Genomic DNA, 45,540 nt, shown 5'->3' on the forward strand with positions numbered 1-45,540 from the left:
CGGAATTCATCAAATCAGGTGCGCCCAACCACTACCCTTTTACCGTTACTCCCCACATAAACGACTCATGATCACTTTCCCATTGGCTAATCGATATATCCCCGTGGGTTCAATAATCGGATCACCGATTTTCCAAGGGCGACGAGTTGAGGACGAAAATTCTCCCCCAGCTTCCCCATCTCCCTCACTAGGAATAGACCGCACCGTCCCGGTCTGATAGGGTGTATCGTAAAGATCCCCAGGACGAAACGGAATACCCCCCGTACCCGTGATAAAGAAGCTACCCCGTTGCGGTTCATGGCGACGGGCGATGCAGCTTTCGGCAATTAGTTTGTCGGTATCGATTTGATTAGTCGATAAGGGGGTGAGGCTGTTGCGAACCGCGCTGTCGTCGGGTAGGGTAATCACGCCTTCCACTGCACCGGTGGCATTGATATCCACTCGGTCATTATGATCCAGGGTATCAGGATCAGTGCCTTTGGGTGCCGGAGCATAGGCAAAACCGAAGAATACGGGAGTATTAAAGGTGATATCGCCGCCTTTGCCATCTTGGGCGAATGCCAGGATATCGCTATCGGCAAATGCCAGGATGGTGTCGGCAGTTAGGGTAATATTACCACCACCGCCGACTCCAGAGGCGACATCGGTTCTGATGTCACTGTCACCAAATAGGCGGATGTCAGAAGCGGTGATGGTAATTGCACCGCCTGCTGATTGAGTTGCCGAGGTTTCAATTGAGCCATTGTTGGCGGTGAGTTGTCCAGTGTCTACTGTGATAGTGCCAGCCGGGGCGGCACCTGTGGATTGGGCGAGTAAACGGGCTTGGTTGGTGAGGGTGAAGGATTCGGTGGCGTTGATGGTTAGACTACCGCCTAAGCCGTCTGGGTTGGCGGAGTCGGTGGAGGCTGAGATAGTTGCACCGTCAGTAATGGTGAGATTTTGGGTGTCAATGGTGAGATCTCCGGCGGCACCATCACCAGTGGTTTCCACCGAAAGTTGTCCTTGTCCGCGAATGGTGATAGATTCCGGTGCGGTGACGCTTAAGCTTCCCCCTTCACCACTACCAGAAGTGGCAGCGGAGATTTTGGCGTTATCTTGAAGATTAATGGTTAAATTCTGTCCATTTTCAAAGGGTTGCAGGGTTAATGCACCAGCGGGGGCGACGCCTTCGGTTTCGGCTAATAAACCTATTTCTGTGCCTTTGAGGTTGATTTGAGAGGCATTGACATTAATACTACCACCTTCTCCTAAGCTGGTGGCAGTGGCGCTGGTGGTGATGGAACCGTTTTCGGCGGTTAGTTGTTCGGTGTTAATGGTAACGTTGCCAGCTTTGGCGGCGCCTGTAGATTGGGCGAGTAAACTGGCTTGGTTGGTGAGGTTGAAGGATTCGGTGGCGTTGATGGTGATATTACCGCCGACTCCGGAGGGGTTGGGGGAAGAGGTGGATGCCGAGATAGAGGCACCGTCTGCAATGGTGAGTCGTTGGGTATCAATGGTGAGGTTTCCAGCAGCACCCTCACCTGTGGTTTCTACGGCAAGTTCTCCTTGTCCGCGAATGGTGATGGCTTCGGGTGCGCTTACTTCTAAGTTTCCGCCTTTACCACTGCCAGATGTGGATGCAGAGATTCGGGATTGGGGCGCTAAGGTTAGGTTGAGGGTAGATTGATCCTGATAGGGCTTCAGGGTTAAGGTTCCGGCGGGGGTTTGTCCTTGGGTTTCGGCAAAGACGCCCACGATTCCGGCTAAATTCATTGTGGAGGCGTTTAAGCTGATACTACCACCGCCTTCGGTATTGGTGGCGGTATTGGTGGCGGTGGCGGTTATGCGGGCGGTGTCGGAGAGGGTTAAGGTTGGGGTATTGATAATAATACTTCCGGCTTTGCCAGCATTACTCGTTTCGACAGACAGAACTGGGGAAAAATCATTGACACCAATGCCGAGGTTCACCGCAGTGGTAGCATTGACGGTAATTGTGCCACTATCGCCACTGCCATTGGTTAAAGCAAAGATTTCTGCTCCCCTGGCAACGGTTAAGGTGGATGTGTCTAGAGTAATGTCTCCCGCGTTTCCAGTTCCTGTGGTTGAGGTGGACAGTTGGGTTTGTTGGATGTCTAAATTTGTGCTGGTAATCTCAATGTTGCCAGCTTTTCCAGCGTCTGTGGTTTCTGTGGTAATGTTTCCTTCTCCCTGAATCGTTACGGAGTCGGGAGCTATAATCCTTAAGTTGCCCCCGGTTCCTTCGTTAGAGGTGGAGGCAGAAATTGAAGTATCCTCTTCCAGGTTAATATTGAGGTTGTTTGTGTTGGGGTGGGATTGAAGGATAATACTTCCGGCATCGCCAGAACTTGCTGTAGTGGTGGCGATGTTGGCACCGTTTTGCAGGTTTAATTCTGGGGTGGTGAGGGTAATATTTCCGGCAAATCCTTGGTTAGTGGTTCCAGCAAAGAGTCCGCCGCGTTGAGATTCGCCTTGGTAGGAATACAAACCTTGGAACGTTATGCCACCTCCGGCATCGACGGCGATATCTCCGGCATCTCCGATGTTGCTGGTATTACTAATAATTTGACTATTATTGAATGTGATTAGACCTAGGCTGCTTACGGTTACATTGCCGGCTCTTCCGCTACCGTGAGTGTCACTTTCAATAGAACTACTATTGAATGTAAGATTGCCGGAACTGGTGACAGTGACATCGCCGGATTGTCCTTGACCCCCAACATCCAAGATTATAGGCGTCGTAGAATCCAAGATTATAGGCGTCGTAGAAAAGGGTACTTCCACGTCCACTTTCACCAGCTTGCTAGTGAGAATTCGGGTATTAGTAACGGATAAATTATCAAACCCATTAATCACAACATCTCCCGATGACGTAGGCGATGGGGTTAGGATTTCTAGGTTTGTTAAATTGTTTTGAGCTTCTAGGGTCACGTTGCCGCCGCTTCCTGCTTCTCCTTCAGGTAAGGCAAAGGAATAAGAATACAAAAATGAGTTAGAAGAATCTCCTATAATATCTCCACCTCTAGCGATGAGGGAAATATCTCCCCCATTTCCTGCTCTGAAAAATGAGAGTGAGCTAGAGTCTATATAACCTGTAGCAATGTTACCATTGCTGGAACTAACGTGAATCGTACCTCCGTTCACCGCTATGCCGCCAACAGAGCGCGAGTAAGATTCCAACCTGTCAGCAATATTGATATCTTCGGTGGCTTCAAGGTTTATTGTACCCCCTTTTCCAGCTTGACCAGCATTAGCATCATTGGAAGAAAACGAGCGTGCCCTATCGATATTAATGCTGTTGCCAGCTTCAAGGTGAATCCCTCCGCCATTTCCCCCGCTACCAGCAGACAAAGAGCGCGAGTAAGATGACAAGAAGCTAGTGAAAATGTTGCCATTAGGGGCTTTAAGGCTTATCTCGCTTCCATTTCCTGCCAGACCCAATTCAGAATAAGAGGAGGAATTAAAACCACCTGTGGAAATGTTGCCATTGGTGGCTAATAAGCTAATCAGACCCCCATCTCCTGCGTTACCATAATCAGAGATTGATCGAGCACTGATATCACGCGCGATTTTGATGTCATTGGCGGCTTCAATGCGAATAGCTCCCCCATTGCCAGCATTCCCAGATTCCGAAGACGAGAACGAGTTTACACTATCAGCGATATTAATGTTGTTGCCAGCATCAATGCGAATTGTTCCTCCATCTCCTGCGTTGCCATAACTAGAGTTTGAGCGAGCATTGACATCACGCGCGATTGTGATATCTTTGCCAGCTTCAAGGGTAATCGCGCCTCCATTTCCCCCAACGCCAGAATTAGAATTCGAGGCAGATAACAAATAACCCGTGGAGGAAATGCTGCCGTTGGTGGCGCTAATATTAATCGCGCCTCCATTTGCGGCACTCTCAGAATCAGAGCGTGAGTCAGAACTCAAACTGCCAGTGGAAACGTTGCCGTTGGCACTGACGAGGCTAATTGTGCCTCCATTGGCTGCTGTCCCATCAAAAGAGAGCGAGTAAGCGTATGCATGATCATCGATAGTGATATCGTTAGCGGCACTGAGGTTAATATTTCCCCCATTACCTGCATTACCCGAATTAGACCACGAGTCAGAAAACAACGAACTTCTGATATGAATTTCATCGCCGCTTTCAAGGCGAATAGTCCCCCCATTTCCTGTACTGCCAGAAGAAATAGATCTAGAATTCAAGGTATTTGTGAAAATGTTACCGCTGGTAGTAATAATGCTAATTGCACCGCCGTTGCCAGAACCACGGGAGAAAGAGTTTATGCGACCTGTTGTGATGTTGTCAAAAGCATTAAGTTTAACCTCACCAGCATTGCCACTTCTGGAATCAGTTGCTAAAAATCCCCTAGTGGTGTCAATTGCTCCATTCGTACTGGTAAGCTGGATAAGTGAGCCATTTCCCAATTCAGCACTCGCGTTTAAGTTAGCCGTGCGAATATCACCTCTAGCCGTGAAAATAATGGTTCCGGCATTACCGGTGCCACCCGAATCATCCCGAATTTGAGACATGACATTTCCCCTGGTGGCGTCAATCTCTCCCGCCGTGCTAGTGAGGGTGATGTTTCCACCATTACCAGCTCCTCCTGCTTCGGAGAATAGCCCTCCTGTCGTAATATCTTTAGCGGCACTAAGGTTAATATCTCCTCCATTTCCCCCTGTGACAAAAGAGTATGAATTAGAACGCAAATTGCCGACTGAAATGCTGCCGTTTGCCGTAAAAATGCTAATTTTGCCTCCATTGCTTGTACTATTAAAAGAACTAGAATTAGCGTATAAATCATCGGTAATAGTGATATCATTAGTGGCACTAAGGTTAATATCTCCCCCATGTCCGGCATTACCTAAAAAAGACCACGAAGATGAGAACAACGAACCTCTGATATGAATTCCATCGCTGCTTTCAAGACGAATACCCCCCCCATTTCCGGCTTGGAAAAAAGAGGACGAGTTAGATCGCAACATGCCAGTATAAATACTGCCGTTACTCGCTTCAAGGCGAATTTCGCCTCCATCATTCATGCCATTCCTACTGTCTAAAGTTTGTCCGTTGGTAGTGATTTCTCCCGCACTGTAAATATCAATTGCGCCACCATTAGTGGTAACTCCTTGGATACTCACATTCCCCGACGCCGCTTCCAGATTAACTATTCCCCCAACCCCATTAAACGGCTGTAAAACAACATCTCCACCAATCGTAATTCCCTCTGGCACATCTGTCGTACTATAAGCAGGTACTGAACCGGAATTAACCCCCCCATAAGCCAAAGCATCCTGCCCCGATCGCACAATTAAAGCTGTACTCGTACTCAGTGTTTCCGTATCCGGTCCATCCGGTAATTCACTCGTATCAGGTCCAGTAATATTGATACCACCCTGAAATCGAATATTACCCGTTGCTTCCACTAACAGCGATGCGCCTGTATACTCACCCACAACATCCACATTCCCAGTAGCACTAATAATCGGGTCATTAAGGCTGACAAAATTTGCCAGTCCCCCCGATACACTTTGAATCAAAAAACTGCCACCACTGGCAAAACGAGCATCCCCAGAAATAATTCCATCACTCCTTAAGCTTAAATCCCCTCCACTCACAAACGGTGTCTGTGTCGGATGATTCAGCGCCCAAATATCAATACCACCATTCCCTTGAATCGTCAGATTTCCACCTGCTTGTGCCAAAAACGGTGTCGCCACACTATCCCGCACTTTCACATTATCCTGTGCAAAAAGAGTTAAATCGCTACCCGAACGTAACTGTCCCTGTAAATCCAGATTCTCCCCATCTAAGGTCAGATTTCGCCCCGTGGTTAAATTCCCCCGATTCGTAATCTTACCCCCCGCCGCTTCTACAGCATTATAAAATAGCGCCCCAGGACTCACCGAGAGTAAACGACTACTGCGAGGTTGAGTGGCACTAAAAACTCCATCCTCACCCAACTCTATCCCTGATGCTGTGGTGGCGACAAAGGAACCTTCTATATCTAAACTGGCATTTTCACCAAATAAAATCCCATTGGGATTGAGTAAAAATAGATTCGCTTCACCTAATACCCCTAACCTGCCCAATATATTAGAGACATTATCCCCCGTAACCCGTGACAGGATATTTTCAATCCCATCCGGATTAGCAAAATAAATCCCTCTCCCTTCGGCGACATTAAACTCTATGAAACTATGAAACAGATTCGCGCCGCGAGTGGCGCCCCCCTCAATTCTGTTGCTGAGTATGTCCCGAATTATTGCATCGGGGTTAACCACGGAACTTTCCGCCCCCAGGGTATCATCCGGTATCACCTGGGCGAAGACTGCTTCATTTCCCCCGGTTACCAGTGTGCCGATTAATCCGACAGTGCCAATGATAAACGACTGCCAACGCCCAGCCAATTTGTTTATTTTGATCATGGCAAATGTCTCCTGTAGTAATGAATTAAGCCATCGGGTTTTGATGTTTATCGGGCGCACGTCGGTGTCAGGGCGCACGTCGGTGCGCCCCTACGAATCTGGCAAAATCGGGATGCTACGTCTGAATTCCAACCTAATCATAAATTTGGTATCAAATATGACAAAAATTTCCCGAATAAAATCTTGGCAAACCCCAAGACTTGATACCAATTATGCCAGTAAATTTGATAGTTTTCTAGCCTTATTTCCCAAAATACCAGAAAGCGACGGAACCTGTGATGCACTTAAGTGCAAGCTGGATTGCCGAATTCTGACAAGTGGGTTGCACAATTACGCCAGGGGTATTGCCGAAAACTGCATGGCGACAGGAAAAAACCTTCAGATGTTGTCGGAAATGTCTGGAACAATCGGAAAGGGTATCTATCGATAACCTCTCGACAAAAGCCACCCTGGGTTATTCAAAGGATTGTTTTGTAGCTTACGTTACTGTTTTTCTCTTTCTCGGTTCCAGCATCCCTCTAGGAAATGCTCTCGAAGAGTGGTTATTATAAGAGGCGGAGTCTCTCTAAGCTCATTCCCTTCTCAGAACTGGGAACGAGGCAAACCAGGAGGCAAAAAAGCAAGTTTTAGCAACAAAAATTAACTCAATTGGAGAACAACCGGAAACCGATTAGAATTAAAGTTAATCCGACGGTCACTAACTTGGACGCCGGGAAATCAATTTCCGGCTGAAAGCTAAAGTAAGAATCGAGCTTACTAAATTGAAGGCTTTGAACCCGTTTCAACGGGTTTAAGCTTTGAGCCTGAACTTGAGTTCAGCGCTTCTTACTTGGACTTGGACGCCGGGAAATCAATTTCCGGCTGAAAGCTAAAGTAAGAATCGAGCTTACTAGATTAAAGGCTTTGAACCCGTTTCAACGGGTTTGAGCTTTGAGCCAGAACTTGAGTTCAGGGCTTCTTACTTGGACGCCGGGAAATCAATTTCCGGCTGAAAGCTAAAGTAAGAATCGAGCTTACTAAATTAAAGGCTTTGAACCCGTTTCAACAGGTTTGAGCTTTGAGCCAGAACTTGAGTTCAGCGCTTCTTACTTGGACGCCGGGAAATCAATTTCCGGCTGAAAGCTAAAGTAAGAATCGAGCTTACTAAATAAATTGAAGGCTTTGAACCCGTTTCAACGGGTTTGAGCTTTGAGCCAGAACTTGAGTTCAGCGCTTCTTACGAGTTTGTCATGAGTGTTTCAACGTTTATGGCGCTAAAGCGCAACTACAAACGAACGAACGAAATGAAAAGCCAACACCGCCGATTCAAAATCCGCCCCTTTCTCCTGGTTCTATTCCTGTGTAGTCTTACTTTCAGTTTGAGTCTAAGTCAGGTTTCCTTAACCCTTACCCCCCTCCAATTTAGCCCCATCGCCACCGCCCAAACACTTAATCCTAATCAACTCGTCGAACAAGGTATCCAACGCTACAAAAACGGTGATGTTTACGGCGCCATCGAACCTTGGCAAACCGCCTTAACCCACTACCAAGACACCAACAAAAGAGCCAGCGCCGCCATAGTTCAAGAAAACCTCGCCCGCGCCTATCAACACCTCAACCAAAGCGAAAAAGCCCTCACCTATTGGGAAAATGCGATCGCCTATTATCGCCAAATCGCTGATACCCCCCAAGTGGCGCGGCTTCTCGTCGAAAAAGCCCAAACTTATACTAATATAGGACAACCCAGAACCGCGATCGCACTTTTATGTAATCCCTCCCCGAACGACTGTACCCCTGATAGCGCTTTAACCCTTGCCCGTACCAGCCAAGACAAACTCACCGAAGCCGCCGCCTTAGGGAGTTTAGGTGAAGCGTTGCGGCGACGAGGCGACTACAAAAGCGCCCTCACCTATCTGCAAGCCAGCTTAAATTTGGCAACAGAAATGGGTAATATCGCCTATCAAACCTCAACCCTAACTCGTTTGGGAAATACCTACCTCAGCCTTGCCAATATCCATTATCGCCGCGCCAACTCTGCAACCATTCGCGGCGATACCATCGAAGCCGATAAACTCAAAAAACAAGCATTAAACTACGACAGCGAAGCCCTCACCGTCTTTCAAACCAGCCTCAATCTCGCCCAAACCCAGAACAATCCCCTGGGACAACTGCGATCGCTCCTCAATGCCATTACCCCAGAATACCGCACCCAGTCTACCCGCCACGCCCTCGAACAAGCCCTCTCCCTCCTAGACACCCTACCCGATTCCCGTGATAAAGTCTATGGGGCGATCGATTTAGCCCACATCCTGACTCAAGGAGACACAAACGCGACAACCCAATGCGTCACCCCAGAATCCCCCAACCAAACCTTACACCTCCTGCAACAAGCCGTCGCCATCGCCCAACGCCTCCAAGACAATCGCGCCCAATCCTTTGCCCTCGGTGAACTCGGTCATTTCTACGAATGTCGTCAAGACTACTCCCAAGCCCTCGACTTGACCCAACAAGCCCGATTAGCCGCCGACCAAGACCTGCTTGCTAAAGATAGCCTCTATCTGTGGGAATGGCAAGCCGCACGCCTGTATAATGCCCAAGGAAACCCAACTCAAGCCATTGAAACGTATGATCGCGCGATCGCAACCTTAGAAAGTATCCGAGGTGATATTCTCCTCGCCAATCGCGACATCCAATTCGACTTTCGCGATACCGTTGATCCCCTTTACCGACAACTCATCGAACTCAGATTAGAACGCGCCTCCCTCTCCTCAACCCCACCGGCTGAGAAAACCAAAACCCTCACCTCTGTTCTCAACACCGTTGACTCCCTCAAATTAGCCGAACTTCAAGACTATTTCGGCGGCGATTGTGTCTTAACCGCCTTCAACCAAGAACGAGTAGATTTAGTCGGAGAAAACACCGCCACTGCCGTCTTTAGTTCCATCATTTTACCAGACCGCACCGCAATTATCGCCAGTTTTCCCAACGGTGAAAAACGACTCACCTGGATAAACATTGACCGCGAAACCCTCAGACAAGACATCAATACCTTTCGTCGCGGACTCGAAAGCTTTTTTAGAACCTATAACCCCCAACCCGCCCAGAAACTTTATGACTGGATTATTCGCCCCTTTGCCGCCGATTTAGACCAAGCCAACATCAAAACCCTAATCTTCATTCAAGATGGTATCCTACGCAGTATTCCCATGGCAGCCCTCCACGATGGCGAGAAATTTTTAGTCCAAAAGTATGCCATTGCCACTACACCAACCCTAACCCTAACTGACCCCAAAACCCTCAACCGCGAAGACCTCCTAGCATTAGCCTTAGGATTAACCCAACCCGCGATTATCGAGGGTCGCGAATTTCCCCCTTTACCGAATGTTTCCTGGGAAATTAATCAGGTAAAAACACTACTCCCTAGAAGTAAAGGATTACTAGATGAAGACTTCACATCAACTCGCTTACAACAGGAATTAAACCAAACCGTTTACCCCATCCTACATATCGCCACCCACGGTGAATTTGGTGGTGATCCCGAAAACACATTTATCGTCACAGGAAACAATGAAAAACTCACCATTACCGAACTGGATAGAAAGCTGCGGACAGTTTCCCGCCGTTCTGAACCCGTAGAACTCCTCACCCTAACCGCCTGCCAAACTGCTGCTGGAGATGACCGCGCCGCCTTAGGTTTAGCGGGTGTCGCGGTGCAAGCTGGTGCCAGAAGTGCTTTAGCTTCTCTTTGGTTTATTGATGATGCTACAACTGCCCAAATTGCCACGGATTTTTATGCCAACTTACGCGATTCTAGCATCAGTAAAGCCGAGGCACTTCGCATAGCTCAAATTTCGTTAATTGAAGCTGGGGGAAGAACGACTCATCCGGCTTATTGGGCGGCTTTTATTCTGATTGGCAATTGGTTATAACTGAGGTCTTGCATTTTGAGCAGTAAGTTCCAGCATCAGCCAATAACTCAAGTTCTTTGCTAAGAGCTTAAATCCGTTTAAATGGACTTAAACTGGAGATGTAGTCAGCTTTAGCTGACTTGAGCTTTTAGCCTTGGGTTTAAACCCAAGGCGGTTTAAGTTAGCATGGCTACACCCCTACACCCTACACCCCTACACCCCTACACCCTACACCCTACACCCCTACACCCCTACACCCTACACCCCTACACCCTACACCCTACACCCCTACACCCTACACCCCTACACCCTACACCCCTACACCCCTACACCCCTACACCCCTACACCCCTACACCCCTACACCCCTACCAATGACCAATCAACAATCAACAATTACCTGCGTAATTCTTCAACAACTTGTGTCAATCGCTGACTCTGTTCACTGCCATTTTCTGCCGCTTGTAAATTTTCTAACTCAGCTAAATCCTTAAGTAAATCTTCAAGTAAAATACTTGCCTCATTTCCCGACGCTAAAACTTCCGCCAATGCATCATACCACAACCCTGCTTCAGCATATTGCTTCGCTCTTTCTAGAGGATCAATACTATCAGAAAACGTCCCTGGCGTCTGGACAACATCAATATCCGCCCCCGCCACTAAAGCGCTAGAGGGGGAGTTCGGGTTGCACAGAAGCACAACTCTCCAACCGTATCTTTGTCCAACAGATAAACCAGGTTTATCCTTTGGTAACGATAATGTCATGATTCCCGGAGAACTTTGTAGCGGAATTTCCTGGATTACGTTACGACTCCCACTTGACCCATATTCATAGAGTTGAAAGATTATCTCATAAGGTTGAGCATCCGGAACAAACCAAGCGAAGGTGGGATGAGTAGAAGCCGTTTGTCCCAGATGGCTTTGAGGGGCAAGGGCTGTTAAACTTATTTGTGCATCACCCGTACAACCGCCTCTTCTCCCTTCTGAACCATCCTCAAAGGGCGACAGCAGATCAGCAGGAGGTTGGTATAGTCGTCCACCCGTTGAACCGGTATGGGTTGGATCAGGTGCGCCCTCTCCGTTTTTATCATCAGCGAACGCGACACCGCCTAGTATCAATGACAAACTGAGAAAAGCACTGATTAAGAGTTTACCATTAAATTGTTTTGTTAGCCGCCATAAAATTTGTATCATTGTCTTAGCTATTTAACGCTTTATTTACAGCATACAATCCAAAAACTGAGCATCTCATGCCTATAAGTGTAAACCTGATGACAGAATTGGGATGGTTTGATCACAAAATCCTGTTATTGTCCTGGCTGAAAACTACATAGCCTGTCTTGTCTTGATGATTGCCCAAAATTGTAACCCTTTAAACTCCATTGTTTCAGCCATTTGTTTCAGGATATTTAACCCCAACAGGATAAGGCTGTAGAGACGTAGCATGCTACGTCTGGAACAACGTTACCCTAATCTCGGATAATTTTATCGATGAAAGTTCAGGAAATGTTCAGGAAAGTTCAGGAAAGTTCAGGAAAAGTTGACGATTTATATTAACTTACGTTAAGTAAATAGGGCTAAAACCTTTACCAACGACCTTTTTTGAATTGTTTTGACGAATAACACTTAACAGGTTATGTATCTTTTTTTAAACTCAAAGGGTATGACTTCCTCAACATTACCAGAACCACGCTTTTGCCACAGACCAGGTTAATTCACAAACGGTTCCTTTGGGAGAATTAGGAAACCGCCGAAACGTTCCTCGCAGTTGTCGAGCCAGATTTTTTGCCTGCTGCGTTCCCCGACCTCGCCATTGATCTAAGTTATCAGATAATGCGTCTAAACCCACGCCATTATCGATAATGCGAAGAACATTCTCACCGTTCTCTTGGGTGCAAATTACACTCAGACGAGTCATCCCAACAGCGTATTTCCCTACATTACACAACGCTTCTTCTAAAAATCGGCACAACCCCCGCTTTTGGTCGAGGCTTAAATATCGACTTTCTAGAGGTTCAAATTTATTAATTTTAACTTTAATGGTTTGAAAACAAGGAAAATCACGAGTTATCGTATTATCATAAACTTGATAGAGAATCTCATGAATTGGTGCATGTAAATCTAATTCCAAATTACCTCCTAGATAAATATTTTCACCTTGGGTTAACGTTTCTCGGCGAACGGATTCATAGACGGTGCGAATTTCTTGGTTCAACTGTTTCAGTTCAGATAACAACAGTTCGGAGTATAAATGGTTTTCTTGAGCCGTGCTTAAAATCCGCGCCAGTCTTTGCAAGGGTCCATTATGAATCGTATCAAATGTATGGTCAATAATAAATTGTCGCTCTTGCAGTCGTAACCTCAAATCCTGTTGATGTCGATAGAATAACCCAGCGGTGAGTCCAGCACCATTAAAAACAAGAGGAAGAATTGCCGGAACCAGGGGAATCCACCACCCTAAAATCAACCCGAAATAACAAATACCCGTTAGTCCAATACTAGCCATCCCCAATCCCACCAAAATCTTTAAAGGGGATTGAAATAGCCGACCCAGACTAATACCGAAAACCCCCCAGGCAAAAATCCACAAATATTCCCATCCATCTGACCAAACCTGTAAAAGGGGACGCCCATCCAGAACAGCACTGATAATTTGACTCACCGCATGAGCTTGAATTTCCGCTCCATAAACCAGTTTAGGGTTAACACCCGTAATCGCCGCCGAATTTACGATATCTTTAACACTGGCAGCCGTTATACCAACTAAGACGATGCGATCGCGAATCCAGTTGGGATCAACATGTCCACTTTTGATATCATTAAGTGAGATCACTCTAAACGGTTCTCGACCACTGCGAAAATTGAGCAAAATCTGATTTCCGCCAGCATCGGCTCTCACATATCCCCCAGAATTGGGTTGAAACCGAGTCAGTTCAGTGGAACCAAACCGGATAGCCATTGGGTCACGAATCCCCGGTTCTAGGGGAATTCCTTGACTAGATAAATAGGTTTGAGCCAGACGTAGCGTCAAAGACAACTTACGCTCTCCCTGGGGAGTAGAAATGCGAAGCAGGCTGCGTCTGAGATAACCATCCCTATCCAGAACCGCATCAGCAAATCCAGCTTGATCAGGAGGCAAATCGGGTGGTGGACTAACAGTAAACCCCTCGCGATCGCGCAACGCTTTCTCAATCGCAATTAAGTTTTTGCTCTCTCTAAATACTTCAACCAGTTTAGCGTGACCTGGCTCAACCGGTAAGTCTCTAAAGATATCCAGACCAATCACATTCGGTTGATAGTTCTGTAATAGTCTCAGGAGTTCAGCAATATCTTGATCAGGTATAGGATAGGTTCCTACCTGCTGAATATCTCCTTCATCAATCCCGACAATAACAATTCGTTCATCCATAGGTTCAGCCGGACGCAGCCGCAGAAAATTATCCAGCACCACCCATTCCAAAAATTGCAGCGAACCCGTCAGACGAGCCAGCATGACCAGTCCAATAATAATCAATCCTGGCAAAGCCCCAACCCGCCAGATGGCAAGTTCCGCTTGAATTTTCTGCCAAAGGTTACGCTGCACAAGGAACAGGGAATAAAGAACTCTTAACCGGAAATAGGCAATAATGACAAAGGACAAATGATCAATGACTAATAACTAATCAATTAAACCTTCCTCTTTGGCACGCATCTGGGTTTGAATCCGAATATTTTTCCCCGGTTCCGGATAAACGCCCAAAGCGTCTTGAACCTTCGTCCAATAATGACGCACGGTGCGTTCAGCAACATTCATTTGCTGAGCGATCGCTTTATCTTGTAAACCTTCTTGAAAAGCTAAGGTCAACAGTTCCAACCATTCCGGTTTAACTTCCAACCCCGTTCGCATCTCTTTTGGCGTGTAAACCACTCCCTGAAGCGCCCAATCAACCTTAGTTAACATTTCCTTAAGCGGCAGACTTTTGTCTACAATCGTAAAACCCCCTTCATGAGTCGCGATCGCCGGTTTGAGACGCACCAGTGAGCGGACATGAGCGCTTTGAACCACAATATTCAGGGTAGGATACTGCTCCATCAACGTTCTCAACAGTTGAATCCCTGTCTCCGTTCGCGCCATGTCTCCAGGTTGCTCTGGAATAGAAAGATCCAGAATCGCCAAATCAGGTTGAGCGCCCTCCACTTGTTGTTGAGCGCCTCGTGCGGTTTGAGCGGTGAGCACGTCTGCTTCTGGGTACTGCTTTGTGAGCAGATTCACAGTTCCATCCAAGACGGCTTCGTGATCATCAACCACGAGAATTTTTGACTTGACTCGCTTTGGTGAATTTAGACTCATATTCAAATCCGTCGCAGTCTAGGGTTACTTTGGGGAGCTGAGGTTGGGGCGATCGCCAACGGAAGTGCCACGTTACCATCAACTCCTTTCTCTTATAAAAGCACTGTCCTCCGGTGACAAAGTGAAAAGCTTCCTTAAGATAGTCCAAATCTTTAAGAGTAGATGGACAGACTACTGTTGATTCATGAGGATAAGAGAGTTGAACTCTAATATCACTGAACTTCCCCTGTTTCGTTAAGCGGACATGAATGGATAGTTGGGTGGAAACCTCTGAGGGAAGCATACCAATTTTTTCAGTCTGGCATTGTTGAAACCCTCTGAGTACGCATCTGGTGTCGGTGTCATTGCTCCAACGGGATGTACCCCCTTGGGATAACGTAATTCGCAGTAATTCGTCTAAGGCGATTAAAATCACTCGAGAGCACTCAGGAGACTCATCCTGCCAATCCCCCGGCAGTTCCATCTGAATGTTAAGCTGGGGATTGTAAGTTTGCCACAGTTCGAGCAAATACTGTATGGCTAGGGGCAAACTTTCCTCAACAAAAGGAGGCGATAGGCGATCGCTCAATTGTCCCAGAGAATGATGGAACTTTTCAATCCCCTTTAACCAGCCTCGGACATGCTCCAGGGAAATCTCATGAGTATCTCCCAGCCATAACTCTAAGCTGCGACGCATCGCCAATGACTCTTGCAACAACCCATTACGAATTCGCTCAGTTTCACAATACAGTTGAAACCCTCGCCTGCGTTCCCACCATCGTAAGGCTCGTCGCGCCCTAGAGTAGGATAGGAATATCCCCACACAGATGGCTGCACCAGCACTCAAAACCATACTCTCTAAGACAATAAAATAGGAAACATCAACCATTTTGGGATCATCAATTTTTGGATTAGTGGATTCAGACCCGAGTAGAGAGAGCGCAGCACCGACTCCTTGCTTAAGCGGGATAGCAGGAACAAAAAGACGAAAAGCCTTACCTGATTGTATGCCAGTACAGTTAGCTGTGCTTTTGGCTCACAGCAGATTACTTAAGCCTTAAAAGCGTTTCAAGTCCATACTAGGAGTCTTAGAGCAGTCGCCCACTACCGAAATTTACCAAATTGCTTGCCGTTTTTGGATTCATCTATGACACAATCCTGCCAATCCCTTTGCCGAAAACTGCAAAAAACACCATTTTGAGTGAGGAGGATTCAAAAATCGGTCAAATCCTCCTCTAACTTAACTTGCGGCGGTCTAGGTCGGTCAGGTTTAGCCAGCAACCGCTCAAAGGCTAGCTGATGGTGTTGGTCAGCCAACCACGCATGATACGTTTGACTATGAATCGTCGCCGAATGTCCCATTTGTTGCGCCGCCAGCCCAATTTCCAGACCATACTGCATACTCCGAATCGCCCAACAGTGGCGCAAATCATAAAAGGCAGCTTATTGAAGTTTGTAGTATTTATGTAGTACGCTAATGACATTGCCGCAGAAGCGGCACAATGTCCATCACCCTGGCAGACAAGGAGCCAGTCAAATGATTCCCCGAAGTAATATCCGCAACATTGGAATTTCTGCCCATATCGACTCCGGTAAAACTACGTTGAGCGAACGGATTCTTTTCTACACGGGCAGAATTTATAAAATTGAAGAGGTTCGGGGAGGTGGTTCGGGTGCCACAATGGATTTCATGGAATTGGAGGAGGAAAAAGGGATTACCATCACCTCAGCCGCGACAACTTGCACCTGGAACGATACCCAAATTAATCTCAGGTAGTGAGCAGACTTTTTCCGGTGTCATCGATTTAATTGAGATGACGGCGCACTACTTTGCTGGCGAAAACGGCGAACAGCATCTGATTCTGCCGATTCCTTTAAACCTGCGGGAACCAGCACAAGAAGCGCGGGAAAAACTGCTGGATTGTCTGTCGATGTTCTCTGATGGGATTATGGAGAAGCTGCTGGAAGGGGAGGCGGTTCCGCAAGCGTTGATGTGGGAAACCATTCGCAAAGCCACCTTAAGCCTCCAGTTAACCCCAGTGCTGATGGGTTCAGCATTCAAAAATAAAGGAGTGCAGAATCTATTAGATGCGATCGCGCTTTATCTTCCTTCTCCCAATGAACGGGAAGTGGTGCAGGCGATTGACTCTCAAACCCATGAGTCGGTGACGGTGGATTGCTATCCTGATAATCCTCTGTTAGCACTGGCGTTTAAAATTACCGAGGAGGATACGGGACAGCTTACTTATACCCGCCTCTATTCCGGTACGCTATGCCAAGGAGATACCGTCAAAAATAGCCGCACGGGTAAGCGAGTGCGAATTGGGCGACTGGTGCGGATGCACGCCAATCACCGACAAGAGATAACAGAAGCGACGGCTGGGGATATTATTGCCCTGATTGGTGTTGATTGTGCTTCGGGTGATACTTTGTGTGATCTTCTAAGCCATCTTTGCCTAGAGGGAATCGTTGTCCCCGAACCCGTGGTTACTCTGTCCATCATTCCCAAGCATCAGGATGATGTAGCACGTATGTCCAAAGCCTTGCATCGGTCAAAGGGAATGACGAAACGACCATCTTCAGGTCCAGTAACAAAACCTGATTCCGAAGCGAACATTGTATTAGAGGCAATAACTCCTCGTTTGGGCAGTAAATCCACTGATATATAGCATTTTTATTTGAGATGTAAACAAGCAGCCCTTAATCAGCGAAAATGCAATGATTTTGCTTGGAATTAAGTTTTTCAAATCCTATAAATACTGGATTTTTATATGTGTCCCTATTTAAATAATGTTTTCTTCACTACAGAAGTTACCCCCAACGCCCCAACGACTAGCAAACCGAAAATTGTAGTCGGTTCAGGTACAGCAGTAACAGACGTGAAAGCTTCCTCCCCAACTAGAGTTACCCCGGTCGGTGTTGTGATGGTGGCAAATGCTGTCTGTCTAAGAGTAGAGGGCAAATCCTCAGATGGCAATGTATCGGCTGGATAAATAAAAAGTCCTAAAAACGTGTTATTGGCTGGATTTTGGGGATTGAAATCAGCCAAATCATCAAAGATGATCACATCAAATAAAGTCGGTGCAGGCGGCATCTGGAAATCATTGGCTACGACAATTGAGTTAGATAATCCGGCAAAAACCTCATCTCCTACGCTGATCCTGAAGGATTGACTAGCGTTGCTATATAAACTCCCATTTGGTGTCACGATGGGCTCGATTGAGTCATCGAAGATAAAGTTACCACTAACTGGAGTCCCGGTTGCTTGGTCGTTGAACGAAAATTGAAAATTAAACTGGGTAGCTTGTGCAGAACTTATCCCGATAGTTCCCCCAGCAATAATTGCTACACCAGTTGCTAGGGATAACGGCTTAATCCCGGAAATGGTCATAGATATTCTTATCCTTGATGATTGCTTATTAGGGTTGCAAGTAGGGTCTACATTGTAGTTTGACATACTCCTACGCTTGCATCATAGATTATAACATGGGATTCGTCAGTTGAAACCCCTAGAAAACGGTAAAATAAGATACAAAATAGTTTTTATAGACGACCTACTCTAGTCCGATAGTCCAACAAGCAATGGAATCAAGAGAGAATCTCTATCTCATAGCCATAACCTTGCTCCGTCAAAAATAACTGTCGGTGACGGGCAAAATCTTCTTCACAAGTCCGCAGGGAAACTAGGGTATAGAAACGCGCCACTCTGCCATCGTTTTTAGGGCGCAGAATCCGTCCCAAGCGCTGGGCTTCTTCCTGTCGGGAGCCATATTTTCCTGAGACTTGAATTAACACGTCCGCATCGGGTAAATCAAGGGCAAAGTTACCGACTCTTGAGAGGACTAATCCTTTTAATTCTCCTCTGCGAAACAAGGAATAGAATTTTTCCCGTTTCCTTTGGGAGGTTGAACCGACAATTAGGGGAAACTCGGTAACCTTGGCTAAGTGTTTGAGTTGAGAAAGGTACTCCCCAATAATCAGGATTTTGTGGTCGGCTGCTTGTTGGATCAAATGCTGAACCACCTCAACTTTGCGGGGATTTTCTGCCGCCACTCGGAACTGCTGGCGACGAGGAGTAACCGCATAGTGCATTTGCTGCTCACTATCCTGGGGGATGCGAATTTCTGTACAACAGGCTGTGGCGATGAATCCTTGAGTTTCCAATTCACGCCAAGGTACGTCGTAACGCTTAGGACCAATGAGCGCAAAAACATCTCCCTCCCGTCCATCTTCTCGAATCAGAGTGGCAGTGAGTCCCAAACGCCTTCTGGCTTGGAGTTCAGCGGTGATGCGGAAGACAGGGGCTGGGAGCAGGTGGACTTCATCATAGATAATCAGCCCCCAGGAACGGGCGTTAAAGAGGGAGAAGTGAGGAAAATCAGCTGCTTGGTTAGGACGATAGGTGAGAATTTGATAGGTGGAGAGGGTGACGGGTGCGGTGGATTTAACCTCGCCACTGTATTCGGCAATGGCGTCAGGGGGTAAGTCTGTTTTATCGAGGAGTTCTCGACGCCATTGTCTCACGGAGGTTAAGCTGGTGGTTAGGATTAAGGTATGTTCGCCAACGGCTGCCATAGCTGCCATACCGACAATGGTTTTTCCTGCGCCGCAAGGAAGGCAAATGATGCCACTTCCCCCTTGGACGTAACCGGATTGATAGAAAGCTTCGGTGGCTTGTTGTTGGTAGGGGCGGATTTGGAACGGTTGACCACTGCGAGTCTGAGAACGTAATTGCAGGGGTAAGGTGTCACCTGTAACGTATCCGGCTAAGTCTTCAGCGGGATAGCCCAGATCAACTAAGGCTTTTTTGAGTAGTCCGCGAAAGCTAGGGTTAACGTGAAAGGAGACGGGGGAAAGGCGCTTTTCTAGGAAAGGGGCAACCGATTTTTCCCGGATTAAGAGTTCTGCCAAAGGCGGGTCAGCAACGTTAAGCTCAAGAAAGAAAGGATCGTCTTTTCGCTCAAGGCGGGTGAGTCCGTAACGCTCTCCCAGAGTCCGGATTTCCTGAATCACTGCTTCGGGAACAGGGTACTTGGCATAGTGATGGAGTGCAGTGAGCATCCCTTCCACTGCTAATCCGGCGGCGCGAGCATTCCAAATACTCAAGGGGGTAAGGCGGTAGGTGTGGATGTGTTCTGGGCTTTTGATCAGTTCAGCAAAGGGAGCGATGGCAACTCTAGCCCCATCAGCCTTAGGGGAGTGAACCTCTAAGAGAATGGTGCGATCGCTCTGGACAATGAGGGCATTTTCGGGGTTGTAGGACATTTAAAGGCAGAAGAATCTAAGGCAGAAGGTAGAAGAGTTTAAGGCTTTGGCACACTATAACCTAGCTTCTGCAAAGCACGGTGAAACCGAGTTTCCGATTCAAGTGGCACCACTAAACGGCGTTCCCCAGCCAAGAAACAATACTTTTTGGTGCGGGAATCATTGGCAATTAAGAGGGCGATTGCCGGATCATTACATTCAATTAAACGGGCTGTTCCTAAATCCTGCAAACTCCCTGTCCGGGACTTGACATCGGCTAAAAATTGTTCAACGGTTTGGGGTAAAGGTTCCGGACTGCGTGCCACTAAGAAGTCTTCTAACTCTTGGAGTCTGTAACCTTCTGCGACGGCTTTGAGTAATTTCGTTGGCTCTAAACGCCACACCGCATCAGAAACCTTCTGGGTATACAACTCCAGTAGCAGCACATCAGCCGCTGTCAGGGATTCTCCCATTGCCGCTATTTCCAGATTGGGTAAGACTCGCAAAACGGGTTGAACCTCTGGAGAGGCTGGGGTGTAATGATCCGTTAGTTCTAAACAGTAAGCGCCAAGGGGAGTCAAGCGGAAATACAGCAACCCATCGTAGCGGCTCAAGAACTCTAGGTCATCGGTTCCCCAATTGTTGCAATAGTCAGAACGAGCCTCCCGTGGAGAAATGTACGCCACATCAACCATGCCTAACGTGGCAGCATATTCAAATAATAGGCAGAGTACATACCTGCCTTGCAACATACTCCAGTCGTGATACCCCAGATAACCTAAACTGCCGTAGCCAGCTTCACAAATATAGAGATCCCAAGGGTTGCGGGTGACTTCAAAATCATAATCGCTTGCCTGGATGTAGCGAAAAAATTCATCCACCTGAATCCAATGATTGACGGGACAAGCGTATAGTGCCATTGTAATCGCCTCCCGCCGTCCCACCACAGCGGTTAAGCTTCTTTTCCCTTTACCCGTTTGCCCTTTAATCTGATCAATACGCCTGAATTCATCCAAAAGTTTAGTTTTACGCCATTTCTGCCAGAGGGTGTGTAGGGTTTTTGGAGGAGCAAGAGTGAGGGCTTTTTGACCCGCTTTGGTTAAACGCAGTTTTTTGCCGGACAACTCGGCTAAACCGCCTGCTTGCACGAGCATCGACCAAGCAAAGGCACGGATAAAGCCAATGGGTTGGTCATAAAAGTTATCCTCTTCTGGAGGGGGATCGGTGTAATAATCTCCACCAGAAAGTATCGCTGTCATGGTTTTCAAGGTAGCCGCAGAAGGAAAGCGAGTTTTATCGCTTACAGAGACCTTACCCGTATCAATCAGCCGCAGCACCGCTAATAAGTCTTGCTGTGCGGCTCTTTCCATCAACCGCTGCTCAACAGAAACATCGACAACTTGGGTTTTAAATGTTCTACTGTTGTAGTCAATGACGGGTTGTTCTTGCTGGATAGTTTTGGGAATCTCATCCTCTGTTTTCAGCTTAGCTTGAGCTGGAGGTGGCACGAAAGCAGACAAGCGTTTCTGCAAGTCTTCTGGCATCAGATAGTCGAAGAAAAATAGTCCCAACCTGGAAGGGTTTTGCAGGGTGCCATAGGCATTAACCGCACCCCAATTGGGCAACTGCCCATACTTTGCCTGAAACTGAGCCGCATCAAAGTGTGAATCCAGTGAATAAACCACTTCTGATACAGCAGTTTGTTGGAGTGGGTCGAGTTTTTCCCACTGTGCTTTGAGTTCTTTTCCTTGCAGGTAGGGCTGAATTAGGGCAACCAGTTCGGCTTTGCGGGTTGGTCGTTCGGTTGTTGGCAGGTGTGGCAGGAGTCTTCTGAGATAGTCTACAGTTTGCTGGTTGAGCGCCTCAGCAACGGTGGCAATGATTGGGTCTTTGGAGTAAGGCATCAGCACTGATGAAGGTGACAGGCTTTAGGAATTAGGGTAGCAGGAAAAGGGAGAATCCGTTTTCGCCCATCGATGAACTTGGCGTTGGTTGGCAAAGAGAATTTGTGCGCCATGGCGCACATTTTTAACCATCCTCAATTGCTTTCTATGGCAAACTGCCGTCGCAGAGCATTAGTGGATTCCTTAGAACATGCACGAGTCACCTGTTTGACTGGTTTGGGGGTGAATTGGACAGCCACACACCATCTGCCATCCTTCCGGTAAAAATGCCAGGTTTTAGCTCCTTGTGCTGGTAATCGGTTGATTCTACGGCGAAAATCTCCAATTTCAGATGACACATACTTGCCAAACTTGTCCTCTAAGCAGTAGGGAACCCGAATCTTAATCGTTTGCCCATCCCACTGGCAGGTCTGATTGCCGAATGACTCGTCTTTAGCTCCTACCACATAAGATTGTCCTTTGGAAATAGTGACCCGAATGGGAGCCGCTTTAAGGTATTTGATTTGCAATTGGTAGTGGTGGAGCTTGCGCTTTTTATGGTGCAATTGAAAGCGTAAATTCTGCCAGTTAGTATCCTTGTACTGAAGAGATACCGAAAGAGGAAACTGACAGCCAGTTTTACTATTCTGCCAGTTTTTTCTACCGTAAAATTTACGGGCATTTTTTAGCTTGCGTGTAGCCTTTTTAATCCACTTCTCGCCGGATTTGACCTTAGCAGCTAGCACCTTAATGTGACGCTTACGGTTGGCTTTCGCCGTATCTACCGCCCCCTGACTGAAGGCTATCACACTATTGGCGTGACGCTTGTTTATCCCATACGCCTGCTGCAAATGCGTATTCCATTGAGATTTGTTGAATTCATCTTTCCAGAGGAGATAATTGGCTGTCTCGCATACTGCTTGATGGAAAATAAATGAATATTCGGACAGGAACATTTCCAGTTGAGTCTTTCCCAACGGGTTTAACTCGTTGGCTGGAGTAGGAAGTCCTTTGCAGTATGTGATAGTAGCCATTGATTCGACCTGGCGGCAATGTATGTTGAACAGATGCGGCTTAAGGACAAGGCTCCTCAGCCTATCCCCTTTGCGGCTCATACGTTGTCACAGTTGCGTCAGCACCTGCATCAAAGCCGTCTAGAGAAACAGGAGCAAGTCCGCTATGGGTTAGCCCAAACTCCAGTGGAAACGTTCAACGTCCAAGAGGAAGAACGGTTCTGTGACTTCCGCTTGAAAACGGCGCTGGGTAAGAATTTTGCGGGTGTAGGATATTATTAAGCCAAAGTGCTGGCACTCTGGGTAGAGCGATAGGAGAGAGTGTAAGAGGCAGATGGGTGTGCATCTGGAGCATCATTGAGCATGGCTAAGGCGACCTGATGAGCCTTTGTGCGTAGGCGAGCGCCAGAGCCAAACCACGTTGAAAACAGACGAGCTTCGGCGAGTGCTTCTCGCTGATGATCCAGCCATTCAGTAATGCTGTTGTAAGCATCCCAGAGAACGATATCGCCACTGATGATCTCGGCTTCAGTATTGATGAGTTTGGCGAGAATCCAAATGCGTTTTCCACCTTTGAGGCTCCCTGCGGCTTCTAACTGCACGCCGCCTCTCGAGAGGAGGGGGTCAAACCAGCGAAAGGCTTCTTCGTTTTGCAGGGGGGTGTAGTCATGCTTGACGATACCGAGAAACGCCTGATCGCGATCGCGCCGCAGCTTTTTCTTGAGAATAATCTCTGAAGAATTCCCTTCAACCTGATATAAGGGTTCTTCAATGACTCGCCAATTCAATCCGGCTTCAACAATTGCTTGTTCAGTCGTTGGCGGATTTTGCAAGACGGTGCCAAGTTTATGCCAAGCGGCTTGATGGACAAAAAATCCTGACTCAAATTTGTGTGACATGAGCGAACTCTCCTTTGAAGAGATTGTGAATGATTTCTAGCTATTTGTTAGAGTGGCTCTCAACAATTGGTTCTAATTAGAGTTTATAATTCAAGGATATGTTTCCCTGATCCGGCTTGATGTCCCCTTTAAACAATAAGGTAACATCCCATGAACGCCCCACAGATTGAATTTGTCCCCCTGCGCGATGCGGTGAGTACAGAGGCTCTGACAACCCTGGATGTACTGGTTAAAATTGTTCCGCCACAGCCAGAGACTAACCTAAAACGACCCGAACTTAATCTGGGTTTGGTGATTGACCGTTCCGGTTCGATGGCAGGGAAGAAAATCGCTTATGCCCGTCAAGCGGCGTGTTATGCGGTGCAGCAACTTCTGGGGAGCGATCGCGTGAGTGTGACGATTTATGATGATATCGTCGAAACCTTAATTCCTAGTACCCTCGCCACGGAAAAGAATTACATTACCCGTCAGATCGAACGGATTCACCCCAGAAACATGACTGCCCTCCATGATGGCTGGGTCGAAGGTGGTAGGCAAGTGAGTCAATATTTGAATCATGAGGGGTTGAATCGGGTGATTTTGCTCTCAGATGGACTAGCCAACAAAGGGCAAACCAATGCTGACGCGATCGCCTCTGATGTCTATGGATTGGCACAACGGGGTGTGAGTACCACCACAATGGGGGTTGGGGATGATTACAACGAAGATTTGCTGGAGGTGATGGCGAATAGTGGGGATGGGAATTACTATTACATTGATACTCCTGAACAACTGCCAGAGATTTTCCAAACTGAACTGCACGGCTTAATGGCAACCATGGGGCGGGAAGTGCGCCTAGGGATTGAGCCACAAGCTGATGTGGATGTGGTTGATGTCTTTAATGATTTGGATGTCTCCCCTCAGGGTGAGTTCAAGTTACCCAATTTAGTCAAGGGTAACCCTTTTGTGGTTGTGGTGCGGCTCAAGGTGCCACCCATGAGAGAAACCGACAGTGCCAACCTCTGCAATTTCCGTTTAAGTTGGGATGAACCCGAACAGCAGGAACGACAACGGATACGGCAGATGTTCCAACTGCCCGTCGTCGCGGCGGCTGCTTTTGCTGAATGTCCCCTGAATCCAGAGGTGCAGCAACAGGTGGTACTGATGAGTGCAGCACGCGCTAAGAAGGAAGCGGTGCAAAAGGTAGATGAGGGAGACTATGCAACCGCGAGCCAATTGCTACAAACCGCCCGGGAGCAAGTGTTGGCAGCCCCGGCATCCCCTTTGATGGAACAAGAGGCGATCGCGTTAATTGATTTGGATCGGGATCTTCAGTCACGACGGGTGCAACAATTCCGCAAAATGTCTACTTATCAGTCTCATAGAAGTCGCCGCAGTATGAGCCAGTCTACTTATCATGACTATCAAGTGCAGCGAAGTCAACGATATCGGGGGCAGAATTTACCCGATGATCTGCGGGGTCGAATTGAGGTGATTCAGGGGGATATTACGAAGCAACGGGTTGATGCGATTGTTAATGCTACGGATAATTATCTGTCGGGTAGTGGTGGTGTTGATGCGGCAATTCACCGGGCGGCTGGATCTGAGTTAAAAAAAGAATGTGAACAGATCCATCGTTGTGAGACGGGTGAGGCGAAGATTACCCGTGGCTATAATCTGCCCGCTCGATGGGTTATCCACACAGTCGGTCTGGTTTGGCAGGGAGGTCATCAGGGAGAGGATCAGATTTTGGCTCAATGTTATCGTAATTGTTTAATGTTGGCAGAGCAATACTCGATTAAAACCATTGCCTTCCCGGCTATTAGTACAGGGTTGCGGGGTTTTCCAAGTGACTGGGCATCCCGAATTGCTTGCTCGCAAGTCAGAACATTTTTACAGAGAAATTCTGCGATTGAGAAGGTGGTTTTTGTTTGCTTCGAGCAGCGGGATTTTGATTGCTATTTAAATAGCGTTTAATCAGTCCGCGCCGCTTAGGTTAATACCAGAAAAATCTCGCTCAAGAGCGGTATAACGTTCGAGCAATTCTTGGCGGTTCATTACATCTGCTCTCAAATAACTTCCCTCAGTATAGTACAAATGAACTGGTTTGAGTTCCTCCGGTGCAGATGTTCCTTGAGTAGCTCACAGTTGCTTACTTGATATTATTTAGGATGGCTTAAGATGGCTGTATAATACAGTTCCTGCTGCCAAATATGGTAAGCTAGAGGGGTTAAATGAATGGTTATTCAAAACTTTGACTTTTTGAATTTAAGTAGGAACGGAGACCATAAACTCCCGCCACGCCTAAAAGTTCCAAGTTGTGTGCCGCATTGTGGTCAGCATGGGCAAGGTAGCCACAATAGACACACTTAAAAGAGTCACCTTTTCGGTTTCGTCTATCCCATCTGTTGCAGCTCGAACAGAACTGTGAAGTTTTAAAGGGGTCTTTCACCACTAGCTGAATCCCCTCCTCTTCACACTTTCTCTCCAACCACTGCACCAAAGTGCGATAAAGCCAATGGGACAACCGCCTGTTAAACACCCGGGAGAACGTCCCCCGTTTGCCGTGTTTAACCTTCTTCAAGTCCTCTATACTGAGAACTTTTATCGAAGACCAATCAACCTTTTTCAGCGCCTGACCCAACCGAGATTTAATTTCGGCGTGGGTATGTTTTTGACGCTTTTGAAACTCATTTATTCGTTGATAAATACTTTGTCCAACTACCTGGGAGTCACTGAATACGACGCCGTTTTTGTAGTTGGAATCCATCCCGACCACCTGACCTGATGTTTTCAATGGAGGTCTAACTTTCTCAAATATAAAATCAATCCACAATCGCCCTTTCTTCAACCCCATGCGGATAGTTTTAGATAGCTGCCATCCCTGAGCTAACCGTTGATTGATTACTGAGGTGGACTTGAGCGGGATAACTAACTTGGGCGCCCCCGATCCAATCAGTTTGACGCACCAATCAAAGCCCTTTTTCTTAAAGGGAGAGATGGTGACGAAGTGGTAAAACAAGGTGACGGTATGCCATCTGAGTTGCGGTTTACGTTTTTTGTTCTTTTTTCGTTGAGAACAAACGCATTCGCTAGCTTGTTTAGCCAGGGCTTGTCCCAAGCGGGTTGTGATGCCAAACCGCTCTCTTGCCTTGTGGACGGTGGGTAAGTCAGCTAGCTTCCCGGAAAAGTCTTTTCGCTGCCAAAACAGGTCAACAAAGTACTGCATGACATCATGGCATTGAGCCAAAAATTCGCGCACAATTAGAAACTTACCCACATTCAAATCATTCAGGTAAACCCTAGCTGTGCGCTTGATTGTATTTTTGTTTCTTTTCAATGCCATTATGCCATTGTCATCTATGGGTAGTGGTCTTTGTACAGATGATATCTGATTGTGCCAGGGTTCACCCCCAGAATAAGAGCCGTATCGGTTATTTTATGTCATCTTGGATTGCGACTAAATAAAAGTATAGCAAATAAAGTCACGTAGATTGGAGAATTATTTACAATGCCATCAGTGGTTAATTGCGGTCGCAGTTGATTGTCACGACCGAGAAATAGTACATAGAGATTGAGGTAATTGGCTTGTTGTTGAACGGCGATCGCACGTTTAGCACTCCGCAGAGAGCCGGGTTGGTTTAACTACCCGATAACAGCTGCCGTTCCTGTACATTTTTCGAGGTTGATTCGTAAACTTGACCGCGATAGCACAGATTTTTTTTCATGATCAAGGGTTCTCAAAACACTGATTTTCAACTAAGCTGTGGTAATCAATTGAATAATTACTGGCATTCAATTAATAGTATGTATCTTCAGGTCAACCAAAGGTTGAGTCAAATTGAGGACTTCTCTAGCCTCAGATTCATTCAGTAAGTTCTGAAAACTTGAGGAAAATCCAGGGGGAAGCAAATCGGCACTTGATGCGGTGTAGTTACTAGACCGACATTCTAACCAGCTTTACCAGGTTTTTGTTGCATGATAAACGCCTTGGTCATCCTGAGTAATGATTCCTTTTTGCAGCAAAGCCTCCACATTAAACTTAACCGTAGGAGAATCGGTTTTCAATTTTCGTGACCAATAGGGGGCAGTCTGCCGCACTTTCCTTAACAAAGCCAGCCAACTCATGGAAGAGTCTTGCAAAAGTATTAAAATGAGTTCCTGTAACTTCTTTGATTGTCTGAATATTCTTTTCTTTTTTGTCTTCTTCGTCTTGGGTTCATTCATCTTTACTTCCCTCCAGCCATGAGATTTAACTATTCCCGGCGACTGCCTTAAAAACACGAAGATTCAAACTCTACATAATGATGACATCTCAACAATCCTACCAACCTTGGCATCTAAAATACCGCCCTCAAAACCTATCTGAGCTAGTTGGTCAACCCCTAATTGTCAGAACCTTAACCAACGAACTCAAAACGGGAGGGAGCATCCCATTTTGGCAAATAGGCGGGAAGAGTAAATTTTTAATTCGCGATTATCAATCGCGAATTAAAATGATGATGTTGGCTCTCGTTGTGTGACCTCGTTGTGTGACCGAATTGGGGATGGGGAAGAGGATGAATCCTGAAGGGGTGACAAGCTCGCGTCAAAGGTAGGCAGGGTATGGGGTGTGGGGTGTGGGGAAAATATTAGAGAAAAACAAAAGCCCATAAGAGGAGATAGGCTAAGGAGTGAGCGCTCTCGCTTGCGAGCCAACGCCGTCAACTGGAAGGACTTCAGGGTCAAAATGAATAAACAATAGAGTTTTTGGTGACTCCCTGAGTAAGGTTCAATTTTTCCCTACACCCTACACCCAGTAGTACCCTCAAGTCCCTTGTCACCCCCTCAGGGATGAATTGCTCTCCACCTTGATTGAGCAGGGATTCCAGCCACAAAGAGTGCCTATTACCAGTGAAGAGCGATCGCGAAGACTTACAACAGATAAGATAGCAATCCTAAATAGGTTGTGGCAATTTAAAAACTGTGAGCCTTGCTATACTTGGGTTTCAAGTTTTTCACCTGTCACAACTCAAAGAGGATTGCTAGAGTATACTTGAACGACTTAAGGTGGCATAATTAGTGAGGTAAATATTCACACAGTTTGCTCATGACCAAAGCCGAACGCCTGGAACTGGAAGCTTGCCTAAGACGAGCCAGTGAGATTCTGTACAACAATAGTGATACAGACAGTTTAGAAACCCTAGCTGACATCGAGATTACAGTCAGAAATAAGATATTAGAACACGTTAGTCCCCAAATCGCCCTTTTTTTATCACCAAAAAGACCCAAACCCGACGCGGGAAAACCCGAACCCTAAAAAGCTGCCTGGGAAAACTGAAGATTACCAAAAAACAAGCAGATGCTTTAGGAATAGAAGCCTATACACGCCATAGTCCTTTGCTGGAAAAATGCTGTCTCCTTTTAAGCGCCAATGAATCCTATCAAAATGCCGAGAGTGACTTATATCTGTTAACGGGGCTAAAAGTTGGTCACTCAACTCAGCATCGAAAAGTGAACCAAATTGAATTACCCCTTCCTGATCTAAAACAAGGGTTATCAGAGATAAGCGTTGATGGCGGGAAAATTCGCTTGAGGGCGGAAGACAAAGGAGAAGCGAGTTTTTGGCAAGAATATAAAACAGCTCGCTACCTACGGGATTTATTACGGAGCCTTCTTTCAAGATAATCTATCTTTAACGAATTGGATAAATAGTCAAACATTAACCTCACCCTTGTACTGCTTAGGGGATGGACATGACGGGATATGGAACATCTTTGCCGAAATTGGGGAGAATAAAGATAGAATCGAAATTTTAGACTGGTATCACCTGACCGAAAACCTGCATAAAATAGAAACAAAAAAATCCATCAAAGACCAGTTAGAAGCTGACCTGTGGGCGGGACAGGCATCCGAGGCGATAAAGTTGTTGAAATCAGCTCAACCCCTAGGAGGAAACAACTTTATTAGCTATCTGAACAAGCACCGTCAAAGGTTAATCAATTATCAATCTTATCAACAGGAACAAATTTGTTCAATTGGCAGCGGAGCCGTGGAGTCAGCCGTCAAACAAATCAGCCACCGTGTTAAGCTAACTGGCGCCCAGTGGCTCAAAGAAAACGTGGCTAACATTTTACAACTTCGTTGTGCGTATTTGAACGGTAAACTGGCTATTTAAGGACTTTCCATGACTTTCCTTTTTGAGACAATTCGCAAGTTATAATTGCGAATGTAAGTCGATGGAGATAGAAAGAAATGGGTAGAAGAATCTCCCGAAAGTCACAACAAGATAAACTTGAGAGAATAACTCGTTTACAGACGGCAATTGCTAGTCTTGAAACCTACCAAAGTTTCTTTGAGAGTCAAGGGAAACTCGCCCCGGAAGATGCTTGGGTCGCGCGTTATCAAGTCCGACAGTCACAAAAAATTTACTGGTACTACAAACTACAGGCTAGTTCACCCACTTTCACAACCACAAGTGACACACCCAAGTTAAGTAAATATAAGCATTTAGGCAAGGCGGGAAGTGAAGCCCATGTCGCTTCTGTGATGTCTGTCACCAGAAGAACGATAGTGTCCGAATTACAAAAAACCATTGATTCTCTTAAAAATAGCTTACTAGATATTTCTTTTGACTCTGAGCAAGAAGATATCTAATATTTAGGTTAAGCAATTATTCGCGATTATAACTCGCGAATAAGTTTTCTCTCTTTTCCAAAATGGGATGCTCCCAAACGGGAAACCTACCCAACGTCTTCCTATTCGATGGTCCACGAGGAACAGGGAAAACCTCCACCGCCCGAATTCTCGCCAAATCTCTTAACTGCCTATCATCGAGCCAACCAACCCTCACCCCCTGTGGCACCTGTTTGAGCTGCCGCAGCATCTGTTCAAGCAGTAACTTGGATGTCCGAGAACTGGATGCCGCCAGTAACAATGGTGTCGATGATATCAGGGAATTGATTAATTACAGCAAACTGTCAACAACCAATCGCTACCGTATCATCTATCTAGATGAGTGCCAAATGTTGAGCCGCTCTGCCCAAAATGCGGCTCTCAAGCTATTTGAAGACCGACTTCCTAATACTATTTTCATTCTGGCAACAACTGAATCTGAAAAACTCTTAGATACTATTATCAGTCGCTGTCAACATTTCCAATTCCGCCGTCTCTCTACCCAAGATATCATAGAACGATTAAGCCAAATAACTCTAAATGAGAAAATCTCGGCTAACCCTGAAGCTCTCCGGCTAATTGCTCAGCATTCTCAAGGAGGTATGAGAGATTCGGTACAACTGTTAGAGCAATTGGCTATGAGTACGAATGGTAAGATTGAACCTCACCATGTCCGGGACGTCATTGGCAATATTCCGACTGATTCCTTAGTAGACCTTTGTGTTTCTATTTTCCAGGATACACCCCAAAGACTTCATAATCTGATGGCGCTGTCTAACCAACTCAACGATGAGGGAGTAGAACCCGTTCACTTAGTCAGAGAACTCCTCGCCATTCACCGAGACTTGCTGGTGTTTCAACTTTCCCAAGACACTAATTCTCTCACACAAGGTAAAGTTCCCTTCGCCAGCCTGATTGACCTGTCCTCCATCGAATCTCTATCCCAGCTTGTCTCTATCCCAGAAATACACCATCGGCTCCTAATCCTAGAAGCCGCAGCGTTAAGCGTTCAACAATCCTCTAACCCTTTAATCGGGCTGGAAATTTGCCTGCTGCAACTTGCCTATCTTTCTTTAGGAAAGGAATGACACTTGCAGTAAAAGAGATGGGGAAGTGAGTTCAAAATTCCCCACCTTCCTTAAGCTAAAACGCATTTCAATTGTGTATTCCCTGTTGCCTGTTGCCTTCCTTGGGATTGAGGCATCCCAATCTAAATGCCGTCTTACTAGTCTCTATGAAAGCTTTCACTCTCACAGGAAATGATACCCATCGAATCACGCATTTTATCCAAGAACAGAAGCATAATTTAGATCCAAAGTGGGCGATTTTCAATGTTCAACACTTCTCCTTTAAGCAACTAGAATATGCCCTAATTTACGCCCAAACTCTGCCTTTATACGGTCAAGAAAAACTTCTAGTTATTCGAGGTAAAATCACAGCCAATCATTTTGAATTGCTCAACAAACTGCTGTCTCTAAATACACCCTCAACTGTCGTTCTAATTACTCCAATCGACACCCGTACTCGCATCGGCAAACTCATCAAACGTGCAACAACTGTCAAACAATTTAATTGTACGCCTTCCTGGAAAATCAATGAACTGGCGACTAACGTTCAGCAAGAATCACGCACTCTGGGAGTCAACCTACCTCTAGCCGTTGCTACCTACATTGCCAGCGCTTCAAGGACTCTCAACCTCATGGCTGATCAAAAGTGCGATCGCGCTATTTAATCTCGAAGGTGAAATCAAACAAGGACTACCCTCGGATTATTTTACCACCCGTCTACTGACTCTGCTTACCTATTAGAAAAACAATGAAACTAACTTGCTCCTCTGTTGACCTACAAACTCACCTTTCTCTCTCCTGTCGTGCGGTTCCATCTCGACCCTCTCACCCCATTTTAGGTAATATACTCCTATCTGCTTGCTCAGACACGCAACAGATACACTTAACCCGCATTTCTCACAAAAGGTACGAGCGTAAACGACAGAAGCCTTGACAGAGAGGGATTTCACCTCAGTTAGATCCCCCAGTCGCACCTAACAGTGTGTTGTTCCTTCAATAGTCTGAATTCGAGTCCCCCTTAACAAGCAGAAATTGATAAATTTAGACTCATATTTTGGGATAGAGATTAAATTTAGTTAGCGTAATAAATACGCTAATGAGTGGCGGTTTAACATTTAGACGCTCCAATTCAAATATAACAAAGAACTAAAATCTCTTCAAATATTGATATAATTAAGGTAGGTGAAAGTTAGATTTTTGCATCATGACTGCCAAGTTGCTTCAAAAAAAACATCTCCCCCTCAAGTTTGGAAAAAAGAAAGGAAAAGAACTTCTTGCCAACTTTAACGGCGGTCGAATCACGTCAGATGCGGGAATCGTCTGGTTGGCAGAATTAGATAAAAAACTAAAAATTACAGCAAGATTTGCTGAATGCTTTCAAGACATCGGAATTTAGCTTATGTAGATTATTCAGTTCATCAATTACTCGCTCAAAGAGTTTACGGCATTGCTTTAGGCTATGAAGATGTCAATGACCATGACCAATTACGCTATGATCCTGCCTTGGCAATAGCTCTAGAAAAACTAAATTTTGATGACTCATCATCAACCATTTTAGCCGGAAAGAGTACCTTAAATCGGCTTGAATATTGTCCGGAAACAATCCTTCAACAACAAGAATCTCGCTATCATCGTATTGAAGGAAATCCTTCAGAGATAGAAAAAGCCTTTGTAGACATCTTTTTAGAGTCTTATCAAACCCCTCCTCAACAAATCATTTTAGACATGGATGTCACCGATGACCAAGTTCATGGTGGTCAGGAAGGAGCATTTTTTAATACTTATTATAAAGGAGTCTGCTATGCTCCTTTGTATATTTTCTGTGGACATCATTTATTAGTGGCAAAATTACGTCCTTCTAATATAGATCCAGCCGAAGGAGCGTTAGAAGAATTACAGAGAATCATTGCCTTAATTCGAGAGAAATGGCACGATAAGCATATCATCGTGCGAGGCGATAGTGCTTATGCTCGTGAAGAGATTATGAATTTCTGCGAAGAAGAAGGTGTAGATTATGTGATAGCAATGGCAACAAATAGCCAATTGAAGTTACGAGCAATGAATGTTATTGAGAAAGCAAAAAATGAATATGAAGAAAATTTATTACCAGTCATTGAATTAATGGATAGCGTTTTTTCTAAAAATGAAGACTTAGAAGAGGTGAGAAAATTAGTCCCCAATGCAACTTGGTTTCGCTCGCTCTATTATCAAACCGAAAAGTCATGGAGTCGTCAAAGAAGAGTAGTTACTAAAGTAGTTTATGGGAGTCAAGGGTTAGAGCTTCGTCATGTTATCACATCTTTACACACTTCTCAAATTACACCCTCTCAACTTTATACTAAAAAATATTGTCCGAGAGGGGAGATGGAGAATCGGATTAAAGAACAGCAATTGGACTTATTTGCTGACCGAACTTCTACCCAAACCTTTCAAAGTAATCAACTCCGCCTGTGGCTATCTTCAATAGCGTATGTGTTAATGCAAGCATTTCGTTATCACGGTTTGAGAAAAACTTCTTTGTCCAAAGCAACTGTCGGAACAATTCGCCTCAATCTCCTTAAGTTAGGAGCGAGAATTACCGTTAGTATGAGAAGGGTTGTTATCGCCCTATCCAGTTCTTGTCCATATCAAGGAATTTTAGCGATCGCGCACTCAAGAATTCAAGCCATTCCCAATACGAGTTAAGGTTTTAGCTCTCGAAGATAACCAGCATAGTTGTAAAAATGACTGAAGCTTTTTTCCGTCTATTTTGTCATAGAAATTTGCCAAGACTAACGCTCATTTTATCGAATGCGTCGGGTAAGGGTTAGCAATTTCAGGTTAATCTTGTTGGAGATCTGGAATTTTTCTATTCTGCGCATGAAAAATTCTACTTTTCCCATTCAAATTAGCTTCTCAAATTAGTTTGTGAGAAATGCGGGTTAACAGCGTTTAACCTCAGCTTGGGAATCAAAACCCGTTTCTTGGCTCACATTGAAACGGGAGGTCAGGTTACTATCCCAGCTAAACTTTTCCAGGATATCGTGTCCCATCTGCCCGAGGGAGACATTACGGTTTCGGTACAACCTGAAGCCCAGGAAACAGAAGACGCTGACCCCAGTTGGATGATTACCCTAACCCACGCCAGCGGACGATACCAATTCAAAGGCACAAACCCGGAAGACTTTCCCCAACTGCCTGCTATTAATGGGGGACATTCCCTTCAAATTCCTACGTCATCGTTAAGCGAGGGAGTCCAAAGTTCGTTGGTTGCCACTAGCACGGACGAAGCCAAACAGGTTCTGTGTGGCGTTCACCTTACCGTACAACCCGATTCTCTGGAATTTGCGGCAACTGATGGTCATCGACTTGCGGTAGCGCAGACGGCGACTCAGGTGACGGAGACGGAAACTACTGATGAGGCACAAGCGGAACCAACCCAACTGACGATTCCCACCAAAACCCTCACTGAGTTAGACCGGATACTCTCCACCTCCAAGCCAGAAAATCCAATTGCCCTCCATTACTGCCAAGGTCAAGTTATCTTTGATGCTCAATCAGCCTATCTGACTAGCCGTACTTTAGAAGGGCAATATCCAGAATACCGCGCCTTGATTCCTAAAAAATTCAAAAATCACATTACGGTCGAAAAACGTCAGCTACTAAAAGCTCTGGAACGGATTGCCATATTAGCTGATCCTAAGAACAAAGTGATCCGATTGACCCTTGACAAAAAGAACCAACACGTTCTCCTGACAACCGCCACAGAAAATGGCACAGGTCAGGAAGTGATTCCCGCACAAATTTCCGGGAAAGACCTAGAAATTGCCTTCAACAGTCAGTATCTCATTGAGGGTCTAAAAGTTACCAAAACTTCTGATATCCGACTGCAAATTAATGAGACCCATTCCCCGGCTATTCTTACCCCATTAGGGGGACAAAATCTCACGTATTTATTAATGCCTGTGCAGATCACGGGTTGAAAAATTAAGACTTTTTCCCCCACCCTACAGCTAGTCTGCCGTTTAGCTTTCTGAGCCGCCCTTTCAGAGGAGGCAGAGGGGTTCTGGAACCTCATCCCTAATCCGATGAAGTAACCCTTCTGCTTTGTTCTGGCTGGTTGCGGCTGTGTCAGCTAGATGCATTGGGGTTTTTCCTAGAAAGTCTTTGCTCGCTATCGCTCGTATGGAAGCGATTACACTCTCACGGTATAAATTATGAGCGAAAATGTTCTCAAACTTCCCGTATACGACTTATACCAACAAGACTATCTGCCAACTGAAGTTGTGTACTATAATACCCTACTCCAGTATTTATATCCCGATGCTAAATTCGCCATCGGCGACGTGTCAGGATTTATTGAAAAAGAGGATAGTCCCGGCGCGATCGCGAGTCTGGAGAAGGGGTGGGAAACCTTCAAACTTTCTGGTGCAACGAACTCCCGCCGCTTGGGTCGGGCGATATTTGCTCAATCTGAAGAGGACTCAACTCCCGACCATTTTCTACGCTTACTGGGAAGCAATCGGGCGGCGGCTAATTATGGCAGTAATTTGACGACGGAATGTCAGCTGATTACTACCCTAACGCTGAGAATCCGTATCGTCGAGGATGGTAAATTCAGAACAGGGGATTGCCACGCCAAGGCATCGGCACTCCTGTTTAAGACTCTGGGACTGCAAGCCTATGTGCCGTTCCAATTCCGTGCTGTAGACCCCGACAAATGTTGGCTCACTAAAGGTACTATTGCCTACCTGCCTTCTTTAGACAGTGACCCGAATGGGGTATCCTTGGTTATCCCTCGCTCCTGCTTCAAGGGTAATAACCCTGGACGCAATGGCATCAGAGCGCCCAAAGCCCTGGTCTTTGGCGTGGTTCAACTGGCTCCCCGGAATCCGGGCAAACGCTGGGGAAGCGCTAACAGCAGCTATTCTTGTATCCAGTTCTTACCGTGGGACGCCGTTAAGCGTGATATTGTACCCGACACGCTCAAAGCTGTGCGGGAACTCAATGAATTAAGTAGCGATCGCACGCATCTGTTAGAATTCTTAACGGCTAAAGTCTCCGGCACTTCCACGCCCGAACTGCTACAAATTCTTCACCATGACACCCGTAGTATCCTGACAACCCACCCGCGAGTCGTCAAGCACACCCTGGAACTGATGCGCGAGTACCTCGTGGGATTGGCAACGGGGGGAAGCCTTAACTTTAACACCAGCATGACTATGCCCGACGAGCAACTCGAAGACGGGGAAGTCTGTATTCCTGGCATTCCTGATGGCACAGAGATAGTGGGCTTCCGCTATCCCATGCGCTGGCGGTATGATTGGAAAGTCTGGGTTAACCGCGCCCTTGACCGCTGGCAGAACTTTGATGGGATTATTGCCGCATCAGAGAAAACGTGGCGTGAAATTGGGGGTGACTGTGACGGAGACCTGGTCTGCTGGAAACAAGCCCAAAGGCTTCCCAACGTGGCGGCTGCGATTAAGACCTTTGCTCAAGCACCACAACTGACCAAAGACAAGGAAATCCTGGATGGCAGTTTAGCGGAGATTACTGTTCGGGCAATGAGCAACAATGTGGGACTCATCTCCTACCTGATTGCCAAAGCCAATGCCATAGGTCGCTCCGATATTGTAGAGGAATTAGCTCAACAACTGCAAATTGAGGTCGATAGCCTCAAACACGCCGCCAAAGCTGACCCAACTGTGATCTCAAACGCCCAAAAAGCGATGGGATACAACCGTGTCCCCTGGTTGTCGCACTACAGGAACCGCGATGTCTATGTGAAGACGCCGCTACCGGTCAACGAAGGGGCTACAGATACCATCTCTCAACTTGTAGGCGAGGTCAACCAACTGTTCATCCCGCCTCAGTTCCGGATGGCGAACTTGCGAACTTTCATCAACTTGTTTCCTGACAAAGTGCCTAACTCCTGGCTTGTAGCGGCACAACGACGGGTCGAAGAGTTCGCCCAGGATGTGCAAAGGGCTGTTGCTCCTGCTACACCTTACAAAGAACGTAATCAAAGAGTCCCACGCACGGTACAGGACAAAATTGATGAGAATCTTAAGGGAGTAACTGACAAATACAGAAGCCTGTTGGATAACTGTAAAACACAGCAACAACGTCACCAGGTTATTGCCGCCTTGTGGCAAGTCCAGCACCGTAATAATACCACGAAACGTTCCACCGCCCTCGTCTTCTTGGTTGGACTGCCCTTTATCCTCGATGTCCTAGACAACCCACCCATTCACACCTTCAAGCTGATTGGACTCAAGGGTTCTGACTATCCCGACACGTTATTCAAGGGGGAAACACTCCAAGTTAAGGTGGATTCGGATTCGCGCTTTGGCAACTATTTGGTTGCCCGGGATACATCGGGTAAGGTTCTGGGAACGTTCACGGAGATTGATGGGATACCCGTTAATCTCGGTCAAGAATTCCGGCTGAAACTCTACACCCGATTCTCTAAAGCTAATAAACCGACTCGAATTGATGCTTTTGTCGTCGGGAAGTCGGCGGCTTAATTACCCAATAGCCTCCAGTTATGGAGGCTGATTTTTTTTTACGATTAAATTTAGCATGACTCAATTCTACCAGTATAAACTGAATCTTTTTCCTGAAGCTTCACGGCAAGATAATATAATCGGTCTAGAGAACCAACGATTGAATCAGGCAATAGGTCTTTTTCAACAATCCCCCCGATTTGGATTTGACCTAGAAACTTTTTCTCGGGCATCCACTCCAGCAATTGCACCGGAAACGGGAGAGATTCGCTTAATTCAGATAGCTATAGAACAACCGGCTGTCCAAGTAATAGTAATAGATTTGGGGTGGACGGCAAAAGAACGCTCACGTATTCATCAGAAATTAGAGTCTTTGGGGTTCTGGACAACGCTTCAAGAACGATTAGCGAATCCCCAGGTTGAAGTGGTTGGACATTCCCTAGATTTTGAGCAGCGATGGATGCTGGCTAAGTATAATTTCCCCATCCGTAACCTCCGAGATACTAAACTTATGTCTCAAGTTTACTGGGCTGGACTAGACCCTTGGTTGTTAAAACAGCAGGGGAAACCCCACAGCTTAGAAAGTGTTTGTTTGCGACTGGGAATCTCTATCGATAAATCCCGACAAACCTCTGACTGGGGTTGGGGAGATTTAGGCAATGGGCAATTGAGTAATAATCAATTCAATTATGCCGCCAATGATGCTTCTATTACGCTTAAGGTACATGATTTATTAGAACCTCGGCTCAAAGAAATTAGGGTTTGGACTAGCTACTTAATTGAGTGTGCCGCGTCACCGGCTTTTGCTCAAATGTCTCACTACGGAATGCCTGTGGATGAAGGGGTGTTGGCTGATGTCACTGTTGCTTACGAGGCGGCTTATCAATCGTTGGTGGAGCAACTGGGTAGAACGTTTTCTGAGTGTCTTCCTCATCTTTATTCACCGAAGAAGTTAGTTGCTCTTATCAATAGAAGGTTTCGGGTTACGCTCAAATCAGCCAATGTTGATGATTTAAGTAAGTTATGGGGGATTGTTTTATCGGATGAGAGTGCGAAAAATTCGATTAAAGCTTGGAGGCAAACTTATAAGGTTTTGGCTTCTTTTCAGCAATCTATTGTTGAAAAAGCGAATCATGAGCTGCCATCGGTGTTAGGAATTAATCCAATACAATCGCGCAGTAAATTCGGTTTGGGCTATGTCCGTTGTCTAACGGGTCGCGGTGTGTTTCTTCCTAAATGGCGGCAAAACGTTGAAGATGGTAGGGAGCAAAAGATAGAGGGCAAACGGAAAAAGTTTAATGGTCTATATTCTACGTTGGTTTCAGTGAAAAGTCCAGATGCTAATGCGGCTTACTGGACAATGTGTGAAGCTGATATTATTAAAACTTTTTTGGCGTACTGTGTAGCGGCTTTTGATGCTCATCCTGAATGGGAAGCTTGGGTGGGGAATTGCTGTCATGATGAAGCGGACATTTTTGGTAAAGAAGAATTTGGTGTTGAAATAGCTAGTGCTGTGCAAATGGCGATGGAACGGGCGATGGGAATAGTCATTCAGGATATTCCGGTTTCTGAGGATGAATGTCCAGAACGTCTCTTAGGAAACTGTTGGACTGACAAATAGATACTCTCAACCCAATGCTCTACTCCCAAGGCTTTTCCCTGCCAATTTTACCTCCAACGACCTACGCTTGGTATCAAAAATGCGATGAAAAAGTGACCTCAACAGGCAATTTAACCCCTTTCGTTTTGTTCGAGATTTCCCAGCTTATTTGCTTCGCCCCAACTTTACAAGAACAGCATTACAAAATCAAAACGCCCTGGGGATGGACATCTGGAATTGTCCACCACTCGGTTCCGAACTCGACGATAGTCCAAGTCTTTCTTCCCGAATTTAAAGACGATGTACTGTCTTGGATTCAGTCTCTGATTAACTGGTGGCTACCCTTTGCAATTATCTACCTCAATGAGGGAAAACTATACATCCAAACTCCGGCTTCACTCTGGTATTCACCAATCCAGTTATTCGCCGCTCCCATTACTCCTTATCCTACCCAAACAACGAACCAACGCCTGTTTACACTGCACCTCAATCGCCATGAGTAAAATAAACTGGTTGTTTTAGCTGGAACCGATTATCGCCGTTTTTTAACCTATCTTACTCCTGATCTCTATGACATCAGTATTCCTCTGCAAGGGTTAGGAATTGGTCAACAGTTAGCTTGGCTCAAAACCCATCGGTAATGGGTGAGCGACTGCTTTTCAAAACGCGCCTATAAGATTAGGGATTTTTAGAGTAGTACTCATGAGCGACAATATTCTCCGCCAAATTAGACAAGAAAGCCATGCTCAATGGTATCAACAAAATACAGCGATAATTGAATCCGCTCAAATTCCCTTTAAATGGGCTGGTAAACAGAAAGTTACTATGCTATTTCGCGAGGAAAATAAGCCGAAAGTGGATTTTTATCCTCACACAGGACGTTGGCGGGTAGCGGGTGTGAAAAAGACATTCAGAGGTGGAGCTAAATCCTTTATTCAGTGGTATCAGAAGCAATCGATACAAGGATAAATGCGTCTGAGGGAAGGACGAACCACCTCCTCTATGTGCGCCTGTACGCTGCATCATGGATTCCCAAGAGTTAGGGGGGTGTGTCGATTTTTGAGTTGGAAGTGAAGCTCATCAGTCAGTCCCGAATATGCCGAATTTCCTTTCAATAGTTGTTGAATTCATCTTTATCAAATTATGCTGCGAAAGCTAACCCCATCACCTTATCAAACCTGTATCCTTAACGCTGTTTCCAAAAACTTAATTCTACCCATTAAATCAGGAATCGGTGTCATCGCTTTAGCCGGAACGGGAAAATCCACACTGATTACTTTAATTGCCGAAACGATTCAGAAGCAGGGTCTTCAGCCGGAGGAGATGGTTATCCTAGTTTTTGGGACTAAAAATAAAGACGATTTAAGGAAGTGTATCCAAGCAAAATTGGGGGCAAAGTGGGGTCGAACTGTCCGAACTATTCATTCCTTAGCTTATTCTATATACAGGGAGGCTTTGAATGTCAGTACTGCCAACGTTAACCCCTACAAATATGAAACTATTGCCTCTAAGTTAGGCTGGATTACCGGAAATGTTGGCGGATTAGGACGACTCGTTGCCAATTCCGACTATCCGGCGATTCTTAATGAGAAAGCCTTTATTAAACTGTTGGAACTCTTACGCCTATACGCCTACCAACCCAACCCAGAAAATATCCAAACTCTCAACCAAACTTACAACCTATCAGTTACTGATCTCTATGGAGTTGCTCAAGCGGCGAAAGACTGCTTAGACAGAGGGGAAGAAGAGGCTCTATTTAGAAACAAAATTGACACAACGGATATGGTCTGGATGCCCTGGAAATGCCAGGATATTCCGTTTTTTAAAGGTGCGATCGTGAGTTTAAAAAATCGCCTCAAAGTTATCCTCATAGACGAAGCTCAAGATGTCGATAACCTTCAGCTTTCTCTGCTGCAACTTCTAATCACTCCATCCCAATCTTTCCTGATTGCTGTTGGTGACCCTAATCAATCAGTATACCATTTTCGAGGGTGTTTAAGTGATGGACTGGCAAAGATTATGTCTCGCTTCAATTGCCAAGTATTTGAGAGTCCCCTCAATTACCGCTGCGGTCAGCTTCACCTCCAACTCGTCAGAGACATATTCCCACACATTCCTATCCAAGCTCACCCGAACGCTCCTCAAGGGGAAATCCGAATTATTTCCAGCGCTGACTTATTAAAATGCTTCACCGACTCCACCCTCACCTATTTAATAGTAAGCCGAAAAAACTCGACTCTCATTCAAAGCGCTATCCGAATTATTGCCACCGGAAAAACCGCAACTATAAAAGACGAAAAAGCCGGAGATTATCTGTTCAAAGAAATAAAGCGCATCGCCGAAAAGCCATATAATCCCCTGACTTTTGAACACAAACTGGATGTTTACGCCGCCAAAACTCGCCATTTTCTCGAACAGTCTCCAGATGCTCCAACCCGACTAGCAGAATTTGCCGACTTTATAGAAAGTATCCGCACCCTTTACGATACTTACAAACCGGCTACGCTGCAAAAGTGGCAAACAACGATTAATCAAATTTTCAACTCCAGGAAGTCTACATCCATTCATTTACTCAGTATCCACAGTGCTAAAGGTGCAGAAGCTGAAGTCGTTTTCCTCCTTTATCCAGAGGAGATACCCTTTACCCACTCCCAACAATCTCTAGAAGAACTGCAACAGGAGTGGAATACTCTCTACATTGCTCTAACCCGAATCAAAGCCAATCGAAATCCTGGAAGTGGTATTCTGTATCTCGTTTTAAAAGAGAGAGATTGTACTATCTATCCTGATTGGCTTCCTCAAGCCTATCGACAGTTATATAACTTCGGCAAACCTGTCAATTCGATTTAGTTCAATATTTGGCATCGGAAAGCCTGTTCTAGGCTTGAGGAGCCGAGCCAACACTTACTTTTTTATTCCCCAGAGTCTTACTCTATTCTCTTTCCCCTACCTGGCAATGTCAAAGCACTGAGTACAAGCATTTACAGTTTCAGAAAGTTGATGGGCATACTAAAATGAAGCAAATAGCCCCACGTTAACCTTCCTTCAGTAAATGCCTACCCCTGATGAGTTGATAGCGATGCTCGATGGCATTCTCAATGGTAGTCGAGATGAGTCAGAAGTTGCCCAACTGCGGCAATGGCTCAAGGTGAGTGGCACTACGCTGCAATTCGTCTCTCAGGATGGTAAGTTCAATACGAATATCGGGCAGGTACAGGGGGGCGAGATTCAGATTGGCGATCGCATTTACCAATTTGACGTTGAAGCACTCCGGGAACTCCTGCAACCGACGACTCCTGTGCCTGATATAGACTGGCAGGCTGTCAGTCAAGGGATGCTGGAGGAGCAACTGCGACTCACCACCAACCCGCTGACGAGTGGCGAGGGGATTAGCTATCGAACTGAGCAGGTATATGTGCCGCTGGGATTGGTGGAGCGCAAACGGCAGACGCGGCGACGGGAGGATGTGCCTCCAGAGCAGGGTTCGTTGCTGTATGAAGAGACTGAGATTACCCAGCGCTTTGAACACGAGCAGTTTCTCGAACAGGTATTGCAGCAGGGGCAAAGTCCCAAGAGTGGGGGGAAGCGCCTTGCTATTATTGGCGAACCGGGAGCGGGAAAGACGACGCTGTTGCAGCAGATTGCCCGATGGGTGACTCAGCAGGGAGAGGGGGCGATCGCGATTTGGGTGTCGCTGGCAGATTTGCAGGGGCAAGAATTAGAACTGTATTTGTTGGAGGGATGGTTGCAAGCGGTTGTCCGGAAGCTGGGACAAGCGGAAGCCTCTTCCCAAGTTAAGGATGCCTTTGTTACCCAGTTTCAGCAGGGGCGAGTGTGGCTGTTGCTGGATGGGGTGGATGAAATGCAGGTGTCATCGGGCAATCCCTTGGCAGAGATTTCACGACAGGTGCGGATGGGCGGATTGCTGTCGCAGGCGCGAATTGTGTTGAGCTGTCGGTTGAATTTGTGGGATGGCAACCGTAATGCGCTGGATACGTTTGACACCTATCGCACGCTGGAGTTTTCCTATCCGCAGCAGGTGGAGCAGTTTGTTGGGCAGTGGTTTGGGGCGTTGTCAGAGGTGCAGGGGGAGCAGGCAGAACGGTTGTGTGCGGCGTTGAAGACACCGGGGAAGGAACGGATTCGAGATTTGGTGAAGAATCCGCTGCGGCTGACGCTGTTGTGTTTCAACTGGTATCTGGGGGAGGGAACGCTGCCGGAGAAAAAGGCGGGGCTGTATGAGCAGTTTGTGGCGGATTTTTATGAGTGGAAGCGGGAACAGTTTCCGACGACATCGGAGCAGCGCAGGCAGTTGAATGCAGCGTTGGGGGAGTTGGCGCGGGAGGCAATTGATAAGGAAGAAACTCGGTTTCGGCTGCGGCATGATTTTGTGTGTGAGTTTTTGGGTGAGCTGGATGAGGAAGGTTCGTTGTTTGAGTTGGCATTGCAGTTGGGTTGGCTGAATAAGGTGGGGGTGGATGCAGAGAATCGGAGGAAGGCAGTTTATGCGTTTTTTCATCCCACGTTTCAGGAGTATTTTGCGGCTTCAGACATTGATGATTGGCACTATTTCCTGAATCATATTCCTGAGAATCCAAGTCATCCTGATGCCAACTATCGAATTTTTGAGCCGCAATGGAAAGAGATAATTTTGCTGTGGCTGGGGCGTGATAAAGTGCAGCCAATGATTAAGGAAGCGCTTATTGAGGCTTTAGTTAATTTTGAAGATGGTTGTGAAAATTTTTATGGCTTCCCCAGCTATTTTATCGCAGCAGCAGGTTTAGCGGAGTATGACTATAAGCAGACTGATAAAATCTTGACTCATCTTATTAAATTAGGTTTCGGTGATTTAGACTTAGGATGGGGTTTGAAAATACTTGAAACTCCAGTTACAAAAAGTGCTAGATTAGCACTCACAGAAACGAATCGTAATAAACTAACAATTTTATTGACAAAAATTATACAAACCAACTCTGATGAAAAGATTCTAATAAATGCCGCAATAATTTCACGAGAAACCAAAATTAATAATCGCAATGAAGCGATCCAAGTTTTACGCAACCTTAAAAAAAGCCAGGATATATCTACTAGTTTTTACGCAAGTGTCGAATTATCAAATTTTGAGCAAGAATTACAGGAATTTAATGAAACCAATAAAATCTATAAAAAAGAGCAGGAACTACCATTACTTAAAGATGAACAGATAGTAGGTTATATTACTATCACAGATTACCTGAATTATTTAAAAGACATTATTCGTGAAATAACGTTAAGCAATCTCGAAATAATTAACTTAGCTGAAGAATTATCTAAAATATTGGATAGCGGATTGAATGATTTTAACCTTGCTGCGATTGCTCGTGTCATTGGGGAAGTAGGTTCAGGAAACCATGATGTTTATTCAGCTCTAGTTAGGTTAATACTAACAAGTAGTAGTTCAGATATTTTACGCACAGCTACTTTTAGTATGATTGAAATACTGGATAAATACTTTTCCCCTCTTGTTGTCAGCGATCTTAGAGAGTGCCTGTATAATCAGGATGAAGAGAAAGAGTTTTCGTTCCTAAGAAGATTGTATTTATTTGAAGTTATTTGGCAAGCTGCACGACAAATGTCATATCCAGACTTTCATAAAGCTTGGAATGCTCAACCAATTACTACATCTCATCTGTAATAGGTTTTGACTAAAGCGCTCAGCAAATTTTACCTATTCCTCGCTCCATAATTTCAATGCATTGGCACAGCTTCTTTGCAACCGAATTGCCCTACTCTGCCTTTTCACGTTTGCGTTTTTCGATTTCGGCGATCGGTAATAGCAACGTCTCCTCAATCTCTCGCCGGATTTCATTACTAACTGAAGCACTACTGTTTAGACAATCTATTAGTATCTTATTAGCATCATAGTAATTCTGTAATATCTCTTTTTGTTTCTGATTTGGTTGCCAACTATTGCCTAGAGCGCCGGTCCAGTAATCACGATGGGGGTAAAGCATGAGAAAATGGGTTGACACAACAGTTGTCAGAGGTCTGATTAGATGAAGTTTTATAAAGAATTTCTCATTCTCATTTAAGTCAAGCAGGAAGAAAACCAAT

The 45,540-nt window shown here is 45.9% G+C and carries 28 protein-coding genes and 6 pseudogenes; 20 read left to right on the forward strand and 14 right to left on the reverse strand.

Annotated elements, in window-relative coordinates:
- Window positions 1–45: 45 nt before the first annotated feature.
- Window positions 46–6,429: a two-partner secretion domain-containing protein gene (locus tag RIC07_RS08095; protein ID WP_446394073.1), complete on the reverse strand. Its 6,384-nt coding sequence runs from the start codon at window positions 6,427–6,429 to the stop codon at window positions 46–48.
- On the opposite strand from RIC07_RS08095, the gene RIC07_RS08100 reads away from it, so the two are divergent.
- Window positions 6,428–6,859, forward strand: a complete 432-nt coding sequence (locus RIC07_RS08100) for a hypothetical protein (RefSeq protein ID WP_446394074.1) — start codon at window positions 6,428–6,430, stop codon at window positions 6,857–6,859. The two genes, RIC07_RS08095 and RIC07_RS08100, sit on opposite strands and share 2 nt — an antisense overlap.
- A 799-nt stretch (window positions 6,860–7,658) precedes the next feature.
- Window positions 7,659–10,337, forward strand: a complete 2,679-nt coding sequence (locus RIC07_RS08105) for a CHAT domain-containing protein (protein WP_446394075.1) — start codon at window positions 7,659–7,661, stop codon at window positions 10,335–10,337.
- A gap of 373 nt (window positions 10,338–10,710) precedes the next feature.
- Here RIC07_RS08105 and RIC07_RS08110 read toward each other — a convergent pair whose 3' ends face one another.
- The 5 genes from RIC07_RS08110 to RIC07_RS08130 all read right to left on the reverse strand — a co-directional run bounded on the left by RIC07_RS08110 (window position 10,711) and on the right by RIC07_RS08130 (window position 16,024).
- On the reverse strand, window positions 10,711–11,508 hold the full coding sequence (locus RIC07_RS08110) for a DUF928 domain-containing protein (RefSeq protein ID WP_446394076.1): 798 nt from the start codon (window positions 11,506–11,508) through the stop codon (window positions 10,711–10,713).
- A gap of 484 nt (window positions 11,509–11,992) precedes the next feature.
- Window positions 11,993–13,897 carry a CHASE2 domain-containing protein gene (locus RIC07_RS08115; protein WP_446394077.1) on the reverse strand — a complete coding sequence of 635 codons (1,905 nt, stop codon included), beginning with the start codon at window positions 13,895–13,897 and terminating at the stop codon, window positions 11,993–11,995.
- Window positions 13,898–13,972: 75 nt separating this feature from the next.
- On the reverse strand, window positions 13,973–14,644 hold the full coding sequence (locus RIC07_RS08120) for a response regulator transcription factor (protein ID WP_446394078.1): 672 nt from the start codon (window positions 14,642–14,644) through the stop codon (window positions 13,973–13,975).
- Window positions 14,595–15,512, reverse strand: a complete 918-nt coding sequence (locus RIC07_RS08125; protein WP_446394079.1) for a hypothetical protein — start codon at window positions 15,510–15,512, stop codon at window positions 14,595–14,597. The genes RIC07_RS08120 and RIC07_RS08125 overlap by 50 nt, the downstream gene beginning before the upstream one ends.
- Window positions 15,513–15,835: 323 nt before the next feature.
- Complete coding sequence (locus RIC07_RS08130; RefSeq protein WP_446394080.1) at window positions 15,836–16,024, reverse strand: hypothetical protein; 189 nt, start codon at window positions 16,022–16,024, stop codon at window positions 15,836–15,838.
- A gap of 136 nt (window positions 16,025–16,160) precedes the next feature.
- Here RIC07_RS08130 and RIC07_RS08135 point away from each other — a divergent pair.
- Window positions 16,161–17,244, forward strand: a pseudogene (locus RIC07_RS08135) (GTP-binding protein); the annotation flags it as partial.
- Between the two features lie 158 nt (window positions 17,245–17,402).
- Here the strand turns inward: RIC07_RS08135 and RIC07_RS08140 are convergent.
- The 4 genes and pseudogenes from RIC07_RS08140 to RIC07_RS08155 all read right to left on the reverse strand — a co-directional run.
- Window positions 17,403–18,014 (reverse strand): PEP-CTERM sorting domain-containing protein, encoded by a 612-nt coding sequence (locus RIC07_RS08140; RefSeq protein WP_446394081.1) that lies wholly within the window; start codon window positions 18,012–18,014, stop codon window positions 17,403–17,405.
- 197 nt (window positions 18,015–18,211) lie between these two features.
- Complete coding sequence (locus tag RIC07_RS08145; protein WP_446394082.1) at window positions 18,212–19,888, reverse strand: DNA repair helicase XPB; 1,677 nt, start codon at window positions 19,886–19,888, stop codon at window positions 18,212–18,214.
- 38 nt (window positions 19,889–19,926) lie between these two features.
- Window positions 19,927–21,771, reverse strand: coding sequence for a helicase-associated domain-containing protein (locus RIC07_RS08150; protein ID WP_446394083.1), 1,845 nt, complete (start codon window positions 21,769–21,771; stop codon window positions 19,927–19,929).
- A 194-nt stretch (window positions 21,772–21,965) separates the two neighbouring features.
- Window positions 21,966–22,784 (reverse strand): annotated as a pseudogene (locus RIC07_RS08155) (hypothetical protein); the annotation flags it as partial.
- An 18-nt stretch (window positions 22,785–22,802) separates the two neighbouring features.
- On the opposite strand from RIC07_RS08155, the gene RIC07_RS08160 reads away from it, so the two are divergent.
- Complete coding sequence (locus tag RIC07_RS08160; protein ID WP_446394084.1) at window positions 22,803–23,045, forward strand: hypothetical protein; 243 nt, start codon at window positions 22,803–22,805, stop codon at window positions 23,043–23,045.
- Here the strand turns inward: RIC07_RS08160 and RIC07_RS08165 are convergent.
- A complete protein-coding gene (locus RIC07_RS08165; protein ID WP_446394085.1) occupies window positions 23,042–23,662 on the reverse strand; it encodes a DUF932 domain-containing protein in 621 nt (206 codons plus the stop codon). The genes RIC07_RS08160 and RIC07_RS08165 overlap by 4 nt on opposite strands.
- A gap of 150 nt (window positions 23,663–23,812) precedes the next feature.
- Here RIC07_RS08165 and RIC07_RS08170 point away from each other — a divergent pair, with 150 nt between their 5' ends.
- Entirely contained in the window at window positions 23,813–25,618 is a 1,806-nt protein-coding gene (locus RIC07_RS08170) for a macro domain-containing protein (protein WP_446394086.1), read from the forward strand.
- A 265-nt stretch (window positions 25,619–25,883) separates the two neighbouring features.
- On the opposite strand, the gene RIC07_RS08175 is transcribed toward RIC07_RS08170, so the two are convergent.
- Together RIC07_RS08175 and RIC07_RS08180 are read right to left on the reverse strand one after the other, a co-directional pair.
- The gene (locus RIC07_RS08175) at window positions 25,884–26,987 is read right to left on the reverse strand and encodes a zinc ribbon domain-containing protein (protein ID WP_446394087.1); all 1,104 of its coding nucleotides are present in this window, start codon (window positions 26,985–26,987) and stop codon (window positions 25,884–25,886) included.
- Between the two features lie 614 nt (window positions 26,988–27,601).
- Entirely contained in the window at window positions 27,602–27,868 is a 267-nt protein-coding gene (locus tag RIC07_RS08180) for a hypothetical protein (RefSeq protein WP_446394088.1), read from the reverse strand.
- Between the two features lie 77 nt (window positions 27,869–27,945).
- On the opposite strand from RIC07_RS08180, the gene RIC07_RS08185 reads away from it, so the two are divergent.
- From RIC07_RS08185 to RIC07_RS08255, 15 genes and pseudogenes are all read left to right on the forward strand, one after another.
- Window positions 27,946–28,164, forward strand: a complete 219-nt coding sequence (locus RIC07_RS08185; protein WP_446394089.1) for a hypothetical protein — start codon at window positions 27,946–27,948, stop codon at window positions 28,162–28,164.
- A 566-nt stretch (window positions 28,165–28,730) separates the two neighbouring features.
- Window positions 28,731–29,798, forward strand: a pseudogene (locus tag RIC07_RS08190) (ISKra4 family transposase).
- Between the two features lie 77 nt (window positions 29,799–29,875).
- A complete protein-coding gene (locus RIC07_RS08195; RefSeq protein ID WP_446394090.1) occupies window positions 29,876–30,277 on the forward strand; it encodes a transposase in 402 nt (133 codons plus the stop codon).
- 62 nt (window positions 30,278–30,339) lie between these two features.
- Window positions 30,340–31,383, forward strand: a complete 1,044-nt coding sequence (dnaX, locus tag RIC07_RS08200; protein ID WP_446394091.1) for a DNA polymerase III subunit gamma/tau — start codon at window positions 30,340–30,342, stop codon at window positions 31,381–31,383.
- A 146-nt stretch (window positions 31,384–31,529) separates the two neighbouring features.
- Complete coding sequence (locus RIC07_RS08205) at window positions 31,530–32,027, forward strand: hypothetical protein (RefSeq protein WP_446394092.1); 498 nt, start codon at window positions 31,530–31,532, stop codon at window positions 32,025–32,027.
- A gap of 83 nt (window positions 32,028–32,110) precedes the next feature.
- Window positions 32,111–32,251 (forward strand): annotated as a pseudogene (locus RIC07_RS08210) (DNA polymerase III subunit beta); the annotation flags it as partial.
- Between the two features lie 315 nt (window positions 32,252–32,566).
- Window positions 32,567–34,047 (forward strand): annotated as a pseudogene (locus RIC07_RS08215) (IS1380 family transposase).
- Between the two features lie 236 nt (window positions 34,048–34,283).
- Window positions 34,284–35,324, forward strand: a pseudogene (dnaN, locus tag RIC07_RS08220) (DNA polymerase III subunit beta); the annotation flags it as partial.
- Between the two features lie 234 nt (window positions 35,325–35,558).
- A complete protein-coding gene (locus tag RIC07_RS08225; protein ID WP_446394093.1) occupies window positions 35,559–37,868 on the forward strand; it encodes a hypothetical protein in 2,310 nt (769 codons plus the stop codon).
- Window positions 37,869–37,923: 55 nt separating this feature from the next.
- The gene (locus RIC07_RS08230; RefSeq protein WP_446394094.1) at window positions 37,924–39,468 is read left to right on the forward strand and encodes a hypothetical protein; all 1,545 of its coding nucleotides are present in this window, start codon (window positions 37,924–37,926) and stop codon (window positions 39,466–39,468) included.
- 14 nt (window positions 39,469–39,482) lie between these two features.
- Window positions 39,483–39,950, forward strand: coding sequence for a hypothetical protein (locus RIC07_RS08235; RefSeq protein ID WP_446382596.1), 468 nt, complete (start codon window positions 39,483–39,485; stop codon window positions 39,948–39,950).
- Window positions 39,951–39,956: 6 nt separating this feature from the next.
- Window positions 39,957–40,088, forward strand: coding sequence for a DUF6884 domain-containing protein (locus RIC07_RS08240; RefSeq protein WP_446382763.1), 132 nt, complete (start codon window positions 39,957–39,959; stop codon window positions 40,086–40,088).
- A gap of 61 nt (window positions 40,089–40,149) precedes the next feature.
- Window positions 40,150–40,416 (forward strand): hypothetical protein, encoded by a 267-nt coding sequence (locus RIC07_RS08245; RefSeq protein ID WP_446382598.1) that lies wholly within the window; start codon window positions 40,150–40,152, stop codon window positions 40,414–40,416.
- A gap of 174 nt (window positions 40,417–40,590) precedes the next feature.
- Window positions 40,591–42,297: a UvrD-helicase domain-containing protein gene (locus RIC07_RS08250; RefSeq protein ID WP_446394095.1), complete on the forward strand. Its 1,707-nt coding sequence runs from the start codon at window positions 40,591–40,593 to the stop codon at window positions 42,295–42,297.
- Between the two features lie 202 nt (window positions 42,298–42,499).
- A complete protein-coding gene (locus RIC07_RS08255) occupies window positions 42,500–45,121 on the forward strand; it encodes an NACHT domain-containing protein (protein WP_446394096.1) in 2,622 nt (873 codons plus the stop codon).
- A gap of 91 nt (window positions 45,122–45,212) precedes the next feature.
- On the opposite strand, the gene RIC07_RS08260 is transcribed toward RIC07_RS08255, so the two are convergent.
- The coding region (locus RIC07_RS08260) for an NACHT C-terminal helical domain 2-containing protein (protein WP_446394097.1) at window positions 45,213–45,540 on the reverse strand (328 nt) is incomplete at its 5' end.

The sequence above is a fragment of the Coleofasciculus sp. E1-EBD-02 genome, from assembly GCF_040218245.1.
In the GTDB taxonomy this organism is placed as follows: Bacteria; Cyanobacteriota; Cyanobacteriia; order Cyanobacteriales; family Coleofasciculaceae; genus Coleofasciculus.

What these genes read in the sequence shown, in the direction of transcription:
- RIC07_RS08100 (WP_446394074.1), top strand. Translation starts at nt 6,428, where the DNA reads ATGGCAAATGTCTCCTGTAGTAATGAATTAAGCCATCGGGTTTTGATG.
- RIC07_RS08095 (WP_446394073.1), bottom strand. Translation starts at nt 6,429, where the DNA reads ATGATCAAAATAAACAAATTGGCTGGGCGTTGGCAGTCGTTTATCATT.
- RIC07_RS08105 (WP_446394075.1), top strand. Translation starts at nt 7,659, where the DNA reads ATGAGTGTTTCAACGTTTATGGCGCTAAAGCGCAACTACAAACGAACG.
- RIC07_RS08110 (WP_446394076.1), bottom strand. Translation starts at nt 11,508, where the DNA reads ATGATACAAATTTTATGGCGGCTAACAAAACAATTTAATGGTAAACTC.
- RIC07_RS08120 (WP_446394078.1), bottom strand. Translation starts at nt 14,644, where the DNA reads ATGAGTCTAAATTCACCAAAGCGAGTCAAGTCAAAAATTCTCGTGGTT.
- RIC07_RS08125 (WP_446394079.1), bottom strand. Translation starts at nt 15,512, where the DNA reads ATGGTTGATGTTTCCTATTTTATTGTCTTAGAGAGTATGGTTTTGAGT.
- RIC07_RS08130 (WP_446394080.1), bottom strand. Translation starts at nt 16,024, where the DNA reads ATGCAGTATGGTCTGGAAATTGGGCTGGCGGCGCAACAAATGGGACAT.
- RIC07_RS08140 (WP_446394081.1), bottom strand. Translation starts at nt 18,014, where the DNA reads ATGACCATTTCCGGGATTAAGCCGTTATCCCTAGCAACTGGTGTAGCA.
- RIC07_RS08145 (WP_446394082.1), bottom strand. Translation starts at nt 19,888, where the DNA reads ATGTCCTACAACCCCGAAAATGCCCTCATTGTCCAGAGCGATCGCACC.
- RIC07_RS08150 (WP_446394083.1), bottom strand. Translation starts at nt 21,771, where the DNA reads ATGCCTTACTCCAAAGACCCAATCATTGCCACCGTTGCTGAGGCGCTC.
- RIC07_RS08160 (WP_446394084.1), top strand. Translation starts at nt 22,803, where the DNA reads ATGTATGTTGAACAGATGCGGCTTAAGGACAAGGCTCCTCAGCCTATC.
- RIC07_RS08165 (WP_446394085.1), bottom strand. Translation starts at nt 23,662, where the DNA reads ATGTCACACAAATTTGAGTCAGGATTTTTTGTCCATCAAGCCGCTTGG.
- RIC07_RS08170 (WP_446394086.1), top strand. Translation starts at nt 23,813, where the DNA reads ATGAACGCCCCACAGATTGAATTTGTCCCCCTGCGCGATGCGGTGAGT.
- RIC07_RS08175 (WP_446394087.1), bottom strand. Translation starts at nt 26,987, where the DNA reads ATGGCATTGAAAAGAAACAAAAATACAATCAAGCGCACAGCTAGGGTT.
- RIC07_RS08180 (WP_446394088.1), bottom strand. Translation starts at nt 27,868, where the DNA reads ATGAATGAACCCAAGACGAAGAAGACAAAAAAGAAAAGAATATTCAGA.
- RIC07_RS08185 (WP_446394089.1), top strand. Translation starts at nt 27,946, where the DNA reads ATGATGACATCTCAACAATCCTACCAACCTTGGCATCTAAAATACCGC.
- RIC07_RS08195 (WP_446394090.1), top strand. Translation starts at nt 29,876, where the DNA reads ATGGGTAGAAGAATCTCCCGAAAGTCACAACAAGATAAACTTGAGAGA.
- dnaX (WP_446394091.1), top strand. Translation starts at nt 30,340, where the DNA reads ATGGGATGCTCCCAAACGGGAAACCTACCCAACGTCTTCCTATTCGAT.
- RIC07_RS08205 (WP_446394092.1), top strand. Translation starts at nt 31,530, where the DNA reads ATGAAAGCTTTCACTCTCACAGGAAATGATACCCATCGAATCACGCAT.
- RIC07_RS08225 (WP_446394093.1), top strand. Translation starts at nt 35,559, where the DNA reads ATGAGCGAAAATGTTCTCAAACTTCCCGTATACGACTTATACCAACAA.
- RIC07_RS08230 (WP_446394094.1), top strand. Translation starts at nt 37,924, where the DNA reads ATGACTCAATTCTACCAGTATAAACTGAATCTTTTTCCTGAAGCTTCA.
- RIC07_RS08235 (WP_446382596.1), top strand. Translation starts at nt 39,483, where the DNA reads ATGCTCTACTCCCAAGGCTTTTCCCTGCCAATTTTACCTCCAACGACC.
- RIC07_RS08245 (WP_446382598.1), top strand. Translation starts at nt 40,150, where the DNA reads ATGAGCGACAATATTCTCCGCCAAATTAGACAAGAAAGCCATGCTCAA.
- RIC07_RS08250 (WP_446394095.1), top strand. Translation starts at nt 40,591, where the DNA reads ATGCTGCGAAAGCTAACCCCATCACCTTATCAAACCTGTATCCTTAAC.
- RIC07_RS08255 (WP_446394096.1), top strand. Translation starts at nt 42,500, where the DNA reads ATGCCTACCCCTGATGAGTTGATAGCGATGCTCGATGGCATTCTCAAT.